General features: G+C 60.5%; 39 protein-coding genes and 3 tRNA genes (1 of these 42 only partly in view). 25 read left to right on the forward strand and 17 right to left on the reverse strand.

Annotated elements, in window-relative coordinates; all coding sequences use genetic code 11:
- Both WC529_04360 and WC529_04365 read right to left on the reverse strand, forming a co-directional pair.
- A protein-coding gene (locus tag WC529_04360) for a hypothetical protein (GenBank protein ID MFA5113513.1) crosses the window boundary here: on the reverse strand, positions 1-195 show its 5' portion. It extends 60 nt beyond the left edge of the window; 195 of the gene's 255 nt are visible here — the first part of the coding sequence; the start codon lies at positions 193-195; the stop codon falls past the left edge of the window.
- Positions 196-1,222: 1,027 nt separating this feature from the next.
- Positions 1,223-1,294, reverse strand: a tRNA-Ile gene (locus tag WC529_04365).
- A 62-nt stretch (positions 1,295-1,356) separates the two neighbouring features.
- On the opposite strand from WC529_04365, the gene WC529_04370 reads away from it, so the two are divergent.
- Together WC529_04370 and WC529_04375 are read left to right on the forward strand one after the other, a co-directional pair.
- Positions 1,357-1,428 (forward strand) — tRNA-Val (locus WC529_04370).
- Positions 1,429-1,451: 23 nt separating this feature from the next.
- Positions 1,452-1,619, forward strand: coding sequence for a hypothetical protein (locus WC529_04375; GenBank protein ID MFA5113514.1), 168 nt, complete (start codon positions 1,452-1,454; stop codon positions 1,617-1,619).
- Positions 1,620-1,621: 2 nt separating this feature from the next.
- On the opposite strand, the gene rpoD is transcribed toward WC529_04375, so the two are convergent.
- The 8 genes from rpoD to yqeK all read right to left on the reverse strand — a co-directional run bounded on the left by rpoD (position 1,622) and on the right by yqeK (position 10,190).
- Positions 1,622-2,683 carry an RNA polymerase sigma factor RpoD gene (gene rpoD, locus WC529_04380; GenBank protein ID MFA5113515.1) on the reverse strand — a complete coding sequence of 354 codons (1,062 nt, stop codon included), beginning with the start codon at positions 2,681-2,683 and terminating at the stop codon, positions 1,622-1,624.
- Positions 2,684-2,716: 33 nt separating this feature from the next.
- Positions 2,717-4,459 carry a DNA primase gene (gene dnaG, locus WC529_04385; GenBank protein ID MFA5113516.1) on the reverse strand — a complete coding sequence of 581 codons (1,743 nt, stop codon included), beginning with the start codon at positions 4,457-4,459 and terminating at the stop codon, positions 2,717-2,719.
- Positions 4,456-5,454, reverse strand: coding sequence for a deoxyguanosinetriphosphate triphosphohydrolase (locus tag WC529_04390; protein MFA5113517.1), 999 nt, complete (start codon positions 5,452-5,454; stop codon positions 4,456-4,458). Before WC529_04390 ends, dnaG begins: the two co-directional genes overlap by 4 nt.
- Before the next feature lie 5 nt (positions 5,455-5,459).
- Positions 5,460-8,186: a pyruvate, phosphate dikinase gene (gene ppdK / locus WC529_04395; GenBank protein ID MFA5113518.1), complete on the reverse strand. Its 2,727-nt coding sequence runs from the start codon at positions 8,184-8,186 to the stop codon at positions 5,460-5,462.
- Positions 8,187-8,209: 23 nt separating this feature from the next.
- A tRNA-Ala gene (locus tag WC529_04400) sits at positions 8,210-8,285 on the reverse strand.
- 51 nt (positions 8,286-8,336) lie between these two features.
- The gene (gene rsfS, locus WC529_04405) at positions 8,337-8,801 is read right to left on the reverse strand and encodes a ribosome silencing factor (protein MFA5113519.1); all 465 of its coding nucleotides are present in this window, start codon (positions 8,799-8,801) and stop codon (positions 8,337-8,339) included.
- Positions 8,683-9,582 (reverse strand): LCP family protein, encoded by a 900-nt coding sequence (locus WC529_04410; protein ID MFA5113520.1) that lies wholly within the window; start codon positions 9,580-9,582, stop codon positions 8,683-8,685. Before WC529_04410 ends, rsfS begins: the two co-directional genes overlap by 119 nt.
- Positions 9,579-10,190, reverse strand: a complete 612-nt coding sequence (yqeK, locus tag WC529_04415; protein MFA5113521.1) for a bis(5'-nucleosyl)-tetraphosphatase (symmetrical) YqeK — start codon at positions 10,188-10,190, stop codon at positions 9,579-9,581. The genes WC529_04410 and yqeK overlap by 4 nt, the downstream gene beginning before the upstream one ends.
- A gap of 57 nt (positions 10,191-10,247) precedes the next feature.
- Here yqeK and WC529_04420 point away from each other — a divergent pair, with 57 nt between their 5' ends.
- The 6 genes from WC529_04420 to WC529_04445 are packed head-to-tail and all read left to right on the forward strand — an operon-like array spanning position 10,248 to position 17,978.
- Positions 10,248-10,985, forward strand: a complete 738-nt coding sequence (locus WC529_04420; GenBank protein ID MFA5113522.1) for an NTP transferase domain-containing protein — start codon at positions 10,248-10,250, stop codon at positions 10,983-10,985.
- 48 nt (positions 10,986-11,033) lie between these two features.
- Complete coding sequence (locus WC529_04425; protein ID MFA5113523.1) at positions 11,034-11,429, forward strand: hypothetical protein; 396 nt, start codon at positions 11,034-11,036, stop codon at positions 11,427-11,429.
- A 46-nt stretch (positions 11,430-11,475) separates the two neighbouring features.
- Positions 11,476-13,404, forward strand: a complete 1,929-nt coding sequence (locus tag WC529_04430; GenBank protein ID MFA5113524.1) for a hypothetical protein — start codon at positions 11,476-11,478, stop codon at positions 13,402-13,404.
- A complete protein-coding gene (locus tag WC529_04435) occupies positions 13,401-14,150 on the forward strand; it encodes a methyltransferase domain-containing protein (GenBank protein ID MFA5113525.1) in 750 nt (249 codons plus the stop codon). Before WC529_04430 ends, WC529_04435 begins: the two co-directional genes overlap by 4 nt.
- 22 nt (positions 14,151-14,172) lie before the next feature.
- Positions 14,173-16,683 carry an ATP-binding protein gene (locus tag WC529_04440; protein MFA5113526.1) on the forward strand — a complete coding sequence of 837 codons (2,511 nt, stop codon included), beginning with the start codon at positions 14,173-14,175 and terminating at the stop codon, positions 16,681-16,683.
- 8 nt (positions 16,684-16,691) lie between these two features.
- Positions 16,692-17,978, forward strand: coding sequence for a response regulator (locus WC529_04445; GenBank protein MFA5113527.1), 1,287 nt, complete (start codon positions 16,692-16,694; stop codon positions 17,976-17,978).
- On the opposite strand, the gene glmM is transcribed toward WC529_04445, so the two are convergent.
- A complete protein-coding gene (gene glmM, locus WC529_04450; GenBank protein ID MFA5113528.1) occupies positions 17,955-19,295 on the reverse strand; it encodes a phosphoglucosamine mutase in 1,341 nt (446 codons plus the stop codon). The genes WC529_04445 and glmM overlap by 24 nt on opposite strands.
- Before the next feature lie 40 nt (positions 19,296-19,335).
- Between glmM and amrB the strand changes: the two genes are divergently transcribed.
- Genes amrB through WC529_04490 form a run of 8 tightly spaced genes read left to right on the forward strand, consistent with a single transcriptional unit; the run spans position 19,336 to position 26,531 of the window.
- Positions 19,336-20,121, forward strand: a complete 786-nt coding sequence (gene amrB / locus WC529_04455) for an AmmeMemoRadiSam system protein B (protein MFA5113529.1) — start codon at positions 19,336-19,338, stop codon at positions 20,119-20,121.
- Entirely contained in the window at positions 20,118-20,630 is a 513-nt protein-coding gene (gene amrA / locus WC529_04460) for an AmmeMemoRadiSam system protein A (GenBank protein MFA5113530.1), read from the forward strand. The genes amrB and amrA overlap by 4 nt, the downstream gene beginning before the upstream one ends.
- Complete coding sequence (gene argC / locus WC529_04465; protein MFA5113531.1) at positions 20,627-21,673, forward strand: N-acetyl-gamma-glutamyl-phosphate reductase; 1,047 nt, start codon at positions 20,627-20,629, stop codon at positions 21,671-21,673. Before amrA ends, argC begins: the two co-directional genes overlap by 4 nt.
- Entirely contained in the window at positions 21,670-22,761 is a 1,092-nt protein-coding gene (gene argJ, locus WC529_04470) for a bifunctional glutamate N-acetyltransferase/amino-acid acetyltransferase ArgJ (protein MFA5113532.1), read from the forward strand. The genes argC and argJ overlap by 4 nt, the downstream gene beginning before the upstream one ends.
- Positions 22,761-23,630: an acetylglutamate kinase gene (gene argB / locus WC529_04475; protein MFA5113533.1), complete on the forward strand. Its 870-nt coding sequence runs from the start codon at positions 22,761-22,763 to the stop codon at positions 23,628-23,630. Before argJ ends, argB begins: the two co-directional genes overlap by 1 nt.
- Before the next feature lie 48 nt (positions 23,631-23,678).
- Positions 23,679-24,614, forward strand: a complete 936-nt coding sequence (locus WC529_04480) for a hypothetical protein (GenBank protein ID MFA5113534.1) — start codon at positions 23,679-23,681, stop codon at positions 24,612-24,614.
- Positions 24,615-24,639: 25 nt separating this feature from the next.
- Entirely contained in the window at positions 24,640-25,551 is a 912-nt protein-coding gene (locus tag WC529_04485) for a serine/threonine-protein kinase (GenBank protein MFA5113535.1), read from the forward strand.
- Positions 25,552-25,556: 5 nt separating this feature from the next.
- The gene (locus WC529_04490; protein MFA5113536.1) at positions 25,557-26,531 is read left to right on the forward strand and encodes a serine/threonine-protein kinase; all 975 of its coding nucleotides are present in this window, start codon (positions 25,557-25,559) and stop codon (positions 26,529-26,531) included.
- A gap of 61 nt (positions 26,532-26,592) precedes the next feature.
- Here WC529_04490 and WC529_04495 read toward each other — a convergent pair whose 3' ends face one another.
- Positions 26,593-27,012 carry a hypothetical protein gene (locus WC529_04495; GenBank protein MFA5113537.1) on the reverse strand — a complete coding sequence of 140 codons (420 nt, stop codon included), beginning with the start codon at positions 27,010-27,012 and terminating at the stop codon, positions 26,593-26,595.
- A gap of 29 nt (positions 27,013-27,041) precedes the next feature.
- A complete protein-coding gene (gene gltX / locus WC529_04500; protein ID MFA5113538.1) occupies positions 27,042-28,478 on the reverse strand; it encodes a glutamate--tRNA ligase in 1,437 nt (478 codons plus the stop codon).
- A 77-nt stretch (positions 28,479-28,555) separates the two neighbouring features.
- Here gltX and sppA point away from each other — a divergent pair, with 77 nt between their 5' ends.
- Positions 28,556-30,931 carry a signal peptide peptidase SppA gene (sppA, locus tag WC529_04505; protein MFA5113539.1) on the forward strand — a complete coding sequence of 792 codons (2,376 nt, stop codon included), beginning with the start codon at positions 28,556-28,558 and terminating at the stop codon, positions 30,929-30,931.
- Here sppA and WC529_04510 read toward each other — a convergent pair.
- On the reverse strand, positions 30,855-31,169 hold the full coding sequence (locus WC529_04510; GenBank protein MFA5113540.1) for a hypothetical protein: 315 nt from the start codon (positions 31,167-31,169) through the stop codon (positions 30,855-30,857). The two genes, sppA and WC529_04510, sit on opposite strands and share 77 nt — an antisense overlap.
- Entirely contained in the window at positions 31,166-32,041 is an 876-nt protein-coding gene (gene rsmH, locus WC529_04515) for a 16S rRNA (cytosine(1402)-N(4))-methyltransferase RsmH (GenBank protein MFA5113541.1), read from the reverse strand. The genes WC529_04510 and rsmH overlap by 4 nt, the downstream gene beginning before the upstream one ends.
- Before the next feature lie 17 nt (positions 32,042-32,058).
- Here rsmH and trpC point away from each other — a divergent pair, with 17 nt between their 5' ends.
- The 3 genes from trpC to WC529_04530 are packed head-to-tail and all read left to right on the forward strand — an operon-like array spanning position 32,059 to position 33,462.
- On the forward strand, positions 32,059-32,829 hold the full coding sequence (trpC, locus tag WC529_04520) for an indole-3-glycerol phosphate synthase TrpC (GenBank protein MFA5113542.1): 771 nt from the start codon (positions 32,059-32,061) through the stop codon (positions 32,827-32,829).
- Position 32,830: 1 nt separating this feature from the next.
- The gene (locus tag WC529_04525; protein MFA5113543.1) at positions 32,831-33,163 is read left to right on the forward strand and encodes a histidine triad nucleotide-binding protein; all 333 of its coding nucleotides are present in this window, start codon (positions 32,831-32,833) and stop codon (positions 33,161-33,163) included.
- Between the two features lie 44 nt (positions 33,164-33,207).
- Complete coding sequence (locus WC529_04530) at positions 33,208-33,462, forward strand: YbaB/EbfC family nucleoid-associated protein (protein MFA5113544.1); 255 nt, start codon at positions 33,208-33,210, stop codon at positions 33,460-33,462.
- Here WC529_04530 and typA read toward each other — a convergent pair.
- Positions 33,448-35,253: a translational GTPase TypA gene (typA, locus tag WC529_04535; protein MFA5113545.1), complete on the reverse strand. Its 1,806-nt coding sequence runs from the start codon at positions 35,251-35,253 to the stop codon at positions 33,448-33,450. The two genes, WC529_04530 and typA, sit on opposite strands and share 15 nt — an antisense overlap.
- 56 nt (positions 35,254-35,309) lie before the next feature.
- Here typA and WC529_04540 point away from each other — a divergent pair, with 56 nt between their 5' ends.
- The 4 genes from WC529_04540 to WC529_04555 all read left to right on the forward strand — a co-directional run bounded on the left by WC529_04540 (position 35,310) and on the right by WC529_04555 (position 39,440).
- Positions 35,310-35,594, forward strand: a complete 285-nt coding sequence (locus WC529_04540) for a DUF3467 domain-containing protein (GenBank protein ID MFA5113546.1) — start codon at positions 35,310-35,312, stop codon at positions 35,592-35,594.
- Positions 35,595-35,612: 18 nt separating this feature from the next.
- Complete coding sequence (gene greA, locus WC529_04545) at positions 35,613-36,077, forward strand: transcription elongation factor GreA (protein MFA5113547.1); 465 nt, start codon at positions 35,613-35,615, stop codon at positions 36,075-36,077.
- 38 nt (positions 36,078-36,115) lie between these two features.
- Positions 36,116-37,126 (forward strand): hypothetical protein, encoded by a 1,011-nt coding sequence (locus tag WC529_04550; protein MFA5113548.1) that lies wholly within the window; start codon positions 36,116-36,118, stop codon positions 37,124-37,126.
- 76 nt (positions 37,127-37,202) lie between these two features.
- Complete coding sequence (locus WC529_04555) at positions 37,203-39,440, forward strand: glycosyltransferase (protein MFA5113549.1); 2,238 nt, start codon at positions 37,203-37,205, stop codon at positions 39,438-39,440.
- Here WC529_04555 and WC529_04560 read toward each other — a convergent pair.
- Complete coding sequence (locus WC529_04560) at positions 39,437-40,996, reverse strand: glycoside hydrolase family 130 protein (protein MFA5113550.1); 1,560 nt, start codon at positions 40,994-40,996, stop codon at positions 39,437-39,439. The genes WC529_04555 and WC529_04560 overlap by 4 nt on opposite strands.
- A 171-nt stretch (positions 40,997-41,167) precedes the next feature.
- On the opposite strand from WC529_04560, the gene WC529_04565 reads away from it, so the two are divergent.
- A partial coding sequence (locus tag WC529_04565) for a hypothetical protein (GenBank protein MFA5113551.1) occupies positions 41,168-41,670 on the forward strand: 503 nt, incomplete at its 3' end.

Below are 41,670 nucleotides of genomic sequence, written 5' to 3' on the forward strand. Positions count from 1 at the left end.
GATATTCAGCAAGGCAAAATCGATATCGTTATCTCGTACAAGATCGACCGGTTGACCCGGTCGCCCAAGGATTTCTATCAGCTGATCGAGATACTTGATAAATACAGCGTCAGCTTCCTGTCCATCACAGAGCGATTTGACACTTCGACGCCATCCGGCCGGCTTCTCCGCAACATCATGCTTACCTTTGCCCAATTCGAGCGAGAGCTTATCAGCGAACGGATCAGGGATAAGATATTCGAGCGGGCCAAAAAGGGGATGTGGAGCAGCGGGAAAGCTCCTTTCGGCTATAAGAAAGAAGACAAGAAGCTGGCAATTGAGCCGAGAGAGGCCGAAATCGTCAAAACAGCCTTTGAGAGCTTTATCGCCTATCCATCACTATGTGCCCTTTACTACAAGCTAAAAGAAGCAAACATGTTAAACCGTGCCGGGCTTCCACTTTCAAAGACATCGCTCGATTTTATGCTTAAGGGCGTTGTCTATTCCGGGATGCTCAAGCATAAAGGAGCGGTCTACCAGGGCATTCACACGCCGATAATAACCAAAGAGCTTTTCGATGAAGTCCAGCAGCTTAGAAAAGATAAAGTTCGGCCAAAGAAATCGATGAGTTATAACTACTCGCTATTCCCAGGGCTTGTCCGCTGCAAGGAGTGCGGCTCGGTGATGTCCGCGACGTTCGCCAATAAACTTAAAGACGGTGAGCGGACCAGATATTTCTATTACCGCTGTTCAGTGGTTGATAAAAGAGACAAGTCGTTCTGCAACGTCAGGTATGTCAGCGCCGACCGGCTGGATAGCTTTATCATCGATAATCTCGATAAGATCAGGAAAAACAAACAATACCTCGATAGTTTGGTCTATGTGCTCAACCACAACAACACGGGCAACCCCGCAGGATTCGAACCAGAGCAGTCATCTATGCCGATAATGGTTGAAAACGTGCAAAATATACTGCAAACCATCATTGAGGCATCCAGGTTAAAGGGAAAAACTGAGAAACGGGCTGTCATAAAAAGGCACATCGAAAAGGTCATTTATTCGAAAGAGACAATAGAAGTCATACTATTGTATTCCGATAGCGTCGCTGCCGCCTCCGGCCCGCTGCGCGACCCTGCGGCGGAAGGTCAGTTTTCAGCCGATCCTAATAATGGGGCGGCTTGTCGGCAACATTCGTCGCCTCCAAGCCGCCCAACACCCGCAATGGTTTGCGGCGCAGATAAAATGGGCCCACTAGGATTCGAACCTAGAACCAATCGGTTATGAGCCGACTGCTCCACCCTTGAGCTATGGGCCCTCAGAAAAGTCAGTTTAGCCCAGCTTGCGAGTATAGTCAAGGAATGCTAATATTGACGCTACGGGCGCGTAGTTTAGTGGTAGAACGCTTCCTTCACACGGAAGAGGTCAGAGGTTCAATCCCTCTCGCGCCCAATCATTTCCAAGGAGGGAAAAACATGGCTGATGAACAAAAAGCGAAAAATCTGGGTGATCTGATGAAGCAGATCGACGAGTTCGAATCGACGATCAAAGGGCTGGCCGAGAACGTCGCCACCCTGAAAAAAAAGATCGCCGAGAACCAGGCGAAGTACGGTCCCGATATCACCGCCTGGCCGAAAGAATAACCCTACTTCAGGTATTCCCGCAGTTTGCGCGCCCGGGTCGGGTGCTTCAGCTTGCGCAGCGCCTTGGCCTCGATCTGGCGGATCCGCTCGCGGGTGACCGCAAAGACCCGGCCGACCTCTTCCAGCGTCCGCGGATGCCCGTCGTCCAGCCCGAACCGGAGCTTGAGCACCGTCCGCTCGCGGTCGGAGAGGGTGTTCATCACGTCTTCCAGGTCGTCGCGCAGTAAACCCTGCAGGACGATGTCGTCCGGCGCCTGAATGGTGGCGTCTTCCACGAAGTCGCCGAGGCGCGAGCTCTCTTCGTCGCCGACCGGCGCCTCCAGCGAAAGCGGGACCTGCGAAATGCGCAGGATCTCGCGGACCTTGTCCACCGACATGCGGGCCCGCTGGGCGATCTCTTTTTCCGTCGGCTTGTGGCCGAGCTGCTGCAGCAGGATGCGCGAGGTCTTGCGCAGCCGGTTGATCGTCTCGATCATGTGGACCGGGATCCGAATGGTGCGGGCCTGGTCGGCGATGGCGCGGGTGATCGCCTGGCGGATCCACCAGGTGGCGTAGGTCGAGAATTTATACCCCTTGCGGTAGTCGAACTTTTCCACCGCGCGGATCAGGCCGAGGTTCCCTTCCTGGACGAGGTCGAGGAAGAGCATGCCGCGGCCGGTGTACTTCTTGGCGATACTGACGACCAGCCGGAGGTTGGAGTTGACCAGCTTGTGCTTGGCGCGCATGTCGCCGACCTTCATCCGCTTGGCGAGGACGATCTCCTCTTCCGAGGTCAGCAGCGGGAACTTGCCGATCTCGCGCAGGTACATCCGGACGGTGTCGTCGACGCCGATCCCCTTGATGTCGGCGAGCTCCTGGTGCAGCTCGTCGGCCTTGGGCGGCGCTTCTTCGGCGCGCTTCTCCTTCCGTTCGGAGAGCTCGATCCCCAGCTCCAGCAGCTGCTCGATCTCATCCAGGTTCTTTTCCGGATGGGGATAGACCGACAATATTTCTTCGGGCGTCAGGTAACCTTTCTTGGTCGCCGCCGCCCGCAACAGTTCCAGATCGTTTCTTTTACCGAACATGCAATCCCCTCCAATATGTTATCGCCGGACCGGTCAGGAAATTTCAGTTTTTAACGCGGCCAGGATCTCGGCCGCTTTGGCGGCGTCGTGGGCCTGTTCCGCCTCGTGCAATTGCGTCTTGAGCGCGCTGACCCGGCGGTGGCTGTGCTCCGCCTTGATCACGCCGATGCAGTCGTTTAAGATCTCGTCCGGCCGGTCGAGCGCTTCGCCGACCAGGACCTGGGTCAGGAAATTGCGCGCCGACTCGGTCGACAGGTTGTCCGTCACGGCGTGGGCCAGTTCGGCGTCCGGCCGCGGCCCCAGGTTGAACAGGACCTCGGCGATCGCCTTGGCGTCGGGCCAGCTGAAGAAATCCGGCGCCAATTCCTTTTTGACGACCGCCAGGGCCGCCGCGCTTTGCGTCGACAGGGCGATCAGTTTTTTTTCGGCTTCCAGCAGCTTGGCCGGCGGCTTCTCCGTCACGCGGCGCAGGTCCTTGGACCGGCCGGGCTGGTAATAACCCTGCCGCTTGATCTCGCCCAGGATGGCGTCCGGCACGACCGCCAGCAGGGCGGCGGCCAGCTTGGCGTATTCCCCCTGGATAAAGGGGTCCTTCTCCTCGGCCAGCAGCGGGCAGATCTCGCGCAGCGCGCGGGATTTGCCTTCGATGTCGCCGGTGTTGTGGCGGGCGACGGCGCGCCGGACCCGGAACTCCAGGTAGGGGATGGCCCGGTCGATCTCTTTCTGGAAAGCGGCCGCGCCCTGGCGCCGGATAAATTCGTCCGGATCCTTGGCCCCGGAGAACGAGATGACCTTGACTTTCAACTCCTGGCTGCGCAGCAACTGGGCGGAACGCTCGGCGGCGGTTTCTCCGGCGGGATCGGCGTCGTAGGCCAACATTACCGTATCGGTAAAACGGGCCAATAACTTGCATTGCTCGGGGGTCAGCGCCGTCCCCAGCGGCGCGGCCGCGTAACGGAAACCGGCCTGGTGGAGCGTTACCAGGTCGAGGTTCCCCTCGACCAGGATCGCTTTTTTCTGCCGCTTCATCTCGTCCTTGGCGAAGTTCAAGCCGTAGATCGTCGCCCCCTTGTGGTAGACCGGGGTTTCCGGCGAGTTCAGGTATTTCGGTTCGCCGTCGTCCAGCGCCCGGCCGCTGAAAGCGATCGGCCGGCCCCGCGTGTCGTGGACGGGGAAGAGCAGCCGGTGCCGGAAGCGGTCATAGTAGCCGTCTTTCCCTTCGCGCGGCAGGATCAGCCCGGCCCGTTCGATCAGCGCCGGCGCGGCGCCGCGGCCGATCAGGTGCTTAAAAAGCTGGTCCCAGGCGTTGGGGGCGTAACCGAGGCCGAACGCCTCGGCGGTGGCGGCCGTGATCCCGCGGCCTTCCAGATAGGCACGGGCAGGCGCCCCCTGGTCGGCCAAAAAACATTGCCGGAAGAACTTGGCGGCCAGCGCCATGACCTCGTAGATCTTTTCCTTGTCGCTCCGGGCGCCCGGCGTCAGGCCGCTCTGTTCCACGTTGATGCCGGCCCGCGCGCCCAGCTCGGCCGCCGCTTCGGCGAAACCGAGGCTCTCGATCTTCATCAGGAAATCGAAAACGTTCCCCCCTTCGCCGCAGCCGAAGCAGTGGAAGAGCTGTTTTTCCTGGGAAACGGTGAACGAGGGGCCCTTTTCCGAGTGGAAGGGGCAGAGGCCGACGTAGTTGCGGCCGCTCTTTTTCAGCGCGACGTATGGCGACACGACGGCAATGATGTCGGTCTTCTGGCGGATCGCGTCAATCTGTTCCTTCGGGATCAAACCGGCTTTCTCCACTCGTCGGGGACGAACAGCTCCTGGAACTTGGTGATGGCGTAGCGGTCGGTCATGCCGGCGATAAAATCGACGGTGTGCTGCAGCTGCGCCTCTTCCGAGAGCCCCTTTTGGAACTTCGGGTCGTAATGGTAATAGCGGAAAAGCTGGTGCAGCAGCTCCGGCACCTTTGCTTCTTCGCTTTTCGCGATCGGGTTGGTGTAGACGTTCTTGTACATGAAATCGTAAAGGCCGTCCATGGCCGTCTGGACCGCTTTTTCCATGGCGATCTCGCGCTTGCCGCGGCTGGTCTGCACGATGCTCCGGACGATCCGGTCGAGCAGGTTGGGCCCGAGCACCTTCATGTGCTTGCCGGGGAGCTGTTTGGCGGTGATCACGCCGGCCCGGAGCGCGTCCTCGATGTCGTGGCCGAGATAGGCGATCCGGTCCGCCAGGCGGACGATCCGCCCCTCCAGCGTCGCCGGCCACGGATCGTCGGGCGTGTGGTTGCGGATCCCGTCGAGCACTTCGGCGGTCAGGTTCAGGCCTTGGCCGTCGCGCTCGATCACTTCCACCACCCGGATGCTCTGTTCGTTGTGGAAGAAGCGCCGGCCGTAATACTTGCTCAGGATGTCGTCGAGCACGTACTCGCCGGCGTGGCCGAACGGCGTGTGGCCCAGGTCGTGCCCCAGGGCGATCGCTTCGGCCAGGTCCTCGTTGAGCCGCAGGGCGCGGGCGATCGTCCGCGCGATCTGCGCCACTTCCAGCGTGTGGGTCAACCTGGTCCGGTAGTGGTCTTCGACCGGGGAGATAAAGACCTGGGTCTTGTGCTTGAGCCGGCGGAACGACTTGCAGTGGATGATCCGGTCCCGGTCGCGCTGGAAGGCGGTGCGCAGGTCGCACTCCTTTTCCGGCCGCCGACGGCCCCGGCTATTGCTAGCCAGGGCCGCCTGGTCGGACAAAGTCGCTTTTTCGCGTTCCTCGATCTCTTTCCTGATCAGCATCAAGCCTATTTAAGCGCCGCTTGCGCCGCCGCGAGGCGGGCGATCGGCACGCGGAACGGCGAGCAGGAGACGTAGTTCATGCCGACGGCGTGGCAGAACTTGACCGAATCGGGATCGCCGCCGTGTTCGCCGCAGATCCCGACCTTGAGATGTTTACGGGTCTTGCGCCCGCGGGTGATGCCCAGCTTGATCAGTTCGCCGATCCCTTCCTGGTCGATCGTCTGGAAGGGGTCTGCCGGCAGGATCTTGCCGGTCAGGTAGTCGGGCAGGAAGCTGCCGATATCGTCGCGGCTGAAGCCGAAGCCCATCTGGGTCAGGTCGTTCGTGCCGAACGAGAAGAATTCCGCCGTCTCGGCCATTTTCCCCGCGGTCAGGGCGGCGCGCGGGATCTCGATCATCGTGCCGTACATGAACGGGATCTTTTTGACGCCGAGCTTGGCGCAGACCTCGGCGTAGACCTTGTCGACCAGCGCCTTCTGGTTGTTCAGCTCGTTGACGGTGCAGGTGACCGGGATCATGATCTCCGGGTAAGCTTTCTTGCCGGCCTTGACCAGTTCGCCGGCCGCTTCCAGAATAGCCCGGATCTGCATCTCGGAAACCTCGGGGTAGGTGACGCCGAGGCGGACGCCGCGGTGGCCGAGCATCGGGTTGTTCTCTTTCAGGCTCTCGCCCCGTTTTTTGATCTCGGCAATATTAACGCCCAGTTCTTTGGCCAGCGCCGCCTGGCGGTCTTCGCTGTGCGGCACGAACTCGTGCAGCGGCGGATCGAGCAGGCGGATGGTGATCGGCAGGCCGTTCAGCTCTTCCATCGTCGCCTTGATATCTTTCTTGACGAAGACGGACAGTTCGGCCAGCGCGTTGACCCGCTCCGCTTTGGTCTTGCTCATGATCATCTTGCGGAGGAGGAAGAGCGGTTTGTCGCTCCCTTCGCCGTAGAACATGTGCTCGGTCCGGAAGAGGCCGATCCCCTCGGCCCCGAATTCGATCGCTTTGGCCGTATCCTTCGGGGTGTCGGCGTTGGTCCGGATATTCATCGTCCGGTACTTATCGCAGAGCTTCATCAGGATGCCGTAAGAACGGTTGTTCTCCAGGTCGACGTCGACGAGCGGCAGGTCGCCTTTGTAGACCAGCCCCTTGGTCCCGTTCAGGGTGATCCAGTCGCCCTCGTTGATCGTTTCGCCGCTCTTGGTCGTGGCGGATTTGCCGCCGACTTCCAGGCCTTCGCAGCCGACGACGCAGCATTTGCCCCAGCCGCGGGCGACGAGCGCCGCGTGGGAGGTCATCCCGCCTTTGGAGGTCAGGATGGCCTGCGCTTTGTGCATGCCGTCAACGTCTTCCGGCGAGGTCTCTTCGCGGACCAGGATCACTTTTTCGCCGCGGGCCGCCCAGGCGACCGCGTCTTCGGAGGTGAAAACCGCGCGCCCTTTGGCGCCGCCCGGTCCGGCCGGCAGGCCCTTGGCGATCGCCTTGGTCGCGCCTTCCACCTTGGGATCGAGCATCGGCAGGAGGAGTTCGACCAGCTGGTTCGGCTGGACCCGCAGCAGCGCTTCCGGCGCGCTGATCAGTTTTTCCGCGTACATGTCGGTGGCGATGCGGACGGCGGCGACGCCGTTCCGTTTGCCGATCCGGCACTGCAGCATGTACAGTTTGCCTTTCTCGATGGTGAACTCGATGTCCTGCATGTCGCGGTAATGTTTCTCGAGCCGGAGCTGGATGTCGTACAGCTCTTTGTAGATCTTGGGCATGATCTTTTCCAGCGTCGGCAGGTTGCGGCTGTGGTCGTTCTTGGAGTTCTCGTTGATCGGGGCGGGGGTGCGGATGCCCGCGACCACGTCCTCGCCCTGGGCGTTGACCAGGTACTCGCCGTAAAAATTCTCGTCGCCGTTCCCCGGGTTCCGGGTGAACGCGACGCCGGTGGCGGAGTCGTCGCCCATGTTGCCGAAGACCATCGCCTGGACGTTGACGGCGGTGCCCCACTCATCGGGGATCTTCTCGATCCGGCGGTATTCGACGGCGCGCTTGCCGTTCCAGCTCATGAAAACGGCGCCGATGCCGCCCCAGAGCTGTTCCTGCGGGTCGTCGGGGAACGGTTTGCCGAGCACGGCCAGGACCGTCGCTTTGAACTCGGCGACCAGCTTCTTTAGCTCGCCCGGGGTCAGTTCGGTGTCGAGCTTGTAGCCCTTGGCTTTTTTCACCGCTTCCAGCTTTTCGTCCAGCTGCTTGCGGATCCCTTTGCCGCCTTTCGGCTCGATCCCTTCCGCTTTTTCCATGACGACGTCGGCGTACATCATGATCAGGCGGCGGTAGGCGTCATAGGCGAACCGCTCGTTGCCGGTCATCTTGATCAAACCTTTGACGGTGACGTCGTTCAGGCCGACGTTGAGCACCGTGTCCATCATGCCGGGCATCGAGCGGCGGGCGCCGGAGCGGACGGAGACGAGCAGGGGATCGGCCGGATCGCCGAACTTTTTCCCCATGATGCTTTCCACGTTGGCCAGCGCGGCCGCGACCTGGGCTTTCAGCTCCTTGGGATAGGAGCGCTTGTGATCGTAGTAATGAGTGCAAACTTCCGTGGTACAGGTGAAACCGGGCGGGACCGGGAGCCGGAGCTTGGGATGACCGGCCATCTCGGCCAGGTTCGCCCCTTTACCGCCGAGCAGGTTCTTCATCGACTCGTTGCCGTCCGCCTTGCCGCCGCCGAACTTATAAACGTACTTCTTACCCTTAGCCATTGCTTTTGCCTCCTTGAAAAATATGGTGGAGCTGATGGGGATCGAACCCACGGCCTCCTGAATGCCATTCAGGCGCTCTCCCAGCTGAGCTACAGCCCCACAAAACAAAAACTCGAAACCCGAAACTCGAAATACGAAACGAGGGGGAACCTAGTAATGATACACTATCGCGTCCTTCCCCCACAACTCCTCCAGCCGATAATAATCGCGCGCCTCCTGGCTCATGACGTGCACGACGATCGACCCGAGGTCCAGGATCAGCCAACCGGAACTAGTCACCCCCTCCCATTTATAACCTTTTATCTTGTTCTGCCGCAGCGCTTCGTCGATCCCGCTCTCGATGCCGCGCAGGTGCGTGTCCGCTTCCCCGCTGCAGATGACCAGCTGGTCGACGAGCGCGCTGCTCCCGCTGACGTCCAGCACCCGCAAGTCCACCGCTTTTTTGTCTTCGGCCGCTTCGACGATCAGATCGAGCAGCCGGTTAGCGGCCGGCCGTTTAATTTTTCGGCTCCCCGGCGGCCGCGGCCAGGTTGCCGCTGTAGAGCGCAGTGTTCGCCAGCTTGCGCACCGCTTCCTCGTCCGGCTTCCAGTAATAGATCTTGTCGACCATAAAATCCGTGCCCGGGACCATGCTCATGCGGACCTGCCCGCTCTCGTTGGCCCCCCGGAGCGCCAGGGAGAGACCGAGTATCTCCCGGGAGTTCAGGTTGGTCTGGACGCACTGGAGCAGGGAGAGGAACAGCTGCGGCGACCGGATCAGGTTCTCCTTTTTCATCGCCTGGTCGGCCACCGACCGCAGAAAGTTCTGCTGGCGCCCGATCCGGGCGAAATCGTTGTCGGAGTGGCGGAAACGGAGGTAGCCCATTGCCTGTTTGCCGTTCAGCTTCTGGCGGCCCGGCTGCAGGTCGATGTGCAGGTCGCCGGCGTAGTCCACGTAGTACATCCGTTTTTCGACGTTGACCATGACGCCGCCGATATCGTCGATCAGTTTTTCGATCCCGGACAGGTCGACGATGATGTGGTAGGGGATGCTGACCCGGAAGAAGTCTTCCAGCGTCCGGCGCGCGAGATCGGCGCCGCCGTAAGCGAACGCGTGATTGACCTTGTCCAGCCCGCGGCCGGGGATGGCGACGATCGTGTCGCGCGGCACGGAAATGACCGCGGCGCTCCGCTGGGCCGGGTCGATGTGCACGACCATGATCGTGTCGGAGCGGTGGCCGTAGATGTCATCGACGCCCAGGACCAGGATGTTGGATTCGGCGATGATCGGCGTGGCCGGGGTCAGGCTGAAAAAAATGTCCAGCAGGGCGATCCGGGCGCCGACGCTGATCGTGAAGCCGATCAGGGCGGCCCCGAACGCTAAGATCACCGCGATAATGATTAAGGTCTTTTTCATCTTCTCTTTTTCAGGTAACTGTTCCTGGTCTCCAGGGTCGCCGGATCGATCGGCTGGCCCCGCCGCAGCAGGTATTCCAGCTGGGCGCCCGCCGACTCGGCGATCGCCCGGTCCAGCTGCCGGAACGCCAACTTTCTGATGCGGCCGGCTGCCGCGTGGTCCCGGCCCTCTTCCACATGGTCGGCCAGGTAAATGATCTTGGCCAGCTTGGCCATCCCCGGTTTGCCGGTCGTATGGCACCTGATCGCTTCCAGGACCGGGCGCGATCCGACCCGGAACTCCCGCCTGGCCAGCCGAACGCCGAGTTCGCCGTGCAGCAGCTTTGGTTCGGCCCGGTCGAGCGGCCTGATCTTTAAACCGAGCCGTTTGGCTTCGCGTAACAGACCGCGTCGGTCGTAGCGGCGGGCACAGTCATGGAGCAGAGCGGCCAGTGAGGCTTGCTGCTTGTTGACGCGGTACCGGGCTGCCAGTTGGAGCGCGATCTTTTCCACTCTCAGGGAATGCTCGAACCGTTCGGGATCGAGAGTCTCCTGGAGCCGCTTGATTATTTTATCTCGTCTTGGCACAAAAAAACGGCCAAGACCCCAGCCTTGGCTCAGTGAAGCCATTATATCAATGTAAGGATAAACTTGTCAAGCCCCCGGTCCGCCTGTTAGAATGGTTCAATGAGAGAACTGGCGGCGGTCATTTTAGCGGCCGGCAAGGGGACCCGGATGAAGTCCGACCTCCCCAAGGTGTTCCACGAGATCCTCGGGGAACCGATGCTTTCTTACGTCATCCAGACGGTCCAAAAGCTCGGGCCGCAGCGGATCCTGGTGGTCGTCGGCCACCAGCGCGGGCTGATCATCGATTATTACCGCAATTCGCCGCTCGAGTTCATTGTCCAGGCCGAACAGCTGGGGACCGGCCACGCCGTGCAGCAGGCCGAACCGGCGCTGCGCGATTTTACCGGCAACGTCCTGGTCCTGGCGGGCGACGTCCCGCTGTTAAAAGAGCAGACGTTAAAGGACCTGGTCGCTTTCCACGAACAGCACCGGGCGGCGGCGACCGACCTGACCGCCGAATTGCCCGACGCGCAGAATTACGGCCGGATCGTGCGCGGGCCGGACGGCTCTTTGCTGCGGATCGTCGAGAAAAAGGACGCGACCCCGGCCGAACTGGCGATCAGGGAGTTCAACACCGGCACTTTTTGCTTCGACGCCCAAGCGCTTTTTACCGCGCTGCAAGAGGTCAAGGCGGAGAACGCGCAAAAAGAGTATTACCTGACCGACACGATCGCCATTCTCCGGCAAAAAGGTTTGCCGGTCCTGGCTTACAAGACCGCCGACGCCGGCGAGACCCTCGGCATCAACACCAAGGAAGAGCTGGTCGCCATCGAAAAGGCCCTCCTGCAAAATAAGTGAAATTCCTCCCGGCCCGGCCCGATAAACCAGCGTGGAGGAAGCACTGTTTTGATACGCGCCGCCAATATCGGACCGAAACCGGCCTTAGTTAAGGAAAAGCTTAACCGCAGCAACGTCCAGATCGAACTGGCGAACCATGGTTTTTATAACCCGTGGAACCGCCTCTCGGTCAACACGCTGAGGCAGCTGCCGCTGGAACACTACGGCGAAATGATGAAGCTGCTCGCCAAGATCCACAACTACGTGCTCACCAAGCTGGAGTTCAACGAGCCGGTGGCGCTGATCCTGCCGTCGGCCGCCGACCTGCGGCCGATCAAGATCGAAAAGATCGCCCAGTCCGAAAAAGCTTTAGCGGAAGTGATCAGCCGCTGCGTTTTCATCGAGCACGGCGTCAAGCTCGACCTCCGGGACCTGCCCCGGATCTATCAGAAGTTCGCGGTTTAGCGTTTAGCTGAAATTTATCCTCTCCCGACCCGATAAAATCCTAGTTATGGCACTCTTGCAACGCCTTGCCGGCTTGACCCGGACGACCGTCCTTTCGACCAAGGTCAGGACCGGGATCATCGTCCGGCAGGACCTGTTCGACTTAAATATCCGCGGTTTGCGTTTAGCCGACCAGCGTTTTTTGGCGCATCTGCCGGAACGGCAGTACGACGCGCTGCTCGGCAAGCTGAAAGAAGCGCAGCCGCACGTGGCGTTTGAAGACCTGCTGATCGATCCGCCGCACCAATTGCTCGATTTCCCCTTCGATCGGCTGCCGCTCGATTTCCTCCGCGAAAACATCCGCGGCATGACGCTCGACCTGACCGGCCTGCGCGACAAGTTCCTCGCTTTTTCCCGGCGGAACGCGGCGCCGCCCCAACTCGCCCAGCCGGCGACGCAGGAGATCCAGCGCCTGTCCGAATTCCTCGACGTGCTCTGGGGCGAAAAACGGATCTTCCAGGCGAAGGTCGGGGAGTGGGCGCGGGAGCCGGGCGAGAGCGGGGTGGAGAAGATCTTTGGTGCGGTCGAGCACGCTTTCCGGCACAAGTTTGCCCGGCTCGGTTTTTCCGGCCTGACGATCGACCGGACCGGCGCAGTTCCGGCGAGCGCCGGGCAGCTGCAGTTCCGCCTGGAATCGAGCCGCGGGCTGGAAGCGGTCGTCCGTTTTCGGGCGACGGCGCTGCCGGCGGACAAAGACCTGGCGGACGCGCTCCATAAAGCGGTGGAGCAGTATTTCCTGGAAGTCTCCGCCGCGCTGACCGCGGTCCGGGCCGGGCACAAGACCGCGGTGCCGCGAACTAAAAAGCTGCTGACCGACAATTTGCTCTTCGATCCGCATTCCGGGGTCGGTTACCCCAGGAACGCGGACGAATATAACGCGTTGATCGCGCAGATCGTCGACGCCGCCGGCCGTTTTCCCGGCGACAGCGACGCCTTGACGCCGGCCGGGACCTACGCGCCGAAAATGCCCGGCGTCAGCCACCTGACCTTGAAGAGAAAAGGGAAGGAATTCCAGGTGGAGATCCTGGCGCCCAGCTTGCACGCCCAGGGGGTCAAGAACCGGCTGATCTTTGACGCCGACCTGATCTCCCAGGCCGCTTCTTTTGAATCGTACGGCACCGCCGGCGTCAGCTACGACCGGGAGTCGTATTACGTCCGCCGGCTGTTCAACGCGGAGATCGTCCCGTTCATCCGCCTGGACGGTTTCCCCGTTTCTTTTGCCGCGCTGCAGGGTTTCCAGACCTCGTTCCAGGAGCAGGAGCTGTATTACGCTTTCATCCATTTCACCATGACGCGCGGCGCGGTCCAGGGCTACGGCCTGACCTCCTACCTGGTCCGCGAAGGCTTAAGCAGCCTTTATTACCGCGACGTCTGGCGCAATAAGCCGAACTTAATGATCGCCGGGGACGGCCGGATCAAAGATTACCGGCTGAGGATGTGGGCGTTCGCCCATTCCGGCCGCTTCACGCCGTTCTACGCTTTTGTCAAAGGTTTGGGCGGCGTCGGTGAGGAGCAGCAGCCGGTCGCCGACGCGATCATCGGCGACGTCCACCAGCGGATCACCTCGCCGGACGACCAGGCCGCCCGGGGGAAGCCGCTCAGCCGCGGCGTGGTCAGGGTCAACGGCGGATCGTTCCCGATCGCGGCCGACCGGCAAGTTTACCCGGCTAACACCCGGTACCCGGTCAAGGACGGCAAAGTGCTGCTTTCCCAGAGCGAGATCGACCTGCCGACCTCGATCCGCCAGGTTTGGCTGGACATGCTGGGCGGGGAAGAGGGCGTGGCGCAAGGCAACGGCCTCTACTTCGGCGGGCTGGTGACGTTCGGCCGGATCCAGGACGCGAAGAAACGGGAAAAAGAGCGGGAAGGGGGCGGCGTGATGGAAAGAACGGGAGACTGGCTGCGGCAGTCGATCATCAGCCGGGACCGGCCATGATCGGCGTCGTGCGCCGCTTTTTGCGGACGGTTTTACCGGGCGACGCGAACTTCTGGCGGGTCTACGCGCCGGTGATCAGGATCCTGAAAGATTCCCACGAACACCGGTTGATCCGGGAAAAGATCGGCCGCTATCTGCAGCTCGGCGCCAAAGACGCCGTGCTGGAAGAAGGCTGCGGCAACGCCATCTGGCTGGCCCAGATCAGCGGCCAGGTCGCGCGCAGCTTCGGGCTGGATTGCGAAAAGAAAATGCTGGAAGTCGCCCGCCAGGCTTCGCCCCGCTCGGATTTTTTCCTGGGCGATCTTAACGACAACCTCCCTTTTGCCGACGCCGCGTTCACCAGGATCGGCAGCATCCTGGTCGAAGGTTATCTGCGGAACGACCAGCGCTCGCGGGAGGAGAACTTCCGGGTGCTGGAGCCGGGCGGCCTGATCGCCGTCGTGACCCCGCGCCGCGGGGCAAGCTTCTTCCGGGTGCTGGCGGCGGAAGCCCGGCAGCGGAAAGAGGAGCGGAGCGTGATCGCCAACCTGCGCAAACTGCCGCTGGCCGTGGTCGCGATCATTTTCGGCAAGATCGCCGAACTGAAAGCGGTGATCGGCGACTGGCATTTTTACGACCGGCAGCCGCTGATCGACGCTTACCGGCAAGCCGGGTTCGAGATCGTCGCCTGCGAGTCGGTCTACGCCGACCAGGCCTGGCTGCTGATCGCCAGAAAACCCGCCCGCATTGACGCGCCCGATCGTTGACCCTATAATGTATCGGAGTTCCATGCGGTTATCACCACAATTTATCAGCAACGTTATTTTCGGCGTTAGCGCCGTGTTAGGGACCGCTGGACTGCTGCTGACGCGCAACCTGCAATTCCTCCCCCCGCTCTACATCGTGCTGGCGAATTTGGCGCTGGCCGCGTTCGTCCTGATCAATAACCGGCGGAGCGGGACCAATCTGATCTTCGCGCTGATCGCCGCCCTGGGCGCCGTCTGGACGGTCGCGATCTTCCTGTACAGCACCGCCGCTTCGGCCGCGGCCGTCCTGGCCTTTAGCAAAGTGGCGTCGGTGGCCGCCGCGCTGATCCCGGCCCTGTTCCTGTATTTTACTTATCATTTTTCCAAGGAAGAAAAGCTTCCGGAAACGCCGGCCGCCGCGGCCTTGGTCCTTTCGGCGCTGGGGTTTGCCGCCCTGTCGTTCTCCCGCTTCCTGGTCAGCGGGGTGGCGGAGACCGGCGGCCGGCTCCACTTCGTGCCCGGCCGGCTTTTCCCGCTGTTCCTGATCTACTTTATCGGCTTGATGCTGTTCTCCTTTTACCGGCTGATCGTCAAGTACCGGCGCTATTCCGGCGCGATCCGGCTCCAGATCGGCTACGTCTTTTTCGGCTTCCTGGTCGGCACGGCCTTCCCGATGATCACCAACCTGGTCCTGCCGCTGCTCGGTTATTCCGACCTGGCCGGGATCGGGCCTTTTGCTCTGATCATCACGCTGGGGATCATCTCTTACGCGATCGTCCGGCACCGGCTGATGAGCATCGAGGTCGTGATCCAGCGGAGCGCGGTCTACGCGCTTGTTACCCTGCTGATCATGTCGGTCTACGCCCTGGCGGTGATGGTCTCGGAGCTCTACCTGCGCCGGGTCCTCGGCTACTCGTCGCTGCTCGTCACCGCGCTGGCCGCCCTGGTCATCGCCATGGTCTACCAGCCGCTGGTCCACCTGTTCCAGAACTTTACCGACCGGATCTTTTTCCGCTGGCGCTACGACTACCAGAAGACCTTGAGCCGGATCAGCCAACAGATCGCTTCGGTGATCAAGCTGGAAGAACTTTCCAGCCTGATCGTCACCTCTTTTCTGGACACGATGAAGATCTCGGAGATCTCTTTCCTGCTGCCGGAGCGGGAGCATTTCCGCTCGATCCCCCTGAACCTGCCGCGCTATAAACGGATCGAGATCGACGCCAAGAACCCGATCATCACCCGGTTGGCGGCGACGCGGGAGGTCCTGGTCCGGGAAGAGATCGAGGACCCGATCGTCGGCGACGCGATGGAACGGCTCGGCATCTCGGTCTGGCTGCCGATCATCTCCCAGGACGAATTGATCGGCATCATCGCCCTGGGCAACAAGCTGTCCGGCGATATCTTTACGGCGGAAGACCTGGCCTTGCTGACCACGCTGGCGAACCAGACGGCGGTCGCCCTGGAGAACGCCCGGCTCTACGACGAAGTGCTGACGGTCAAGAACTACAACGAAGAGATCCTGGAGAGCATGACCAACGGGGTGATCACCACCGACGTTCGCGGCCGGATCGTGACCTACAACCCGATGGCGGAGCGGATCACCGGCCGGCAAAGCGGCGACGTCCTGGGGCGCAACTGCGAAGAGCTCTGGGGGAAGCGCGGGGCCGTGAGCCAGGCGATCGACGCCACGCTGAAAGGGGCGCCGTGCCTGAACTACGAGACCGGGATCAGCTCGCCGGAGCGGGGGCTGGTGCCGGTCGCCCTCTCGTCCACGCTGCTGCGCGACAGCCAGGGGAAAAAGAGCGGCGCGCTCCTGTCGATCCAGGACCTGACGGAGCTCAAGGAGCTGGAGGACAAGATCCGCCGGGCGGACAAACTGACCGCGCTGGCGACGATGGCGGCGGGGATGGCCCACGAGATCAAGAACCCGCTCTCTTCGATGAAGGTCTTTGCCCAGCTGCTGCCGCTCAAGATCAACGACCCGGAGTACCGGCAGAAATTAGGGGAGATCCTGCCGCGGGAGATCGACCGGATCGACCGGATCGTGGAAAGCCTGCTCGGCTTCGCCCGGTCGACGGCGCTCAGCTTCGAAAAAACGCGGATCGAGGACATCCTGGAAGAAGACCTGAAATATTTCGCCAGCAAAGCGGCCGACAGCGGCGTCAAGATCGTCCGCCGCTTTGCCGAGCTGCCGCCGGTGGACATCGACAAGAACCAGCTCGCGCAGGTCTTTTCCAACCTGATCCTGAACGCCATCCAGGCGATGCCCGAAGGGGGCGAGCTGACGGTGGCGACCCTGCCGGGGCGGAAGGTCGACGACCAGCTGCAGGCGATCAAGGTCCAGGTCGCCGACACCGGCCACGGCATCTCGGAAGAGATGCAGAAAAAACTGTTCGACCCGTTCTTTACCACCAAGTACGGCGGGACCGGGCTTGGGCTGACGATCTCGCACAGCATCGTGGACGGCCACAAGGGGTTCATTGACGTGGAAAGCCAGCCGGGGAAGGGGACGACCTTCACCGTGACTTTACCCGTGAGCCAGGGGTTGTTATAATCAAGGCAATGGAGAGGAAGCTGTTATTGATCAGTGCCGAGGCCAGGACCGCCGCGACGGTCAAGCAGGCCGCGCCGGGTTACGCGCTGGCGCAAACGGCGGACCGGCAGCAGGCGTTGCCCCTCCTTCAGTCCGAACGGCCCGACCTGATCATCCTCGATCACGATCTCCCCGGCGGCGAATCGTTCCCCTTTTTCCGCCAGCTCCGTTTAGCCGCTCCCCGGACGCCGGTCATCATGCTGGCGGCCGACAACGACATTCCGCTGGCGGTCGCCGCGGCCAAGCTCGGCGTCGCCGATTTCCTGAAAAAACCGCTCCTGCCGGAACAGCTCCGGCAGGCGATCGACGCCGTTCTGGCCGTGCCCCGGCAATTGCCCGGCCGGGCCGGGGCTTTATGGCTGCAAGGGGCCGGCGCGGCGCTGGAGAATTTTTATCAGGCGGCCGAGACCGCCCTGCGCCAGGGCCGGAACATCGCGCTCTTGGCGGAGCGCGGCATCGACGCCCGGGCGGTAGCCGAACATCTGCACGTTCGGGGCAACCGGCCGCGGCGCAAGGTCGCGGAGCTCGATCTCGGCTCGTTCAACCGGCCGGAGCTGGAAGCCCATTTCTGGACGACGGTCCAGGAGCTGATGGCGGAGCCCGACGGCAAATCGCCGCAGACCGAGGAAGACCGGACCGGGACCCTGCTGCTGACCGGCTTCTCCCGGCTGGACGGCGCTTTCCAGTCCAGTATTTTGACCCTCTTCCGGGAGCGCAAAGGGAAATTGGACAAAGAGATCGTCTGCCTGGTGGCGCTCTCCGACGGACAGGCGGCCGGCAAGCTCGACCTGAACGGCTTTTTCCAGCTGACCGTTCCGCCGCTGCGCGACCGCAAAGAAGACCTGCCGCTGCTGCTCGAAGGTTACCTGCGCCTTTTCGCGCGGGAGCACAATAAGACGATCGCCGGCGTGGCGCCGGAGGCGCTGGCGCTGCTGGCGCTCTACGATTACCCCGGCAATTACGCGGAGCTGGCGGCCCTGCTGGAAGCGGCGGTCCTGAAAACCGGCGGCGGCACGATCGGCCTGGGCGACCTGCCGATCGAGAACGAAATGCTGGCCGGCGCGGCGGCTAAACGGGCGCTGGCGAGCGGGGCTTATGCGCTGGGGGAAGCCCGGAAGCTTTACGAAGCGGAGCTGTTCGCGGCGCTGCTGGCTAAGAGCGGCGGGGATACCGGGGCCATGGCCCGTTTTCTCGACCTGCCGAGAACGGTCTTGACCGAGCGGCTGGCGGAATTAAACGCCGATCCGTCTAACTAAGGCGGCGGCCCGGTCCCGGTCCCTGGCCTCGGCCATGATCCGGATGATCGGCTCGGTGTTGGAAGCGCGGACGTGGACCCAGCCGTCAGGAAAAACCACTTTTACCCCTTCGGTCAGGATCATATCTTCGCCTTTGAAGATTTCCTTCGTTTTTTCGACCAGGTCGTTCGCCTCGTCCAGGCTCCGGCACTCCACTTTGCTTTTGACCATGGCGTAGCGGGGGAGCTCGGCGGCCAGCTGGGTCAGCGTTTTGCCGGAGACCGCCAGGTAATTCAGGAGGAGCGCGGCGCCGCTCAAGGAGTCGCGGTTGAACCCGACCGGCGGAAAGATCACGCCGCCGTTCCCTTCGCCGCCGACCAGCCCGCCGAGTTTTTTCAGCTCTTCGGCGACGTGGACCTCGCCGACCTTGGTCCGGATCGCCAGGGCGCCGTTCTCCCGGCAGATGTCGTCGATCATCCGGCTGGTGGAAAGGTTAACGGTCACGATCCTTTTATACCGCCCCAGGACCGACTGGCGGCTCAGGAGGAATTTGACCGCCAGGGCGAGCGTCGCCTCTTCGCCGAGCGCTTCGCCGTTCTCCGCCACCACCGCCAACCGGTCGGCGTCGGAGTCCATGGCAAAGCCGATGTCGGCTTTCTTCAGCCGGACCAGCTCGCGCAGTTCGCTCAGGTTCTCCGGGGTCGGTTCGGGATTGTGCGGGAAGGGGAGGCGGGGATTGACGTTGATCGCGAACACCTTGCAGCCGAGCTTTTCCAGCAGCTTGATCATGGCGACCGAGCCGGCGCCGTTGCAGGCGTCGACCGCGACCTTGAACTTCTTTTTGCGGATCGCCGCCGGCTTGACCGTTTTCAGGACCAGGGCGATGTGGGTGGCGATCCCGGTCGCGTTGGCGCTGACCCCTTTGCTCGCCGGCCGCAGCTTGAAATACTTGCTCTCGTAAAACTTCAAAAAGCGCCGCGCCTGCCCCTCGTTCAGGAAGATGCCGTCTTCGCGCATGAACTTGAGGCCGTTCCAGGGGAGGGGGTTGTGCGACGCCGTTACCACGATGCCGCCGGCGCACTTCAGCTTGCGGACCATGATGCCGACGGTCGGCGTCGGGCAGATGCCGATGTCGACCACTTCGCAGCCGGTCGCCAGCAGGCCGGAGAAAACGATCCCCTTGATGAACTCCGACGAGGCCCGCGGGTCGGTCCCGATCACCACTTTGCCGCCGCGCAGGTAGGTGCCGAACGCCTTGGCCAGGTCGAGGCAAACTTCGGGGGTTAACGAGTCCGGTACGTAACCGCGCACGCCGGAGATGGAGATTTTCAATGTCATGTTGACTAATATCATACATTATTATAATATCAGAATCAAAATGAGCATAGTTTTTGGCGCAATCATGCCGCATCCGCCGATCCTGGTCCCCGCGATCGGTAAAGAACGCTTGAAGGACGCGGATAAAAGCAAGCAAGCCCTCGAAGAGCTCTCCCGCCGGATCAAAAACTGCGCCTGCGACACGATTGTCGTTGTCACGCCGCACGGCGACGTCGGCCAGGCCTCGGTCCCGGTCTACACCGGCCACGTTTTTGAAGGGAACTTCGGCGCCTTCGGGATGGCCAAGCCGAACTTTACCTTCAAGGGCGACCCGCAGCTCGGGTTAGCCATCGTCAAAGACACGCACCTGGCGACCGCCAGCCCGGAAACGATCCTCGATCACGGCGTCCTCGTCCCGCTCTATTATCCGACCGCCGCCGGCGTCAAAAAACCGGTCCTGCCGATCGCGGTCGCCTTTATGCCGCTCTCCAAACTGTACGAGTTCGGCAAGTCGCTGGCCAAGACGGCCGATCGCCTCGGCCGCAAGGTCTGCCTGATCGCCTCGGCCGACATGTCGCACCGCTTAACGCCCGGCGCGCCGAGCGGTTTTTCCCCCAAAGGGAAAGAGTTCGACGAACAGCTGGTCGAGCTGGTCAAAAATTACGACGTCAACGGGATACTTAAGTTCGATCCCGCCCTGGCCGACGAAGCGGGGCAGGACGCGCTCTGGTCGATCGCCATCCTTCTCGGCGCGCTCGACGGCCAAAAGGTCAAGTCCGAAGTTCTCTCTTACGAAGGGCCGTTCGGCGTTGGTTATATGGTCGCCGCGCTTGAGCCGCAGTCATGAGCGAACACCCCCTGGTCCAATTAGCCCGCAAGACGATCGAGACTTACCTCAAGGAAGAGAAGCTGATCAAGCCGCCCAAGGAGCTGACCCCGGAGATGAAGGAGCAGGCCGGCGTTTTTGTCTCGCTCCACCGGCAGGGCGACCTGCGCGGTTGCATCGGGACGTTCGGCCCGACGACGGAGAACGTCGCCAGCGAGATCATTCGCAACGCGATCGAATCGTCGACCCGCGATCCGCGCTTTGCGCCGCTGACGGCGGACGAGCTGGCCGACCTCGAGATCAACGTCGACGTCCTCTCCGCCCCCGAACCGGCCAAGTCGGTCGCGGAGCTGAACGCCAAAGAGTACGGCATCATCGTCAAGGCCGGGAACCGGCGCGGCTTGCTGCTGCCCGACCTGCCGGGGGTCGATACCCCGGAACAACAGATCGCTATTTGCCGGAGAAAAGGTGGCATTTCTCCCGGTGAAGCTGTAGAATTATTTAAGTTCAAAGTGAGGAGATATAAATGATCAAGATCGGGATAGTTGGCGCCGGTGGTTACGCGGGAGTGACTCTGCTGTCGATCCTGCTCCGCCACCCGGAAGCGAAAGTCATTTGGCTGATGTCCGAAGACGCGCATAAAGGGAAGAGCATCGCGGAGCTTTATCCGCAAATGCGCGGGATCTGCGACCTGGTCTGCACGACCCTGGCCGAGCTTGACGCCAAACTGCCGGAAGTTGACCTTGTCTTCCTCGCCTTGCCGCACGGCATCGCCATCAATTACGTTCCCAAGATGATCAAGGCCGGCAAAAAGGTCGTCGACCTCGGCGCCGACTATCGTTTCCACGACGAAGCGGTCTTTAAGAAATGGTACAACCTCGATCATCCCGACAAGGCGGTCCTCTCCGAAGCGGTCTTCGGTTCACCGGAGCTGTATAAAGAGGAGATCAAGAAAGCGCGGCTGATCGGCAATCCCGGCTGTTATCCGACCGCCTCGATCCTTGGCCTGGCGCCGCTGGTCAAGAACGGCCTGATCGACCTCGGTTCGATCGTTGTCGACGCCAAATCGGGCGTCTCCGGCGCCGGGCGCGGCGTCAACCTCAAGGTCCACTATTGCGAGCGGAACGAAGGAGTCATGGCTTACGCCGTCAACAACCACCGCCACATGGGGGAGGTCAGCTACCAGGTCGGCAAGCTTGCCGGCCAGCCGGTCAACGTCACCTTTGTTCCGCACCTGATGCCGATGACCCGCGGCATTCACGCGACCTGCTACGGGAAATTGCGAAATCCGAAAACCGAAATTCGAAACTTAATTGAGTTATATAAAGATTTCTACAAAGATGCGCCGTTCGTGCGCGTTTACGAGAGCGGCGAACCGTGCACCAAGAACGTCGCCGGGACGAATTACTGCGACATCGCCCTCTCGATCAACAGCGAGAGCGGCACGGTCATCGTCATGTCGGTGATCGACAATCTCGTCAAAGGGGCGGCCGGCCAGGCGGTCCAGAACATGAACCTCATTTGCGGCCTGGAGGAGACGACCGGGCTCAAGGCGATCGCCCTCTATCCATGACGATCACCGCGCCCCAGGGGTTTGCCGGCGCCTCGATCATCGCCGGCATCAAGCAATCGGGAAAACCCGACCTCGCTTTGGTTTACTCCGAAGTTCCCGCTGTGGCGGCCGCCGTTTTTACCGGCAACCAGTTCAAAGCGGCGCCGATCCTCGTTTCCATGCAGCAGATCAAGTCCGGCTACTGCCAGGCGATCATCAGTAACGCCGGGAACGCCAACTGCGGCACCGGGAAACAGGGCTTAAGCGACGCCAAGACCATGGTCCGGGAGACGGCGCGGATCCTCGGGATCAACGACAAGCACGTTCTGGTCACTTCCACCGGTTCGATCGGCAAGTTTTTGCCGATGAAAAACATCATTCCGGCCATCCGGCCGCTGGCACTCAAGCTTTCCACCAAAGGGGGGCATGACGTCGCCCGGGCGATCATGACGACCGATACCCGGCCCAAGGAGATCGCCATTAAGGTCGGCGGCTACACCGTGGCCGGCGTTGCCAAAGGGGCGGGGATGATCCACCCCAATATGGCTACCATGCATGCTTTTATCACGACCGACGCCGTCGTCCCGCGCGCTTTGCTGCAAAAGATGCTGGCCAAGGCGGTCGACAATTCGTTCAACATGATGACCGTCGACCAGTGCCAATCGACTAATGATTGTGTATTCGCCTTAGCGAACGGGATGTCCGGCAAGAAAGCCGACAAGCGGTTCTACGCCGCGCTCGAGCAAGTTTGCATTCATCTGGCCAGAGAGATCGCCAGAGATGGGGAAGGGGCGACGCAGTTGATCGAGGTCCGGGTCAGCGGGGCGCGCAATGAGAAAGAAGCGCGGATCGCCGCGCGGGCGATCGCCGGCTCCGATCTCCTTAAATGCGCGATCTATGGGCGCGATTACAATCTCGGCCGCGTTTACGCGGCGGTTGGTCAGACCAGCGCCAAGCTCGACCAGGACCGGATGAAAGCGGATATTAAATTTGGGAAGAAAGAGAGCATCGTGACCTGTGACTTGGGGACCGGCAAGGCCAAAGCGACCGCCTGGGGTTGCGATCTCACTGAGGGATATGTCAAGATCAACGCGGACTATCATACATAATGTTTAGGCATTTAATCAAAAGAGCGAACGCGGTTTTGGAAGCTTTGCCGTACCTGACCAAGTTCAACGGCAAGACGATCGTCGTTAAATACGGCGGCGCGGCGATGCAGAGCGAAGAGCTTAAGCAGGGCGTGATCCAGGACGTTGTCCTCCTCAAGATGTGCGGTATGGAGCCGGTTTTGGTCCACGGCGGCGGGCCGGAGATCAACAAATACCTGCGCAAGAGCGGGATCGAGCCGAAGTTCAGCGGCGGCTACCGCGTCACCGACAAGGAGACGATGAAGATCGTCCAGAAGGTGCTGGGCGAAAAGATCAACCAGCAGATCGTCTCGCTGATCAAGAAGGCCGGCGGCAAGGCGAAGGGGTTCTACGGCAAGAAGGGGCGCGTGATCAAGGCGTTCAAGTACTGGAAGAAGGATGAGAACGGCAACAAGATCGATCTCGGCTTCACCGGCCAGGTCGGCGGGATCCGCTACCGGTTCCTCAATAAATGGATGAAGCTCGGCTACATCCCGGTGTTGACCTCGATCGGGGTCGGCAAGCGGGGCGGGGTCTACAACATTAACGCCGATAAGGCGGCCGCGGCCATTGCCGCTTATTTAAAGGCGGAAAAGCTGATCATGATGACCGACGTCAACGGCGTGCTAGACAACCACGGCAAGCTGGTCTCCAACGTCAATACTTATAAAGCGCAGAAGATGATCAAGAACGGCAGTATTTCCGGCGGGATGATCCCCAAGGTCAAATCGTGTTTATACGCTTTGCGCAAAGGCGTCAAAACCGCCCATATTATCGACGGCCGCCTCCCGCACGCGATCCTCCTCGAATTGTTCACCGACCATGGTATTGGGACCATGGTGGTTAAGTAAGCGTTTTCTCTCTGAAATCCCCGCCTAATCTCCTCGATAAAAATCCGTATGGGACCGAGAAAAATAGGCGGGAATGGGAACGGCGGCGGCAACGTCATCGTGCATCCGATCATGGAGCTGCGCGGGGCGAAACGCTCCCTGCACCCGATCTTTCATAAAGAATCGAGCTACGCGGTCTCGCTGCAAACCGCCATCCGGTTAAGCGCCGATAAGCGGTTCGCCCGCGCGTTGAAGGACGAGGGGATCAAAGACCTCGATCAGCTCGGTAACCGCCTCCTCGACGGCAGCCTGGTCGTCTTTGAAACCTGGCACCGGCCAACGCTTAAACTTTACCCGCGTTTCATCGTCGGCGAAAAGAACGACTTTATGGCTTTCATAATTTCTGACGCGAGCGAAATGGGCCCGGAGGGAAACCGCCTTAAGTTCGCCGATTTCCTCCTCATGGGAAGACTGCTCTCCGGCCCGGTCAGAACGATCGAAGAACATATGGTCGTCCTCCGCCGCGAGGGAGCCGTTGGCGAACTGCTGCAGATCGCCGCAGGCGGTATCCTGGATTGCGCTCTGGCGGCCGTCGACCAGCTTGTCCATTTCCGGACGCTGGAAGTCCAGAAAACACTGCGCGAACTGGCCAAAGCCGCCGACGAACGGCTCGCCCTGCGGGCGCTCCATGCCCTGGCCGGCAGAGGGGAAGCCCACGACCTGGCCGCTAAAGTGGCGGAGATCGGTTTGCAGGTGGCCGAGCGGGTCCGGGTCGGCGAAGAGGGGGATTGGGACGATATCAATCTTTTTGTCGCCTTCCGCGCGCTGGCGCTGATCGGTTTGCCCGACCACCGGCTGGCTTACAAAATATTCTGCCGGCTCAACGACCGGCCCGGCAACCGGCTGAACGACCAGCAGCAGCAACTCATCATCAGAATGCGGTCGGACAGCCTTGCCGAGGTGCGGGATTTGGCCGCGCTCATTTACCTGGAATATTCGCTGTGACGGCGTTTTAGCGCGCGCAATTAAAATGAACATCACGAGATTCTTTAAAATAGGCCATAAATACTTTTCCGGGCAGGCGCAGCTGGCGGAGAAAGTCGGCGCCCAGCGGCTGCGGCGCGGGAGGCCGGCCGGCAAAATACCGGAGCTGGAGCCGCGTTACCGGCCCGAACGCTTGCTCGAATCGACCAAGGGGTCGCGCGTTTATCTCGGCACCGACCGGGAAAGCGGCCGGCCGGTGGTGATCAAAAGGGCGCTTAACTATCACTTTGACTTTTTGATCAGGTGGGAGGGCGATCTCCTCGAGCGGCTCCGGCATCCCAATCTTGTCGGCCTGATCGCCGGCCGGTCAAGGTATCTGGTCGAAGAGTTCCTGCCCGGCGTGCTCCTGGAAAAAATGCGGCTGACGCCGCTCGAAACGCTGGTCGTCGGCAGCCAGCTGGTCAACGCGCTCCGTTATCTCCACCGGCAGGACATTGTGCTCCGCGACCTGAAGACGAACAATATCATGGTCGGGCCGGACGGCACCGTCAAATTGTTCGATCTGGGTCTGGCCAGAGATCTGGGCCGGCGCAGAGATCTCTGCGAGGGCGATTATTTTATCGGCACGCCGGAATTCGCCGCGCCGGAGCTGATCCGCGCCGGCGCCGGGTATGCTTTGCCGTCGGCCGACTTTTTCGCCCTGGGGATCACGCTATATAAAGCGTTGACCAGGCGCTTCCCGCTGGAACGGGAGATCGTGATCAATAACGGAGAGCGGGTAGCAGTCTCTTGGCCGGAATGCGGGCATCCCCTGAACTGGCAAAATCTCCGAGATGTTCCGCCGTTCCTGCACTCTTTGCTGTACAAATTGTTGGAGCCCGAACCGAGCGAGCGCCTGGCCGATCCCGACCTGGTCCAGCGGGAGATCCTCGGGGGCTTGGTGGAGGCGGCGGGATGACGGTCGTGAACAAAGCGCGATTCCTCCGTTTGGGGTTTAAATATTTCAACGGGCAGGCGGTCCTGGCGGAGCATGTCCGGGCCGCGGGGGTGCGGAGCGGAAGCCCGATCGACAAAATATCAAACCTGGACCGGCGGTTCCGGATCGATCAGCTGCTCGCCGGGACCAGGCTTTCCAGCGTTTATCAGGCGACCGACCGGGAAAGCGGACAGCCGGTGGCGGTCAAGCGGATGCACTCCCGCCAGGATGACCATATTGTCCGCTGGGAAACCGGGATCCTTAAGCGGCTCAACCATCCCAATATCGTCAGATTGGTCGCCGGCGGCCCCGATTATCTGGTCGAAGAGCTCATCCCCGGCCGACTGCTCGGCCATTTGCGGCTGTCGCCGCTGGAAACGCTCGTCGTCGGCTGGCAGCTGGTCAACGCGCTCCGTTATCTCGACGGGGAAGGGATCATCCTCCGCGACTTGAAACCGACCAATATCATGATCACGCCCGACGGCGTCGCCAAATTGTTCGATTTCGGCCTGGCCAAAGACCGGAACCGGCCGCACGACGTCTGCTCCGACTGGAACTACAGCGGCACGCCCGGCTACGCCGCGCCGGAGCTGATCGCCTGCGGGACCGGGGCCGCTTCCCTGGCGGCCGACTATTTTGCCCTCGGCGTTTCGTTGTATGAGGCGTTGACCGGCCAGTTCCCTTACGTCAGGCAGATCCGGGTCGGCGGCGGTTTTATGGGCGTCTCTTTCCCGGAAAGCGGGCATCCGCTTGGCGCCGAGAATCTCAAGCGCGTGCCGTCGTTCCTGCATTATTTGCTGTACAAATTATTGGAGCCCGAAGAAAGCCGGCGCCTGGCCGATCCCGACCTGGTTGAGTGGGAGTTGATCAAGGGACTGGACGAGGCGGGAGCGGAGAGAACGGCCGGATCGCCGGACAAGGTCAACGTCGCGGGTGACACCGTGCCGTTCACTCCCCTTTAAACGGCAAGAAGGGCTTTCATCGCTCGAGGCGGCATGAAAGCCCTTCTAAATGGCACAAGGATCAAAGGAGCAATTGCGCGACCATGACCGCCGCCGGGATAATGTCGGTCGTCCCGCCGCCGCCGGCATTGCGGTTGAACCTGACCAGGATCAGGTCGGTCCCGATCATTAGGTTCTTCACCATCATCGCCGAAATGCCCCAGCTCAGGCCCAGGGAACTTCCGGAGTCCGGGGAAGTCAACTCGAAGTTGGCGCCCACTTTCGTCTGGACGTCGCCCAGCTTCGCCAGGTTGTAGTCGGCCTTCACGAGCAGCCAGTTAGTCGGGTTAAAATAACTGTAACCCAAGTAACCGGAAATGTTCTCGTTGAACTGCGTGCCGACCGTCGCCCAGCCGCCCCAATCGCCGACCATCAACGCCTGGGCGCTGACCGGAGCGAGGAGCAGTGCCAACCCCAGAACGAATAAAGCTAATCTCTTCATCTGTTTCACCTCCTTTTTGTGGTGCAATATTATCCGGCCAGACCGGCTAAAGCCCGGTCGAGCCGGGTAGCAACCCGCTCTTTCCCCAAGATCTCCACGACGTCGTACATCGGCGGTGTTTCCAGGCGGCCGGAGAGGGCGAGGCGGCAGGGGTGGATAATCACCCCGAGCTTAACGTTCAGTTCGGTCGCCAGGTTCTTGAAAACGGGCTCGATCTGTTCTTTCGTGAACGGTTCAAGTTTCGCTAGCCGCTCTTTTAAGGTTTCCAGTATCTGTTTGGCGTTAGCTGTTTTAAAGTGCTTTTCCACTCCTTTAGGATCATATGCAAAGTCATCTTTAAAAAAATAGGTCGATAATGGGACGATGTCGGGGATCAGGACAAGCCGGTCGTGGAAAACGGCGACCACTTTCTTTAAATAGGGCAGGTCGTGCGTGCCGTACGCTTTGATCAGCAGCGGCTCGCACAGGTCGAACAGCCGCTCCGGTAAAATGCTCCGGATATACTGGCCGTTGAGCCAGTTGAGCTTGTCCAGATCGAAGACCGCCGCGCTCTTGTTGACCCCGTCGAGCGAAAAAAGCTCGATCAGCTCCTGCCGCGAGAAAACTTCCTGGTCTTTATAGCCCCAGCCGAGCTTGGCGATGTAGTTGAGCATCGCTTCGGGTAAGTAACCGAGCGCGCTGTAGTCGATCACCGAGGTGGCGCCGTGCCGCTTGGACAGCCGCGCCTTGTCTTTCCCCAGGATCATCGGGATATGGGCGAACTTGGGCGGCGTCCAGCCAAAGGCTTCGTATAAAAGGATCTGCCGCGGCGTGTTGGAGAGGTGGTCGTCGCCCCGGATCACGTCGGTGATCTCCATCAGGTGATCGTCCAGCACGCAGGCGAAGTTGTAGGTCGGGAACCCGTCGGACTTGAGGATGACAAAGTCGTCGAGCACTTCGTTCTTAAAGACGACTTTGCCGCGGATCTGGTCGTTGACCACCGCTTCACCGACCGGCGGGAGCATAAAGCGGACCACTTTCGGCGCGCCGCTCGCCAGCTTCGCCTTGATCTCCTCTTCTGTCAGCTTGCGGCAGTGGCCGTCGTACCGCGGCGCTTCCTTGCGCGCTTCCGCTGCCGCCCGTTTCTGTTTCAGTTCTTCGGCCGAACAGAAACAATAGTAAGCTTTCCCCGCCTTGACCAGCTGCTCGGCGTGTTGCTGGTGGATAGCCAATCGTTCGGTCTGGTAGTAGGGGCCAAAAGGGCCGTCGACGTTGGGCCCTTCGTCCCAGTCGAGACCGAGCCATTCCAGGCCGTGAAAGATTGCCTGGTTGGACTCGAGCGTCGACCGTTCCCGGTCGGTATCTTCGATCCGCAGGATGAACTTGCCGCCGTGGTGCCGGGCAAAGAGCCAGTTGTAAAGAGCGGTCCGGGCGCCGCCGATATGCAGCGCGCCGGTCGGGGAGGGTGCAAAGCGGACTCTTACCATATATAATAGTATAACATATGAGAAATACTAAGCTCGAAATACTAAATGCTAAACAATTATTAAATCCAAATTTTTCAATGTTTGGAAATTGGCCGTTATTATTTGGGATTTGTTTAGTATTTAGCATTTCGATATTAGCATTTTCCGCACAGGCGACGGAGCTGGGCGATCTGGTCATTAAAGAAGGCGTTGGCGTCCGGGCGCTCGGGATGGGGGGCGCGTTCGCCGCGGTGGCCAATGACGCCAGCGCGGTCTTTTATAATCCCGCCGGCCTCGCCGAGCCCGGCCTCGGCTACACGATCGGCAACCTCGATTCCCAGCAGGTCAACAACGAATACGGCTTTACCGCCGTTAAACTCGGCTTTCTCGGCTACGTCGCAGGGAAAGCGACCGCCAAGAACGGCGACCACCTCGCTTTTTCCGCCCTCGGCCTCGGCAACCGTTCCGGCTGGTTTAGCTGGGGAGCGAACTATAAAGCGCAAAATTGGCAGACCGGCGGCGTGCCGGGGAACGGCTGGACCGGCGATATCGGTTTCCTTGCCCGGATCATGCCGCAGCTCCGCCTGGCCGTTGTCGGCCAGGATATTCTAACGACCAGGGAGCGGGTCGTCCCCGCTTCGCTCCGCGGCGGCGCGGCGCTCAAATTATTCGACGGCAAGGTCCTGTTGGCCGCCGACGCCGAGATCTATCGGAGCCAGCCGAACTGGGGCCATCTCGGCCTGGAGATGACCCTGGCCAAAGGTTTTGCCGTCAGAGGGGGGCTTGACCGCACGACCCCGACGGCCGGCCTGACGCTCGACCTGGCCGCGTTTTCGTTCGACTACGCTTTGCAATTTCCCGCCGCCGGCCCGAACATCCAGCGCTTTGAAGCGGGGCTAAAAGTGTCGCTCGACCGCGAGCGGCCGTTCGCCCTGTTCAGCCCGATCGAATTCACCGTCATCGACATGACCGGCGCCCTGAAAGGGGGAGTGACCGAATACAGCTTCTTCGGCGGTTTCCAGCCGGGGCTCGATTCGGTCCTGGAAAAGATCCGGACCGCGGAAAAAGACAGCGCCCTGGACGGGATCATTCTCCGGATCGGCGGTTTCTCCGGCGGTCTGGGGGGCGAAGCGATGGTCCAGGAGATCCGGTCCGCCCTGCAGCGCTTCAAGGCGAAAGGGAAAAAGGTCATCGCCTACATCGAAGGCTCGGCGATCGGCGACGAATATTATCTCGCCTCGGCGGCCGATAAGATCGTCGCCGCGCCCGGTTCCGGGATCGCCGGTTTCGGCAAAAGCATCGAGATCTACCGCTTCGGCGGGCTCTTCGAGAAGTTCGGCGTCGAGTGGCAGATCCTGACCAAGGGGGAATACAAGAGCTCGTTCGACTGGTTATCGCCCCCCTCCACGCAGAAACAGAAAGCGATGCTGGCGGGGATAGTGAGCGACCTCTACCGCCAGATGCTGACCGATATCGCGGCCAGCCGGAAGATGCCGCTCGAAAAAGTGAAAGAGATCGGCGACGGGATGTTCTTCCCGTCCGGGCTGGCGTTGAAAATGGGGCTGGTCGACAAGGTCGGCTATTTCCGCGACGTCATGGCCTACGCCTGCGAGAATTGCGGCGAGAAAGGCGAGGTCAAGCTGGTCGAGCCGCAGCAGCTGGAGGCGGACGATTCGCTCTTCAGCCAGGTCTTCGGCGTGGCGGTGATCGAGGTCGACGGGGAGATCGTCTCCGGTTACGGCGGGCAGAACTTCCTCTTCGGCGGCGCGGCGGCCGGCGCCGACAAGATCGTCCGCAACCTGCGCCAGGCGGCGGACGACATCTTCGTCAAGTCGATCATTCTCCGGATCGACAGCCCCGGCGGCTCGCCGATCGCGGCCGGCGAGATCGTGCAGGCGATCAAATACGCCCAGGAAAAGAAGAAACCGGTCATCGCCTCGCTGGGCGGGATGGCCGCGTCGGGCGGCTACTACATCGCCGCCGCCGCGGACAAGATCGTCGCCAATCCGGCCACCATTACCGGCCACATCGGCGTGATCGGCTACTACCCGCAGTTCGCCGGCTTGCTCGGCAAACTGGGGATCACCACCGAAGTGGTCAAAGAGGGGAGTCATTCCGACATGTTCTCCGGCCTGCGCAAGTTCACCTCGGTCGAGGTGCTGGCGCTCGACCGGCTGCTGGAAGAATCGTACCGCGATTTTGTTAACACGGTGGCCGCGGGGCGCAAGCTGCCGACCGCCGAAGTGGAGAAGATCGCGCAGGGGCGGGTCTACACCGGCGCCCAGGCGCTGGGCGTCAAACTGGTCGATCAATTGGGCGGGTTCGCGGCGGCGCTCGAGCTGGCCAGGCAGGAGAGTAAACTGGCCGGCGAGCCGCGGCTGATCTATTACCGGGACGTCAGTCCCTGGTTGCAGGTTGGCCAGGGAGTAAGCTCGGCTTTGGGCTTACCTCCCTTGTTCCCACAATATAGGTGATCTGCTCGGGATAGACCATGCCGAGCCGGCCGGTGGCGTAATCTTCCACGTAACTAAGGTTTTCCCCCCGGGCGACCTGGCTTCCCAGCTGCCGGTTAACGGCTTTCAGCTCGTTGACCTTCACTTTAATGTCGGTGATCCGGTATTTCAGCGTGATATTCTGGGCGAAGACAAAAAGATGGATCCCCGCCAGGAGCAGGAAGAACGCGAGGATCGAAGTTGCCAGGCGAAAGTTCATAGTTTTTCCGCTGCTCTCAGTTTGGCGCTGGCCGCCCGCGGGTTTTTAGCTATTTCTTCCGCCGCGGCGGTCAACGGCTTCTTGGTCAACACCGTCAGTATACCAGCTTTTTTCGCGGCGTTGAACGTTTGCTTCACGATCCGGTCCTCCAGCGAGTGGTAGGCGAGGACGACGATCCGGCCGCCCGGCTTGAGCAGTGCCACGGCGTCGGTCAGCGCCGTTTGCAGGCTGTCCAGCTCCCGGTTGACGGCGATCCTTAAAGCTTGGAAAACCCTGGTGACCGATTCGCGCTTCTTCCAGGTCGGGATCGCTTTTTCCACCAGCGCTTTCAGCTGAAAAGTCGTCTCGATCGTCCCGTCCGCCTTTTCCCTGCTCCAGCGGATCTTCTCGGCGATCCGTTTGGCGAACCGCTCTTCGCCGTACTCCTTGATGATCCTGGCCAGCTCGTCCGCCGGATAAAGGTTAACGATCTCCAAAGCGGTCAGCTTCTGCCGTTTGTCCATCCGCATGTCGAGCGGCCCGTCTTCCCTCAAGCTGAACCCGCGCCCCGGCTCGTCCAGCTGGTACGACGAGACCCCCAGGTCAAAAAGAAACCCGTCGACTTTCTTTTTGAGGTGATCCTTGAGAGTGGAAAAGTTGTCATTGATATAAACGATGTCGTTATATTTGGCCAGGCGCTGCTGCGCGGCCGCGATCGCTTCACTGTCCTGGTCAAAGCCGAATATTTTGAGGTTTGCAGCTTGAAGTTTGAGTTTCTCGGTATGCCCTGCGCCACCGAGGGTGCAATCGACAATAACCTTGCCATTGGCCGGAGCGAGATAGTCGACGACCTGCTCGGCCAGCACCGGGTCATGTTGATACGGGATAGCCATCGTGTTAGCATTATAACATGTTGCTGGACGACATTATTTTGGCGAAAAAAGAGTCGGTCGCCGCCCTTAAAGAGCACTTCAAGGTAAAGAGCGTCGGTAAGCTCGTTGTTGGCCTTCCCAAAACCCGCGGCTTTCTCAAGCCGGGCAAGTTCTCCCTGATCGCCGAGCTGAAAAAAGCTTCTCCCTCGGCCGGTTTACTGGTGGAGAATTATAAGCCGGCTTACCTCGCCAAGGCGTACGAAGAGGCGGGGGCCCAGGCGCTTTCGGTGCTGACCGACGGGCCATTTTTCCAGGGGAAGCTGGAGCACCTGAACGAAGCCAAAGAGGCGACGACGGTCCCGGTCCTGCGCAAGGATTTTATCATTGACGAGGTCCAGCTCTACGAGTCGCGAATAGCCGGGGCCGACGCCGTTCTGTTGATCGCCCGGATCCTGACCGACGCGCAGATCAAGGCCTTCTTGTCGTTAGCCGGGGAGCTGCGGCTCAAATGCCTGGTCGAAACGCATGACGCGCGGGAGGTGGAACGCGCGTTGAAAAGCGGCGCGAACTATATCGGCATCAACAACCGCGACCTCGACACGCTCAAGGTCGACCTCGCCACGACGCTGACGCTGATGGATAAATATCCGGAATTGAAGAACCGGCTGGTCATCTCCGAGAGCGGGATAAGCAGCGCGGAGCAGGTCAAGGGACTAAAGGACAAAGGGGTCTCCGGGGTCTTGATCGGCGAGAGTATCCTGAAGAGCCGCGACGTCTCCGCCAAGATCCGGGAGTTGCTCGGCGGTTAGTATGTGCATTTTCTGCAAAATAGTGAAGAAAGAGATCCCGGCGAGCATCGTCTACGAAGACGACCAGGTCCTCGCGTTTAACGACATCGCGCCGCAGGCGCCGGTCCATATCCTGGTCATCCCCAAAGTCCATGTTGATTCCCTCTCCGCGGTCAAAGATTACTCGATCTTCCCCGGCTTGATGAAGATCGTCAACAAAGTGGCGACGGAGAAGGGGATAGACAAAAGCGGTTTCCGGACCGTGATCAATAACGGGCGGGCCGCCGGCATGGCGGTCGACCATCTGCACATCCACGTTCTCGGCGGGCGCGGTTTTTCTTGGCCCCCGGGGTGAGTTGAGGAGGCAAGATCATGGGAATGTTCGATAATGTCGGGAAAATGGGCGAGATGCTGCAAAAGGCGCGGGAGCTGCAGGCGGAGGTCAAAAGAGCGCGCTACGAGTCGGTGAGCGAGGGGGTCAGGGTGGTCATTAACGGCGAAATGGAGATCGCCGAGCTTTTTATCCCGCCGACCCTGCAGGGCGACAAGGTCACCAAAGCGGTCCGCGAAGCGGTCAACCAGGGGCTAAAAACGGCCAAGGCCGACATGGCGCAGAAAATGCAAAGGATCACCGGCGGCTTACCGGGCGCGTGATCTTTCGTTCTCGGTCCGCAGTTTTTTCCGCAGCCGGATATGGTGCGGGGTCACTTCCACCAGCTCGTCGTCGTTGATGAACTCCAGCGCCTGCTCCAGCGATAATTTGATCGGCGGCGTCAGCTTGATCGCTTCGTCGGCGCTGGCGGCGCGGATGTTGGTCTGCTTCTTCTCCTTGGTCGGGTTCACGGTCATGTCGGTGTTGCGCGCGTTCTCGCCGACGATCATCCCCTCGTAAACTTCCACGCCGGGGCCGACGAACAGCCGGGAGCGCTGCTGCAGATTGTCCAGGGCGTAGGAGGCGGTTTTGCCCGGATTGCCGGAGATCAGGACCCCGTTGTACCGCTGGCCGATCTCTCCCTTGTAGCGCTCGAACCGGGCAAAAGAGTGGTGGACGATCCCTTCCCCCCTGGTATCCATGATGAACTCGGCGCGGAAGCCGAGCAGCCCGCGGGTCGGCACGTTATAGATCATGGTCGTCATCCCGTTCTTGTTGGTCATCTCCAGCATCTCGCCCTTGCGCTTGCCCAGCTTCTCGATCACCACGCCGGCGAACTCTTCCGGCACGTTGATGATCGCCTGTTCGATCGGCTCCATCTTTTCGCCGTGGACCGTCTTGTAGATCACCTTCGGCTGGGAGACCTGGATCTCGTAACCCTCGCGCCGCATCTGCTCCAGGAGGATCGAGAGGTGGAGCTCGCCGCGGCCGGAGACCCGGTAGCCTTCCGCCCCGCCGATCGCCTCGACCCGCAGGCCGACGTTGGTCTGCAGCTCCCGCTCCAGCCGCTCGCGCAGGTGGCGGTTCGTCACGAACTTCCCCTCCCGGCCGGCAAAGGGGGAGTCGTTGACCAAAAATTCCATGTTCAGCGTCGGCTCGTCGATCTGCAATAACGGCATCGGCTGCGGGTTGTCCGCCAGGCAGATCGTTTCGCCGATCGTGATGTCGGGGATGCCGGCGACGGCGACGATGTCGCCGCAGTCGACGCTGTCGACCTCGAGCTGTTTGAGCCCCTCAAAGATCGACAGTTTAATGATCTTGCCGGGGACGATCGAGCCGTCCCGCTTGCAGACCACGATGGCCTGGTTCTTCTGCAGCACGCCGGCGGTGACCCGGCCGATCGCGATCCGGCCGACGTAATCGTCGTACTTCAAGTTGGTCACCTGCATCTGCAGCGGCTGTCCGCTTTTGTCGGGGTAGGGTTTGACCCGGTCCAGGATCGTCTCGAAAAGCGGCCCGAGGTCTTTCCGCGCGTCGCCGAATTCCTTCATCGCCACTCCTTCGCGGGAGATGGAGTAGACGACCGGGAAATCGAGCTGCTCGTCGTTGGCCTCCAGTTTGACGAAGAGGTCGAAGATCAGGTCGATCGTCTTGTGCGCCCGGCGCCCTTCCTTGTCGACCTTGTCGATCTTGTTGATGACGACGATCGGCTTCAGGCCGAGCTTGAGCGACTTGGCCAGGACGAACTTGGTCTGCGGCATCGGTCCTTCCTTGGCGTCGACCAGCAGCAGGACGCTGTCGACCATCTTCATCACCCGCTCGACCTCCGAGCCGAAGTCGGCGTGGCCGGGGGTGTCCACGATGTTGATCTTGATGTCCCGGTAGTGGATCGAGCAGTTCTTGGAGAAGATGGTGATGCCGCGCTCCCGCTCCAGGTCGTTGGAGTCCATGACCAGCTCGGGGATCTCGTCGCGCTCGCCGAACGCGCCCCCCTGGCGGAGCAGGTGGTCGGTCAGCGTCGTCTTGCCGTGGTCGACGTGGGCGATAATGGCGATGTTGATGATCTTCTTCACCTAACCATTATAGCAGATGCTATAATATCGGCCTAATGTCAGCAAGGAGGTAGGTCATGGCAGAACAAGAGATCAAGATCTCGATCAGCGACGAAGTGGCGGGGGGCGGCTACAGCAACCTGGCGGTGATCTCGCACAACGAGAACGAGTTCATCATGGACTTTATTTTCGCGCATCCGCCCACCGGCAAGGTCAACGCCCGGATCATCATGTCCCCGGCCCACGCCAAGCGGTTCCTGCGGGCGATCCAGGAGAACGTCAACATGTACGAAAAATTCTTCAAGCCGATCAAAGAGGCGCCGGAGCCGCCGAAGTTCGGCCTGGAGTTTTCCAAGAATTAACGAAAGGCGGGTCCATTCATGGGCGAGCAAGTCAGCAAAGAGAACCTGAAAAAGATGGAGGAGAAGCTGGAGGCGCTGAAGCAGCGCCGGGGGGTCATCTCCAAGACGATCGGCGAAGCGCGCGACGGCGGCGACCTGAAGGAGAACTCCGCTTACCACGCGGCCAAGGACGAGCAGGGGCTTAACGAGATGCGGATCCGCGAGCTGGAGGCGAAGATCTCGAGCGTCACGGTGGTCGACCCCAGGGACCTGCCGAAAAGCGACGCGGTGCGGGTCGGTTCCACGGTTCGGATCAAGGCGCTCGATACCGGCAAGGAGTGCGCCTACCAGATCGTTCCCGAGATCGAGGCCGACGTGCTGGAAGACAAGATCTCGACCGATTCCCCGATCGGCGGCGCGCTGATCGGCGCGAAAAAAGGCGAGGTCGTCGAGGTCGAAGTGCCGCGGGGCAAGGTCAAGTACCAGGTCCTATCCGTGCTATAATCCCAACCGAGGTGAGAAACATGGATAAATTCCGCTCAGTGAAAATTGGTTTGGCGGTGATCGCGGTAATAGTTTCGGCGGCGTGCTTCTACGGCTGCAGTCAAAACACCGGTTCCGGCGACGCGACCGGCATTCAGTCGATCGATTTCTATACGGTGGGCGCCAGTACGACCCCCGTTTTCCGCCCGAGCGTTGCGGCGGCGGCCGCCGGGGGCTGGGGGAGCGGCAACACCATGTATGCGCTTTATTACACGCTCCGGGAATATGTTAATAGCCGGGACACCGGGGTCATCGACCGGGCGAACCTTTACCGCCTCCTTTATGACGTCGAGTCGCTCTTCAGCGCGATGACCGGCCAGGTCGTACCCCTTGCGGCGCCCAAGGTGATCAAACCGCCGTTCGATTTCGGCAACAACGTTACCTACTCGGCCGCCGTTAATAATGAAACGGAGAAGATGGCCGCCGCCATGACGCAGGAAGGGAGCGTCACGAAAGGGATCGTCACCTGGATCTGGACCGACGGCACCGACGGGCACCAGGAATACGGCGTGCTGGAGGCCGTGATGGACCAGTCGACCAAGGACCTCACCGTCGATTTCGTCTTCAGCGTCGATTACACCCCGGCGGACACGCTTTGCGACTATAACAACCGGACCAGGATCTCCGGCAACGCTACGACCCACACTTTCCAATTCGTCCAGACGATCGGCGGTTCCAGCGAAAGCGGCCCGCTGACCCAACTGGTCGGCAAAGGGATCTCGCGCGGAGCGGGGAATTCTTTCCTCTTCAAGGCGCAGAACCGCAACAGCGACGGGTTCAGCTCGCCGCGTTATCTGGTGTTAAGCGCCGAGGCGACCGAGGCGACGTTACAGAACTTTAACGTTTCCGCCGAAGCGTACAGCGACCCGGCCGCTTTGCCGGCGAGCGTTGCCGATTACCAGGCCTATGTCAGCGCCACGCCGTTCTGGGCTTTTGCCGACCTGATGGTCGATCTGGCGGCGCTGAATGCCGGGACCGCCAAAGCCGGCACGATCTATTTGAATTATTAGGCCGCCAGGCAGCGGTTCGCTTTAGGGCGAGTACCGTTAGTTGCATCCCCAAGCGATATCGGGTAGAGTAAGCCCTATGCTGAAACCGGACCTCAATGTCGCCTTTGTCGGCAATTATCTCCCGCGCATTTGCGGGATCGCCACTTTTACCACCGACCTGTGCGAGGCGACCGCCAAGCTTCTTTCGCCCCGGTCGAACGTTTTTGCGCTGGCCGTCAACGACACGGCCAAAGGTTACGCTTATCCGCGCCGGGTGGAATTCACTCTGCAAAAGAACCTGCAGAGCGATTATTACGAAGCGGCCAATTTTATCAACGCCAGCAACGCCGACGTGGTCTGCGTCCAGCACGAGTACGGGATCTACGGCGGCTGGGACGGCATTTACATCCTCTCCCTGATAGCCAGCCTCAGCGTCCCGGTGGTGGTGGTACTGCACACCGTGCTGAAAAATCCGACCCCTAACCAGAAAAAGATCGTCCAGGAGATGGCCCAGCGAGCCAGCCAGCTGATCGTCATGAGCGACCTGGCCGTCACGTTATTACAAGAGGTTTATGCCGTCCCGGCCGGGAAGATCAGGATGCTTTACCACGGCACGCCCGATTTTACCGCTCTCGACAACAGCCGCTACAAAAAACGGTTCCAGGTGGAAGGGAACCAGACGCTGCTGACTTTTGGCCTGCTCAGTCCGAACAAGGGGATCGAGGTGGTCATTAATGCCCTCCCGGCACTGGTCCGGGAATTTCCCAAATTGATCTATGTCGTGCTGGGGAAAACCCATCCCAACGTCCTGAAGGAATACGGCGAAAAATACCGGGCCGGCCTGATCGCGCTGGTCGACAAGCTGGGGCTGCAGGAACACGTGATCTTTGACGACCGCTTTGTCAGCCTGGAAGAACTTTATGCCTGGTTGATGGCGGCGGATATCTATATTACCCCTTATTTGAACGAGGCGCAGATCGTCAGCGGAACGTTGTCCTACGCGGTCGGGGCGGGGACCGCCATCATCTCCACCCCTTACTGGCACGCCAAAGAGCTGCTCGCCGAAGGCCGGGGGCGGTTGATCGATTTTGGGGACAGCGGCGCGCTGGCCGCTACCCTGCGCGACCTGCTGTCGGACAAGGCCAAGCTCAAATCGCTGCGCGCCAAAACCTATAAATTCGGGCGGCAGATGCGCTGGGAGGTGGTGGCGGCCCAGTACCTGGAGCTGTTCCGGCATTCGGCGGCGGCCGCGGCCAAAAGATCGCTGTCGCTCAAAACGCCCGCCCTGCTGCTGCGCGAACCGGCCTTTGACCTGCTGCACCTGCAGCGGTTGACCGACGACACCGGCTTGATCCAGCATGCCAAGTATATCGTCCCCGACCGGCATACCGGTTACTGCCTGGACGATAATTCCCGCGCCCTGATGCTCTGCGCCTGGGCGGTTTTCCTGCTGCAAAGCGGCGAAGCCAGGGCGCTGATCCCCACCTATTTCAGCTTCACCCATTTTATGCAAAACAAGGACGGACGTTTCCGCAATTTTATCGATTACCAGCGCCGCTTTCTGGACGATAACGGTTCGGACGACGCGGCCGGCCGGGCGCTTTGGGCGCTCGGTTATATCATCTGGCGACCGCCGCACAACGCCTACCGCTCCCTGGCTTTTGAATGTTTTCAAAAGGCTTTGCCCCACATCCGTGGCCTGAACCTGCGCGGCAAAGCGTTGGCCATGCTCGGCTTGGCCGCTTACCTGCGCTGCTACCAGGGGGACGAAAGCGTTGCCGCCCTGCTGCGCGAGTGCGCCGACTATTTATTGGACTTGTACAAAAAGGTTTCCAAAGACGACTGGCGCTGGTTCGAAGAGATCGTTTGTTACGATAACGGGATCATGCCGATGGCGCTTTTCCAGACCTATTCCCTGCTCCGTGAGGAAAAATATTTGCAAGTCGCCAAAGAGACGCTGGAGTTTTTAGAAAAAATGACCAGCAATAACGGCCGGCTCTCGATCGTCGGCAGCCGCGGCTGGTATAAGCGGGGCGGCGAGCGGGCGCAGTACGACCAGCAGCCGATCGACGCGGCCGCCATGGTCCTGGCTTATCAATCGGCTTACCGGGTTACCCGGGAAAAAGAGTACCTGAAAAAGATGCGCTCGGCGTTCGGCTGGTTCCTCGGCGATAACGACATGGGGATGTCGCTCTACGATTACGAGACCAAAGGGTGCGCCGACGGTTTGCTGCCGGAAGGGGTCAGCTTGAACCAGGGCGGGGAGAGCACCGTCTCTTTTCTCATGGCGCTGCTGGCGATGATCGAAGAGTATGAGATCGAAGGGGCGGCTTAGCGCAGTTTCGCGAGCAATTCGTCCACCGGAATGCTGGCCACGTGCGACTCCGAATCGGAAATGGCGTAAGGGACGATCAATTCGCCGTTCAGGATGATCGAACCGCAGCTGTAGACCACGTTCGGCACATAGCCGGCGCGTTCTTCTTCCCGCGGCGCCAGCAGCGGCTCGGCCAGCCGCCCGCTGATCTTCGTCGGATCGTTCAAATCTAACAGCAAAACTCCGATGCAGTATTTGCGCATCGGCCCCACGCCGTGCGTCAGCAGGATCCACCCTTTTTTGGTTTCCAGCGGCGAACCGCAATTGCCGATCTGCACCAGCTCCCAGGGATTTTCCGGCGCTGCGATCTTGACCCCTTCGTACCAGAAATGGATATTATCGGAATAGCTCAGGTAAAGGCTTTCTCCGTCGGTCCGGGTGATCATGGCGTACCGGCCGTTGATCCGGCGCGGGAAGAGGGCCATCCCCTTGTTGCGCGCCAGGGGCCCGTTCAGGGTCGAGATCTTAAAGCGATGGAAATCTTTCGTTTCGATCAATTGCGGCAGTATCTCGCGGCCGTTATAAGCGGTATAGGTCGCGTAGTAAGTGACGCTGCCGTCGTCGTCCACAAAACGGACGAAGCGCGCGTCTTCCACCCCGTTGCTTTCGTTCTGCGACACGGGGAAGATCACCCGTTCCGAGATCAGCTGGCCGTGCGGAAAAAATACCTCGTAATTCGATTCCGCCAGCCACTTGATGTGGCTGATGGTGTCGGCCATGTCGGCGGGAGTAAAGGCCCCGCTGTCCCGGACGCCGTTGATCGCCCGGCCGATCTCTTCCAGCGTGAAACTGGCCGGCAGGTGCTGGTAGATCGCCTTGGCCACTTCGCTGAACTGGCCCATTTCCTCCAGTTTGGCTTTAAAAAGCTCCCGGTCGTAAGTTGAGTTTAAAACGACCTCGGGCGTGCCCAAAAACGGGCTGATCGGTTCCAGGAAGATCGAGTTATCCTGGTCGATAATGGCGCTGCGGAAAACGATCGAGGAAATATGCCCTTCGCCGGTCGCGCGGAAGCTAAAGATCACGCGGGTCTGTCCCTTTTTCATCTGGTTCTGCTTGGGATAAATGACGACCGACGGATTAAAAAGGGCGGCCGATTCGATCGAGTATTCCATCGTGAAACAGGAGCCGAGCAGGAGCTTCCTTTCCTCCGACAGCGCTGCCGGCTCCGGAATATATCCGGCGACCCGCTGGTAATTGCTCAGCAAGACAGCTTGAATGTCTTTGTGGCGGTGGGCGAACTCGTCCAGGGTTTTCTTTAACAGGCATTTAACCTTGGGTTCGTCCAACGCCAGGATCCGGCTGACCATGTTCTTGATGTGGGTTTCGCTGCCGGGGCGGAAAGGGCGGGTAATGACCCGGCGCTGGTCGGGGCGGATATTTTTCAAGGTTTTATTGGTGATCCGCTTGAATAAACGGGAGAGGATGACCGGGTCATTGAGCGCCGGTTTGCCCAGCTGCTTATTAGCGATCAGGACTTCGGCGTTCTTGCCAAAAGGGGTTTTCTGTTCTTTAGCCATGGCGGTGTAATACTAATCTTAATGCGGCCGAAAAGCAATGCGGTCTAACCGGGCAGCCGGGCCGATTTTTTAGGCGCCCCAAGCTTGACATTAGGGTGTGCAGGGCTATACTTTAAGATAGTTACACAAAAAAGGAGGTGAAAAATAATGAAGAAAGTGATTATATTTGTTGTGGCCATAGCTTTCATGGCTTCGATCACCAGCGTGGCTTTTGGCCGGACGATGGCAGAGGAAAAGCTGGCGGTCCAGGATTACCTGAAAGTGATCGACGCGAAGATCATCAAGGCGCGGAAGGCCAATCAGTATTCAAAAGTTACAGCGCTGAAAGCCCAAAAATCCGCGACCCTGGCACGCTGGAATAAGCTGAAAGCTTCGATGGAAGTTGCCCCAGTCCCGCCGCCGACGCCAGCCGCTCCTGTTGCCCCGGCTCCGGTTGTGGCTCCGGCCAACGCTGGTCTGTTCGGCATGGGGATGAACACCTTGTTGACCGGTTCGTATATCAATACCGGCAAGGGTTCGATCTCCGGTTCCATCGGTGCGATGTACAGCTTGGTGTTGGATGACTTCGTGGGCCTCGGCTCAATGGTTGGTCTGGGTGCTAAGAGCATCAACTACACCGTTGGTCTGGGTGGTTTCTACGGAGGTGGAGGCTTAAAGGCTATCCCGGTTCGCGC

It is taken from the genome of Candidatus Margulisiibacteriota bacterium, from assembly GCA_041650855.1.
GTDB lineage: Bacteria > Margulisbacteria > WOR-1 > O2-12-FULL-45-9 > XYB2-FULL-48-7 > JALOPZ01.

Excerpts from the sequence above, each read along its gene's own strand:
- WC529_04375 (MFA5113514.1), top strand. The coding sequence starts at position 1,452 with ATGGCTGATGAACAAAAAGCGAAAAATCTGGGTGATCTGATGAAGCAG.
- rpoD (MFA5113515.1), bottom strand. The coding sequence starts at position 2,683 with ATGTTCGGTAAAAGAAACGATCTGGAACTGTTGCGGGCGGCGGCGACC.
- WC529_04390 (MFA5113517.1), bottom strand. The coding sequence starts at position 5,454 with ATGCTGATCAGGAAAGAGATCGAGGAACGCGAAAAAGCGACTTTGTCC.
- ppdK (MFA5113518.1), bottom strand. The coding sequence starts at position 8,186 with ATGGCTAAGGGTAAGAAGTACGTTTATAAGTTCGGCGGCGGCAAGGCG.
- WC529_04410 (MFA5113520.1), bottom strand. The coding sequence starts at position 9,582 with ATGAAAAAGACCTTAATCATTATCGCGGTGATCTTAGCGTTCGGGGCC.
- yqeK (MFA5113521.1), bottom strand. The coding sequence starts at position 10,190 with ATGGCTTCACTGAGCCAAGGCTGGGGTCTTGGCCGTTTTTTTGTGCCA.
- WC529_04420 (MFA5113522.1), top strand. The coding sequence starts at position 10,248 with ATGAGAGAACTGGCGGCGGTCATTTTAGCGGCCGGCAAGGGGACCCGG.
- WC529_04430 (MFA5113524.1), top strand. The coding sequence starts at position 11,476 with ATGGCACTCTTGCAACGCCTTGCCGGCTTGACCCGGACGACCGTCCTT.
- WC529_04435 (MFA5113525.1), top strand. The coding sequence starts at position 13,401 with ATGATCGGCGTCGTGCGCCGCTTTTTGCGGACGGTTTTACCGGGCGAC.
- WC529_04440 (MFA5113526.1), top strand. The coding sequence starts at position 14,173 with ATGCGGTTATCACCACAATTTATCAGCAACGTTATTTTCGGCGTTAGC.
- WC529_04445 (MFA5113527.1), top strand. The coding sequence starts at position 16,692 with ATGGAGAGGAAGCTGTTATTGATCAGTGCCGAGGCCAGGACCGCCGCG.
- glmM (MFA5113528.1), bottom strand. The coding sequence starts at position 19,295 with ATGACATTGAAAATCTCCATCTCCGGCGTGCGCGGTTACGTACCGGAC.
- amrB (MFA5113529.1), top strand. The coding sequence starts at position 19,336 with ATGAGCATAGTTTTTGGCGCAATCATGCCGCATCCGCCGATCCTGGTC.
- amrA (MFA5113530.1), top strand. The coding sequence starts at position 20,118 with ATGAGCGAACACCCCCTGGTCCAATTAGCCCGCAAGACGATCGAGACT.
- argC (MFA5113531.1), top strand. The coding sequence starts at position 20,627 with ATGATCAAGATCGGGATAGTTGGCGCCGGTGGTTACGCGGGAGTGACT.
- argJ (MFA5113532.1), top strand. The coding sequence starts at position 21,670 with ATGACGATCACCGCGCCCCAGGGGTTTGCCGGCGCCTCGATCATCGCC.
- argB (MFA5113533.1), top strand. The coding sequence starts at position 22,761 with ATGTTTAGGCATTTAATCAAAAGAGCGAACGCGGTTTTGGAAGCTTTG.
- WC529_04480 (MFA5113534.1), top strand. The coding sequence starts at position 23,679 with ATGGGACCGAGAAAAATAGGCGGGAATGGGAACGGCGGCGGCAACGTC.
- WC529_04485 (MFA5113535.1), top strand. The coding sequence starts at position 24,640 with ATGAACATCACGAGATTCTTTAAAATAGGCCATAAATACTTTTCCGGG.
- WC529_04495 (MFA5113537.1), bottom strand. The coding sequence starts at position 27,012 with ATGAAGAGATTAGCTTTATTCGTTCTGGGGTTGGCACTGCTCCTCGCT.
- gltX (MFA5113538.1), bottom strand. The coding sequence starts at position 28,478 with ATGGTAAGAGTCCGCTTTGCACCCTCCCCGACCGGCGCGCTGCATATC.
- sppA (MFA5113539.1), top strand. The coding sequence starts at position 28,556 with ATGTTTGGAAATTGGCCGTTATTATTTGGGATTTGTTTAGTATTTAGC.
- WC529_04510 (MFA5113540.1), bottom strand. The coding sequence starts at position 31,169 with ATGAACTTTCGCCTGGCAACTTCGATCCTCGCGTTCTTCCTGCTCCTG.
- rsmH (MFA5113541.1), bottom strand. The coding sequence starts at position 32,041 with ATGGCTATCCCGTATCAACATGACCCGGTGCTGGCCGAGCAGGTCGTC.
- trpC (MFA5113542.1), top strand. The coding sequence starts at position 32,059 with ATGTTGCTGGACGACATTATTTTGGCGAAAAAAGAGTCGGTCGCCGCC.
- WC529_04525 (MFA5113543.1), top strand. The coding sequence starts at position 32,831 with ATGTGCATTTTCTGCAAAATAGTGAAGAAAGAGATCCCGGCGAGCATC.
- WC529_04530 (MFA5113544.1), top strand. The coding sequence starts at position 33,208 with ATGGGCGAGATGCTGCAAAAGGCGCGGGAGCTGCAGGCGGAGGTCAAA.
- WC529_04540 (MFA5113546.1), top strand. The coding sequence starts at position 35,310 with ATGGCAGAACAAGAGATCAAGATCTCGATCAGCGACGAAGTGGCGGGG.
- greA (MFA5113547.1), top strand. The coding sequence starts at position 35,613 with ATGGGCGAGCAAGTCAGCAAAGAGAACCTGAAAAAGATGGAGGAGAAG.
- WC529_04555 (MFA5113549.1), top strand. The coding sequence starts at position 37,203 with ATGCTGAAACCGGACCTCAATGTCGCCTTTGTCGGCAATTATCTCCCG.
- WC529_04560 (MFA5113550.1), bottom strand. The coding sequence starts at position 40,996 with ATGGCTAAAGAACAGAAAACCCCTTTTGGCAAGAACGCCGAAGTCCTG.